Here is a 43,670-nt window from a genome sequence, read left to right on the forward strand (position 1 = left end):
CACCCTGCGCATCTGGGAGTGGAACGAACCCGCCGTCTTCATCGGCAGCTTCCAGTCCATCAAGAACGAGGTCGACGAAGACGAGGCCGCCGCCCGCGGCGCCAAGATCGTGCGGCGCATCTCAGGCGGCGGCGCGATGTACATGGAACCCGAAGCCTGCATCACCTACGCCCTGTACGTGCCGGGCGAGTTGGTGCGCGGCATGAGCTTCGCCGACTCATACGCCTACCTCGACGAGTGGGTGCTCGAAGCGTTGCAGGCCCTCGGCATCAACGCCAGCTACAAGCCGCTCAACGACATTTCGAGCCCTCAGGGCAAGATCGGCGGAGCTGCCCAGAAGCGGCTCGGCTCGGGCGCCGTGCTACACCACGTCACCATGGCCTACGACATGGACGCCGAAGCAATGACGCAGGTGCTGCGCATCGGCCGCGAGAAGCTGTCAGACAAGGGCACCGCGAGCGCGCAAAAGCGCGTCGACCCGCTGCGCAGCCAGACCGGGCTCAGCCGCGAAGCGATCATCGACAAGCTCGTCGAGGTCTTCACGCAGCGCCACGGCGCGACTGTCGGCGAGGTCACCGAGGGTGAGTGGGACGCCGCCGAACGACTCGTCGAGCAGAAGTTCTCGACGCTCGAGTGGATCAAGCGGGTCCCGTAGCCCAAGCGTGTAGGCCCACCCGCCTGCGCTCATTGGAGGATGTCCGAGGCCACCAGTAGGCTCAAACCATGCACGCCGATGAGTCTCAATTTCACGCCGAACTGCGCGCGGCGATGCGCCAACCGTCACCCGTCGAGCTGCTCAGGGTGGCGAGCGCGCTCATCGCGCTGCCCGGCATCGATCCGGCCGAACAAGAGGCTGCTTGGCGCGCGATGCTCGAGGCCCAAGCTGAGAGCGACGCGCGCGGTGTCGGCAGCGCCGGCGAGCAGCTCCGGATCGACGCCTCACGTCCCATCACGCCCACCGATGTTGCCGTCCACCTGCTCGTACCCGCGTTGATCGCGCAGGACGTGCCCGAGCTGAATGCGGTGCTGCGCGTCTGGGGCGAGATGCTCGGTGACGAAGGCGCACGCCTGCGCATCGCGCACGCGGTGAGCCGACGCGACCAGCCCGCATGGCTCGACGCTCTTTCGCTTGCTCGCGTCGACCGGGCCGTGTCGGTGACCGATGTGTTTGGCGAGCGCGAAACCCTGCTCATTGGTGTTGCCATCGCAGAAGAACGCCTTACAGTCGCGTGTGATCTGCACACCCGGGGCACTACCGTCATCGAAGACGCCGACATGGCTCCTCTGCCCCTCGAGTCTTTGGTCACCGACGCACACCCCGGTGCGCCCGGCGCCAAGGGGCGTCGTGAACTCAGCCTCGCTACCGCCGGGGCCCGGCTCGCGAAAGCGCTTGCGGCTACGATCAACGTTTCTGCGGCGAGCGAAACCGACTCGTGGCCGGCCGTGCGCCCCGCACTCGAGTGGATTGCGCGCCTCATGCCCGGTGAGGGGACGGCGGTCGACAGCGCCAACAACACTAACAACAACACCAACACCGCGCACGATGACCGCAGCGACGAGCTGCGCCGGCTCGCCGACGAGTTTCGTGCCTCCCCCGAGGCGAGCGCCCTGCCGGAAGGGGCAGCCGACCAGGTTGAGACGCTCCTACGGCTTCGCGCCGACTACGGCTCGGGCGACGCACTCCGGTGGGGCCCGCGCTTCGTGCACGACCTCATGACCGACCTGTACGTGCGCAGCTATCACGCCCCCGACAAGGTGCTCTTGCAGCTTCCCGCACTCCTGTCTGCGCTCGTGCAGTGGGCCAACACCCGGTCAGGTATTTCTGCGAGCGCGACCGCCCTCACCCTGCACGAGATCGCCGAGCTCACCCCTAAGTTTCAGGGCATCGTGGCAGAGAACGCGAGCAACGCTGCCGACCTTGAACGTCTCGCCCGGGGCAGGCCCCCCAAGCCTCGGCGCATTAAGCGCTCCAAAGCTCCAGCTCACGCGTACGGCCAGCACCCGATGGACGACTTCTTGCTCGAGCATTTTCCGCAGGGCGCCCCGACAGGCAGCGAAGCAGAAGAGAACGCCGGCATGCGCCAGTTCACCCTCTACATGCTCGAACTCGAAGTCGGCAGCCGCGGCGAACTCGCCACGCTCACCGACAAGCCGCTGCCGCCCATCAGTTTTAGCGACGCCCTCGCGGGCTACGACGTCCCCACCGTCGTAGCCGAGCGGCTGCGCACCGTCGCCCCACTCATCGCCGAACGGTTGCCCGCCGTCATCTCCAACCCCGTGCTTGTGACCGAGATCGTGACGATTGCCTACCGCGTGCTCGCACGGTCGGCCGCGGGTGATCCGGGGCTGTATCGCCGGCGCGCTCACGCCAAAGCGATCGCGGCCGCGGCGTGCTGGGTCGCGGCCGCCGGCAACGGCATGTTCACTGAGCACGAGGTGCCGGGATTTGAAGAAGCGTTGCTCGCGGCGGCGTTCGACCTCGAGCAGCTGGACACAGTAGACGCGATCGAGCCGACGCTGCGCGAGCGGGGCGAGGCGATGGTGCGGGCGATGCGCATTACGATCTACAAGCAGTCGGGCGAGTTCTTCTTTGGTGACCCGGGTTTCTACACGCAGCCGATGCGCGCTGACATCATTTGGATGCGCGATCATCGGGCTTAGCCGCTACGCCGTCAGGATCACCTTGCCCGTCGTGCCGCGGCCCTCGAGCGCGGTGTGTGCGGCGGCCGCGTCGGCGAGCGCAAACCGCTCACCGATGCGCACGTCGAGCACGCCGCCCTGAACGCCGGTGAACAGGTCGCCGTAGCGCTTCGCGCGCTCGGCGGGGGTGCGCAAGAAGTGCGCTAGCGTGGGGCGAGTGACACGCAACGACCCGCCAGCGTTGAGCCGCTGCAGGTCGAACGGCGGCACCGGCCCGCTCGCCGCCCCAAACAGCACGAGGTCGCCGCGCACCCGCAGTGACCTGAGCGAGTCGTCGAACGTCGCCTGCCCCACCCCGTCGAACACGGCCTTCACGCCTTCGCCGCCGGTCATGTCGCGCACCCGGTCGGCGAAGTCTTCGTAGCTGATCGCCAGCAGTGCACCGGCGCGCACGCTCAGCTCCTGCTTCTCGGGGGTCGACGCGGTCGTAATGACGCGCACCGCCCGCGCCGCGAGCAACTGCGTGAGCAACAGCCCCACGCCGCCCGCGCCCGCGTGCACGAGTGCTGTGTCACCGGGGCCGAGCCGCACGATCGAGTTCGCGAGGTAGTGCGCGGTGAGCCCCTGCAGCGGCAGTGCGGCAGCGACCTCGGCGCTCACCCCCTCGGGAACGCGCACGGCCTTCTCGGCCGCGACCACAAACTGCTCGGCATAGGTTCCGCGCCCCTCGGCCGTCGTCACCAGGTCACCCACGCGAATCGGCTCGCCCGGCGCTGCGGCATTTTGATCCGGATCATTGGCCGCGCCCATTTCGCCGCCCGCAGCCGACCGCTCACGAGCCAGATCACCAGCGTCAGCGCCAGCCTCAGCGCCGGAGCCCGCGTGACCGGGCAGGGCCGGGCCGACCGCGATCACGCGGCCGCAGCCCTCGGCCCCCGGCGTGAACGGAAACGGCACGCCGTAGAGTCCTGAGCGCTGGTAGGTGTCGATGAAGTTGACGCCCGCCGCGACGGTTTCGACGAGCAGCTCGCCGGGGCCCGGCACGGGCGTCTCGACGGTGGTGAACTGCAGAACCTCAGGCTCGCCCGTGTGCGGGGCAACAATTGCGCGCGTCATGCTTCGAGCCTACGCCTCGTGCACAACGACAGCTACACCGATCCCGTTTCAAGCATCAGCACTGTCGAAAAACTGGTGCTTGAGCCGTGATTGATGCTTGAAGCGACTCACAGAACCCGCCTACTCCCTGCGCGCCCGCCGCACCGCCAGCGCGGTGAGCACGAGACCCGCACCCGCCCAGAGCAGCAGCACGATCGCGGCGATGCCGCCGCCTGCGGTTTCGGTGGCGACCGCCTGAAACCCGTCGAGGGCCGCGCCTATCGGGCTCGCATCGCCAAGCATGGCGAGCGGCGCCGGCACCGTCGACACGATGCCCACCGCGAACGCGACGACCAGCAGCGTGAACGCGACAAAGCGCCCGAACCCGCCCAGCAGCGCGGCGAGCCCCTGCACGAGCAGCGCAAACGCGATGCCCGCCAGCAGCGCAAGCCCAAAGAAGGCGAGCCCCTGCGTGAGCCCGTACCCCAGCGCGATCGGCAGCACGATGCCCGCGAGCGCACCCTGCACGGCCCCCAGCGAAGCTGCAGGCAGCGCGCTGCGCAGCGTGATCCAGCCGACGCCGCGTGCCGCCTCGCGCGTGCGCCGCCACAGCGGAGCCAGCAGCATAAACATCGCGAACGCACCCGCCCACAGGGCGATCCCCGCAAACAGTGGCACACCTGACGAGTTGAACAGCTCGTCGCTCGCCCCCTCAGCCTTCACCGGTGTGATCGCGGTCTTCGCGAGCTTGTCACGCTGGCTCTCGGTGTAGTTGGGGATCCCGCTGGCAGCCTCGCCGAGCCCGCCGGCAAGCGTCGAGGCACCCTTCGCCGACTGGTCGACGCCGTCGGCCAGCTGTGTGGCCCCCTCGGCGAGCGCTGGTACGCCCGCCGCCAGCTCAGAGGTGCCTGTGGCAAGACCAGCGACACCGCCCGCGAGCGCGCCCGCACCCGTCGACAATTCACCGGCGCCCAGCGCAACCCCCGAGACCCCCTCAGACACCTGTGCCGCGCCGCCCGCGAGGGTCGCACCACCGACGGCGAGCTCAGACGCACCACCGGCGATGCCGTCGGCGCCGTCCGCGAGCGCGGCCGCTCCCGCCGACAGTTTGTGCGCACCAGCGGCCGACGCCGCGACACCCTGCGCGAGTTCCTCAGCGCCGACAGCCGCCGAAGCCGCCCCCGCGCTCAGCATTTCGCCCGCGGCGCGAAGCTCGGCGATCTGCCCGCTCGCGCCGCCCAGGCCAGCGATCGCCTGGTCAATCGCGTCGAGCGCCTGCTGTTTCGTCGCCTCATCGGGCATCGGGATCGTGCCGTCGACGATGCCTGCGCGCACGAGCTGCAACTGTTCGACGATGGCCGATCCGCCCGTCGTCACCTGATCGAGGATCCCGTTGATACCCGTCGTGTACTCGGCGACGCCGGCAGCGAGCCCCGCGAGGCCCGTGTTCTCGGGGGTGCCGTCACCGGTGGCGAGCATGCGTGCGCCGCCCGCGAGCTGATCCATGCCCGCGGCGAAACCCGCCACCCCGGGGTTCTCGGGGGTGCCATCACCCTCGGCAAACACGCGCACACCCGCCGCGTACTCGGCGGCGCCGCCAGACAGCGCCCCCGCCCCGTCGGCAAGCCCCTGCGTGCCGGTCGCGATATCGGCCGCGCCCACCCCGAGCGCGCCCACCCCGGTCGCGAGCTGCGATGCGCCGCCCGCGAGGGATCCGGCGCCGGTCGAAAGCTCGCCCGCGCCAGTCGCGAGCTGCTGCGTACCGTCGGCGAGCTGGGTCGTGCCGTCGGCGAGCTGCGTGGCACCGTCGGCGAGCTGCTCGCCTCCCTTCGCGAGCGCGCTCGCGCCGTCGGCCGCGTCGCCGATGCCCCGGTGCAGCTCATTCATGCCGACGAACACGCTGCCCACGAACTGCTCGCCCAGCTGCCGGTTGAGCACGGTCGTCGCCGTCTGCGTGACAATGCCCGACAGCGCCGTGTCGATGAGCCTGCCGCGGTCGCTCTCGGCGACGTCGATGCGCGCCTGCACGGCATCGTCGGGGTCGCCCGACAGCGAGGTCGCGGCGGCCGAGAAGTTCTCGGGGATCGTGATGACGGTCGCGTAGGCTCCCGAGTCGAGGCCCGCCCGTGCGTCGGCCGCGTCGGTGAGCACCCACGTGAAGTTGGTGGCGTTCTCGTAGGCGGTTTCGTCTGCGCTGGCGGCGTCGGTGCCTTCAGTGTCGGTGCCGCCCGCGATCAGCTCGGCGGCGAGCACGCGGCCCAGCGGCACGAGCTGCCCGTCGACCTCGACCGGCTCGTCGAGGTTGACGACCGCCGCGGTAATCGTGTCGAGCCGCTCGGTAGGGTTCCACAACCCCCACAAGAGCACTCCAGCCACCGTGATCGGCACGAGCAAGAGCCCCAAGATCGTGGTCCAGCGCACGGGCTTCGTGCTCTTCAGACGTGTGAGCGCGCTCATCGGGTGCCCTCCTCGGTGTTTTTGAAAATATGCGCGGGTTGTTCCGTTATAGAGGCCGTCATAGACGGAATTTCTCGCGCATATTCTGACTGCGGCACGGGCACGGGGCCGCCCACGGCAAGCGGGGCCGGATCCGGAGCTCGCGGCGGCACCCCCGCCTCGGGCCCGTCGTGCGCCCCGACCAGCCCGTGCAGCCCGACCAGCACCGAACCGTGCGGCAGTAGGTGCTCAGCGAGGTCGCGCGTGCCGAGCACGACGAGGCTCGTGGGCGCGGTGTCGCCGTGCCGGGCGAGCGCCGCGAGCGCGGCCAACGCCGAGCGAATGCTCTCGGTTTCGGCGTAGTCGAGCGGCCGCGTAGCCGCATCGCGCAGGTCGAGCACGAGCACGCGCGGGGCGTCGTGCAGCGCGTCGCGTAACCCGGCGACGTCTGACGCGTCAGCCCAGGCCGCCCGGGCGCGCAGGCTCGAGCCGCGCTCCGGCAGCAGCAGCCCCGCGACCTTCAGCGTGCCGGCCGTGAACTTACCGCGGCCGGCAAGCGCCCGCGCGAGCGGCAGCGACACCGCATCGCGCGGGTCGAGCAGCAGCGCTTCACTTGCCGCGACGCGCAGCCTGGGCACCTGCACCCCGTGCGCGAAGAGCAGCCCGTCGGCCGCGATCGCCGCGGTCGGGTCGTCTGCTGGCCAGTTCTCGTGCGCGATCTCGCGGGTGAGCCCCTCGCCCTCGACATCGAAGGCGGGCAGCAGCTTTGCGAGCCAGCGGGGCATCCACCAGGCGCGATCGCCCAGCAGCGCGAGCACCGCCGGCACCAGCGTCATGCGCACGATGAACGCGTCAACAAACACGCCCACCGCGAGCCCCAGTGCGATCACCTTGATCGATGGGTCACCCTCGGGCACGAACGCCGCGAACACCGCAAACATGATGAGCGCGGCGGCCGTGACCACCTTCGCGCTGCCCACAAACCCGCGCTTTATCGCGTCTTGCGCGTTTGCGCCGTGCACGTATTCCTCGCGAATGCGGGCCACGAGAAACACTTCGTAGTCCATCGCGAGCCCAAACAAGACGCCCATCAAAATGATCGGCATGAAACTGAGCACCGGCCCCGCCGAGTGCACGTTGAGCACGTCGCCGAGCCAGCCCCACTGAAACACGGCGACAACCGCGCCAAACGCGGTGCCCACCGAGAGCAAGAACCCGAGCGTCGCCTTGATGGGCACCCACACCGATCGAAACACCATCGCGAGCAGAATCAGCGACAGCCCGACCACGAGCACCCCAAACGGCACGAGCGCTTCGAGTAGCAGCGTCGACACGTCGATGCCCACCGCGGTGAAGCCTGTCACGGCGAAGCTCACGCCAAACTTTTCTTGCCACTCATCGTGTTTGTCGCGCAGCGCGTGCACCAGCTCGGTCGTGCTCTCTGAGTGCGGGCCCGCGACGGGCACGATCTGCACGATGCCGGTGTCTGCGCCCTGGTTGGGGGTTGACATGGGCACGTCGGCGACGCCCGGCACCTTGCGCACTTCGTCGGCGATGCCCTCCATCAGCCCGAGCGGGTCGGTGCTGCCAATGATCGAACCGGTGAGCAGCAGCGGGCCGTTGTAGCCCTCGCCAAAGTGCTCGCCCGTGAGCTCGTAGGTGACGCGTGCCGGGTTGTCGGCCTCGAGCGAGGTCGCGTTCGGCAGCGCGAGGCGCAGGTCAAGCGCCGGAATCGTCGCGACCCCCAGCCCCACGAGCACCGCCACGATCGTGATGAGCGGCTTGCGGGTCACGCCCCGCACCCAGCCCGCGAAGAACCGGTCGGCCCGCGACGGGTGCGCGGCACCAACCCCCTCGTCATTCTGCGCGAGCTTGCGAGTCGCAGAATCCACGCCCGAGAGCGCGCGGCGGTGCTTGCGCGGCAGGATCCGGATCCCAGCCATCGCGAGGATCGCGGGCGTAAGCGTGATCGCGATCAGCACCGCGACCGCGACGGCCGCGGCGGCGGCGACGCCGAGCGCGGTGAGGAACGGAATGCCAGCGACCGACAGGCCGACAAGGGCGATGATCACCGTGAGACCGGCGAACACAACGGCCGAGCCGCTCGTGGCGGTCGCGCGCGCGATCGACTCGGCGACGGGCATGCCGCCGCGCAGCTGCTCTTGGTGGCGGCTCACGATGAACAGCGTGTAGTCAATGCCGACGGCGAGCCCCAGCATGAGCGCGAGCATGGGGGTGGTCGAGGTGAGCTCGGCGAACGCGGTGACGAAGAAGATGCCGGCGATCGAGACGCCCACGCCCAGCATGGCGATGATCAGTGGCATGCCGGCGGCGAGCAGCGAGCCGAGGGTGAGCAGCAGCACGACGAACGCGATAATCACGCCGATCGCTTCGGTCGCGGTGACACCGGGGATCGCGGCCGAAAACGCGTCGCCGCCGTATGAAGTCTCGCCGCCCGCGGGCAGCCCGGCGCGAATGTCGTCGACGACCCGCTGCACGCCCTGCTCGGTGGCCTCAGCGATACTGCCCGTCTCGGCGTCGAGCTGCACGGTGATGAGCGCGGCGCTTTCGTCAGCGGCGAGCCCGCCCTCGCCTGGCCCCGCTTCTTCACCCGTTGCGTCGACCTGTGTACCCGCGAACGGAGACTGCACGGCGACCGCGTCTTGCACGTCTTCGAGCGCGCGCGTCGCGTCAATGATGATGTCGCGGTAGGGCTGTTCGGTGACCTTATCGCCCGGAGCGGCCGCAACGATCACGGTCGCGCTCGTGCCGCTCACCTCGGGGAAGGTGTGGCTGAGCTGCGTGATCGCTTCTTGTGATTCTGTGCCCGGAATCGAAATCGCCGCGTTTGCACCCTGCCCGAGAAAGACGGCGCCTGCGCCGAGCAGTGCGAGCACCGCGATCCAGAGGGCGAGCACGAGAAACTTCGCCCGGGTGGCCCAGCGGCCAAGGGCATACAGGACGGTCGACATTCGTGCCCTTCAGGTTGCGGGATGTGCTTCGTTCACGGCGGACACACTCCGTTCGATACAGTGGTGTATCCGCTTCGATACACTAGTGTATCGGGACGTGACTCGACGCTTGCTGAGCATCTTGCGCAGGGCGCAGGGCGGTGGACGCCGCGTGGATTCTGCGATTCGCAAGCTCACGCAGAATGACGAGGGGGGCGCGTGGATTCTGCGATTCGCAAGCTCACGCAGAATGACGAGGGGCCGTATCACCCTGCGCACCCTCCCCGCGCCGCCCTGCGCACCTCCACATGGTCACCCTGCGCGACGAAGGAGTCGCAGGGTCCACCACCCAGACAACCCAGGCAGCCAAGGCAGCTCAGGTAGCGGGCACCGCACACACAAACACCAGAAGCATAGGAAGATAGAAGCATGGAACCGCAGTTCGACAAGGGCATGCCCGGGGCACGGCACGATGCCTATGCGCTGCCTGACCCCGCCGCGCAGCCGAGCGCACAGCCGAGCGCGCGTCGGCGAGAGACACAGCTGCGCCTGCTCGACGCGGCGACCGCGGTGTTCTCAGAGCTCGGCCTGCAGGGTGCATCGGTCGAGGCGATCTGTGCGCGAGCCGGGTTTAGCCGCGGCGCGTTTTACTCGAACTTCTCAAGCAAGGAGCAGCTGTTCTTAGCGCTGCTCGAGCGCGAGTTTGGGCGCCGCGCCGACGACGTCGCATCAAAGGCGCTCGAACTCGAACCGCTCATCGCTGCCCACGATGGCAGCCTCACCCCCGCCGAGGCTGCCTCGTATATCGCGCGCTTCTTTGGACCGTCCGACGACGCGACCGCCTGGTTTGTGCTCGAGGCCGAGTTTTTGCTGCTCGCGATGCGCGACCCCGAGCTCGCACCCGGCCACCAAATGTTTATGGACGGCTTCTACGCCAGCATCGCGGGCGTTGTCGAGCGCGTGCTCGCCGCGGCAGGCCGCAAGTTTTCACTGCCCACACACCGCGCAATCCCTGTGCTGAGCGGGGTGTATGAGCGCGCCCTGCGTGCCGCTGCGCTCGCGGGCCCGGGATCGCACGCTGACCTCGACGAGCTCGGCGAGCGCCTCGCTGAACTACTGTTTGCCCTCACCGAGCCGCGTTAGGGCGCTGGCAGGCAGAGGCAACCCCTCTCCCCGCGACAGATGCGGGGGCTCGGTCGGTATTGCCATATCCCGCGCGATACCCCAGTCATAGTCAGGGCTTGTTCTTGTGACCCGAGAATGCTCGTGAGCACGGTCACTAGTTCGTTTTCTGACCAAATGAACCTCTCGCCTCGTTCGTCGCGGGAGCATCGATCTCTTGTTCCTTCAGCTGATGCAAGACCCCGATAGCTTTTCCCAGCGCATCGTTCACGGCTTCGAGTTCTTCGATACGTGCGCGGAGCTGCTCATTCTCGGTTTTGGTGGTGTCGTGATGTTTCGCGCTTTGGCGACGTGACGGGGAAGAAGTCATGACTCTACTGTCTCGCGGAATGAGCCCGCGGGCCAGATCGCCATCAAAGACGGCGCTGCGCCAACGCCCAAACCGATGTCGAGGGGCTCACAAACAACTTGACAAAGAGGGTAAATCGGCGTTTTGGTAGCCGAACCCCCGCATCTACACCCCGCATCTGCGCGAAGCATGACAGACTCCCAATGCTGCCCCTTGAACACCAGGGCGCACCGAGAGCAAAGGAGCTTGTCATGCCGTTTGTCTCGATTGGGCACTCAAACCACGAGCTCGATGAATTCTTGTCGCTGCTCACGAACGCGGGAGTCGACATCGTCGTCGACGTGCGTAAGCTAGCGGGTTCACGGCGCTACCCGCAGTTCAACGCCGACGCACTGGCAACCGCACTCGCCCCCCGCGGCATCGAGTACGAGCACATCGATGAGCTCACCGGGCGGCGACCCAAGTCTCACACTGTGCCACCCGAAACCAACGCGCTCTGGCGCAACCAAAGCTTTCATAACTATGCCGACTACGCCCTGTCATGCGAGTTCGAGGCGGGCCTCACGCGCCTGCGCGCGCTCGGGCGAGCCAGCAACGGCTCCGACGACGGCAGCGACGGCGACGGCAGCGACGGCGACAACACCAACACCAACACCAACACCAACACGAGCACGAGCACGAGCACGAGCGATGCCACCGAGCCGGTCGTCGCGATCATGTGCGCCGAGGCGGTGTGGTGGCGGTGCCACCGGCGCATCATCGCCGACTATTTGCTCGCGCACGGCGAGACCGTCGAGCACATCATCTCGGCGGCCGCACCGCAGCCCGCCACGCTCACCCCCGGCGCGCGGGTCGACAGCACGATTGGCAAGCACGCCGGTAGCGCGGCCGGCAAGCACGTCGTCTACCCGGCACCCGAGTAGCGCAGCTCACGCCGCCATCACCCACACCCACACCCACACCCACACCGCCCACGCTACCGCCCACGGGTGGCGGGGCGCGGCGGCAGGCGATGATCCGGATCGCCAGATCAAAACCCCGGTACGCCCGCAGGCCAGGCGCGCCCAAGCGGGGGCGCCCCGGGCGCATTACACTTGAGCCCGTGCTACTTTCTGATCGCGACATTCAGGCCGAGCTCACTTCTGGGCGCATTGGGCTTTCACCGAGCGACCCCGAGATGGTGCAGCCGTCGAGCGTTGACGTGCGCCTCGACCGGTACTTTCGGCTGTTCGACAATCACAAGTACGCGGTGATTGACCCCGCTGCCGATCAGCCCGAGCTGACGCGGCTCATCGAGGTCGATCCCGAGGAGGGGTTCATTTTGCACCCCGGCGAGTTTGTGCTTGGCTCGACGTACGAGCAGGTCACCCTGCCAGACGATGTTGCCGCTCGTCTCGAGGGCAAGAGTTCGCTGGGGCGCCTGGGCCTGCTGACGCACTCGACAGCCGGATTCATTGACCCCGGGTTCTCGGGGCACGTGACGCTTGAGCTGTCGAACGTGGCGACGCTGCCGATTCGGCTGTGGCCCGGCATGAAGATTGGGCAGCTGTGCTTCTTCCAGCTGTCGTCACCGTCGGATCGCCCCTACGGGTCTGGCGCTACGTTCTCGCGGTACCTCGGGCAGCGGGGGCCAACCGCGTCTCGTTCGCACCTAAACTTTCACCGCACCGACGTAACCGCGACCGACGCGGGGGCGCCTGGGGTGTAGCTGCGGCTTCAGGATTCAAGTCAGGAGCGGAGCACCCGCCCCGAATCCTGCTTCGAGCCTATTCCCTGTCCCATGCGGCCGCCCACTCACCGATCGAAGGCGTGACCGGGCATACATGCGAAGGCCTTGCCCGTTGAAAATAGGTTCAACCTGGGCAAGGCCTTCGTTACCGCTGCACGCGAAACCGGTTGCTGTTAGCTCGCAAAGACCACGCTGGACTGCTGCTTGGTGTTGACGTGAAGCTCAAAAATATCGGGACGACCGTAGTGGCCATTCACGTCAAGATCGAAGTGGCCACGCTGCTTCTCGTTGAGGTCGATATCGGCATACAACACCGTTTCCTCCTCGTACACGGGTCCGGCGAGGACTTTGCCTAGTGGATCGATGATGACGCTACCACCGCGGATCACCCAACCCGATTCACCGATATTGTTCTCGAACTTCTTGTGTGCAGGGTAAGCATCTATGGGCACCGCTTGGCAAGCCGACAAGACGAAGGTCCTGCCCTCTAGTGCGATGTGCGTCATCGTGTTCTGCCAGACGGCGCGCTCGTCCACTGTCGGAGCACAGTAAACCTGCACCCCCTGCGCATACATCGCTTGACGCAATAGCGGCATGTAGTTCTCCCAACAGATCGCGGCGCCCACTCGTCCGACGGGTGACTCGACCACGTCGAGGGTCGAACCATCTCCGAAGCCCCAGATGAGCCGCTCGCTACCAGTCGGCATGACTTTGCGGTGCTTGCCGACGAGACCCAGTGTCGCATCAATCATGGCGACCGTGCAGTACAGAGTCTCTCCGAGCCGCTCGATGACCCCAATAACGACAAACACCTGCGCCTCGGCCGCGGCCGCGGCCAAAGCCTCAATTTCGGGTCCGTCCAGAGCGATGGCCTGCTCGACATAATCACGAAATGCGTCTCTGCCAGCGTCGCTACGCGAGCCCATGACGGTGCCAAAGCCATCACCCTTGGGGTACCCCCCGACAAAAGCTTCGGGAAACACCACAAGCTCAGCACCATTTGCTGCAACTTCGTGAATAAGTTCGACGGCTTTGGCTACGGTCGCTTGGGTGTCTCCGATGACCGAACTGGCTTGGACTACAGCTACTTTTTGCATGTTCATTCCTTAAGTGAAGAGTACGTGAGGTCAATTGGGTCGGACGGCGCTCTAGCCTTCAGTGATGTCCTTACCGTTCGTTTCGGGGAGGGCGAAGAACAGCACCAGGAACGCTGCGGCGCCAATCGCCACGAGATAGTAGGCCGGCGACAGCGGATTACCAGTGATGGCAATAAGTAACGCCGCGATCAGGGGGCCAGGGCCCGCCAGGAGCGCGTAGGCCACGTTATGACCAAGCGCCGAGCCCGTGCTTCGGCTGGACGCTGGAAACACCTCAACGAGCAGCGTCACGCTCATCACCCCGGCCATCGCAACAAAGATTCCCAGCACAGTTAAACCAATGAACACGAGCGCAAAGTTGCCCGTATTGAGCATCATGAAGACTGGGATACCCAGCACTGCAATGCCGCCAGCAGCGGTCAGCACCACGGGCCTTCTGCCGATCGAATCACTAATTCGACCAAAAAGAGGCGTTAGAAACACATACACAACCAGTGACAGGGTGCACGCAAGCAAAGCAGACACGCGTGGCATACCGACAGCCCCCGAGAGATGGTTATTAGCGTAGGTCATGAGGTAGTAAAAACCGACACCAAACAGTGCAGAGAATGCGAGTGAGATACCAAACGCCTTGAGTTTTTCGCTGCGCGGCGCCACCACCATGATCTGCTGTGTGCGGCGTTCCTCTAACTCCTCGAACACCGGAGTATCACCAAGGTTTCGTCGAATGAAGACCGCGACGCCAGCCATCACAATCGATGCAATGAATGGGAGCCTCCACCCCCAACTTTCAAGCGCAGCTGTGGACAACGTGGCGTTCAATACCGCCGCAAGCCCGGTTCCCACCAGGAACGCGATACCGGCCGTCGTCGTGATCAAGCTACCGTGCGTTGCTCGACGGTTGGACGGCGCATTCTCACCAATATACGTGGCCGCGCTAGACCACTCACCGCCAACCATCATTCCCTGGAGGCTTCTCAGAACAACGATCATGATTGGTGCAGCTACGCCGATCGTGGCGTAGGTTGGCACCAGCCCCATTGCCGCTGTGGTGACACCCATGCCCATGACGGTGATCACGAGCACGAGTTTGCGGCCAAATTTATCTCCCAGTGGGCCGAGAATGAGTGCACCGACCGGTCGCGCAACAAATCCGACAGCAAACACTGCGAACGCCGACAGCATTTCGGTGGTTGAATTGCCGGTCGGAAAGAATAGTGCGCCGATCGTGGCAGCGAAGTAGCCGTAGATTGCGAAGTCAAACCACTCCATGAAGTTGCCTACGCCGATGGCGATCTGCCGCTTGCGGAGCTCTTCACGACTCAGTGCTTTCGGTGCGCGTGGGGAAGGCTGATCTTCTCTCATGAGTTGACCGCCGCCCTCTGTCAGGTGCCTATCCATTGGAGTCTCCTTTGGCTCTTTGGAATGCGATAGGTACAGGTTGCCACGCACAACAATGATTTGTAAAACAACTGATTATGATGATGGTCATGAATATTGTTGATTTAAGAAAAATTGACTTGAACCTGTTAGTGGTCTTCCACATCCTCATGCAGGAGCGTCATGTCACGCGCACCGCCAAGAGCCTCCACCTTTCACAGAGCGCGGTGAGTGCAGCGCTCGGACGGCTTCGAGTGCTTCTCGACGATCCGCTTTTTGAACGAGGTCGCGAGGGAATGAACCCGACGGCGCGGGCCTTTGAAATCTCTGGGCAGGTCGCCCTCGCCCTGGGGAGCCTCGCGAAAGCGTTTCACCCAGAGGAGTCATTCAGCCCTCGGTTGTCAAGCCGAACCTTCCATCTCGCCATGTCAGATGACATTGCCTCAGTGATTGGCCCGTGGCTGCTCAAAAAGAGCAACCAGCAACACTGGGGTGTGAAATTCGCGCTCCACCAAACCACCTCACTGCTACATCAAACCGCCCTGAGTTCGGAGCAAATTGATGCGGTGGTCTGCTCAACACCGCACGAAGTTGCGGCCGAGTTCAAAAGCAAACAGCTCTTTGCCGGCTCATACTCCTGTCTCTACTCGACGAGGCACCGCACCAATCGAGGAAACATCAGCGAGGCGGATTTTAGGGCAGCCGACCACATTCGCGTCTCCTTCGACGGCCAGCGTGGCTTTATGGATGATCTGCTCGAAGCATCTGGCATCCATCGCCACGTACCCCTCTCGGTGAGCCACTTCTCCGCAATCCCAGTAATTCTTCACGAGGGGCCAGCCATCGCAACGATCCCAGACTTCGCAGCTGAACAGTTCGCAAAGCACGCAGAACTCGGAGTGTCACCAGTCCCGGTTCCGGTCCCTCGCTTCACCACATCAATCATTTGGCGGGTGGCTTCGGAAGGATCACCCGAAACTCAGTGGCTAATCAACACGCTCAGTGAATTCCCGTCTGCTTGACTCACGTTCCAGTGGGTAATGCGCGAAAATACACGGCCTAGTCAGTCTCGCAAGAAGAGATCCTGAATTTGTCCACCGAGCTCACGCCACTGGTGGGCAGACGATTCAGCAGCCCCAGCGGCGTCACCCTTCGCAATCAGTGCAATTAGGGCCGCGTGGTGGTGCCGGGTGTTAGGCGCCCCCAGCCGAGACGAGAATTTTCTGAACAAAATCCGCTGAATGTGGGGATCGAGCTGGGACAGGACGCGCGCCAGCACGGGGTTCTGGGCGTGCGATCGCAGCACTCTGTGGAACTTCATGTCCGCGCCGAGAATCTCTTGGGCTCCACCAGCACGACTGGCGGCAGTAAATTCCTGGTTCAGCTCCGTGAGATGCTTCAGCTCCGACTCTCCAATATTTGGAACAGCCTGGGCCACTGCAAGACGATCTAGCGACTCAAGCACTTCCAGTGTTCGCGCCACAGATTTCGTTGTCAGGGTCGACACAACAGTGTGCGCGCTCGGCTTCGCATCTGCTAGCCCTAAGCTCACCAATCGATTGACCGCTTCCCGAACTGGCGTTCGAGAAAGCCCCAGTTGCGCAGCAAGTTCGATGTCTCGAATCCGCGAGCCCGGCGCTAGGTCTTCACGCACAATTGCGTCCAGCAATCGCTCGAACGCGACATCGCTCATGCGCTTTCGAGACACGATCTCTAACTGAGGTTCCATCGGCCACAGCTTAGCTGAGATGCGGGCCCTGGAACCGTCGAGCTTGACGCTTACCATACTGGATCCGATATACTGGATGGCATGATGATGCAACGGCGCACCGCAACCCCAACTCCACCCACAGGCCTTGTCGGCGTCATTGGGGGCATGGGCCCCCTTGCAACTGCCGAGTTTTATCGCAAAGTCGTTGCTGCAAGCCCCGCTACCCATGATCAAGACCATGTTCCGCTTCTCATCTGGGGCGATCCCCGAATTCCCGACCGAAGCGATGCTCTTATCAACGGAGGGCCAGACCCCACTGACTGGATTCGTTCGGCTGCGGAACACCTCATCGAGGCTGGCGCACAAAAGCTTGTCGTTCCCTGCAACACCGCACATGCATTCTTGGATCGCGCCCTCAGCGGTCTAAGAATTCCACTGGTCAGCATGGTCGACCAGACAGTGGCAGAAACACACCGACTTCATGGAGATACCGCCACCGTCGCCATCTTGGGGACGGATGGCACAATCGCGTCAGGAATGTACCACACCGCCTTTGCGCACATGGGCGTACGCACAGTCTCCATCGATCCCGCCCTGCAGCAAGAAGTAATGCAGACTATTCGCCTCGTTAAAGCATCACAGCTCGCCGCGGCCAAACTTCAGATCAAGTCAGTCATCTCCGCAATCCGCGACGCTGGAGCGACTGTCGTGATCGCAGCATGCACCGAGCTGCCACTTGCGCTGGAGGCCGAGTACCCAGAGATAAACGTGCTAGATCCGATGGGCCTAACCGCAGCCGAGCTTGTACGCCAGCACTTTCAGCCGACCGCCGCCTAGCGCGCGATCTTCGCGTCGCGCGCGGCCTGCTTCGCGAGCATCTCGTTGTACTCGTTCAATTCGGCCTCACCAGAGCGGTCGGCGTAGCGATCACGCCGCTTCTGCTCTTTGTCGTCACTACGCGCCCACTGCACCGCGACCACGAGTGCGAGTGCGAGCGTCGGCAGCTCGCCGATGCCCCACGCGATACCGCCGCCCATGCTCTGGTCTTCGAGGGGCGGCAACCCCCAGGTTCGACCCATCGCGCCAAACCAGTCGGCCAGCATGAGGCCCTTCTCTGACATGATCGTGACGCCAAAGAAGGCGTGTGACGCCATCGTCGCAAACAGCGTCACGATGCGCAGGGGGAACGGGAACCGGTACGGCACCGGGTCGATGCCCACCATCGACAGCGCAAACAGGTAGCCCGAGATCAAGAAGTGAATGATCATCCACTGATGTCCCAGGTGCTCGACCATCGCCCACCTGAAGATCGGGGTGAAGTAGAACACCCACAGCGAGCCCACAAAGATCACGGCCGCCACCGCGGGGTGCGTGATGAACTTCGAGTACGGCGTGTGCACCATCCACATGATCCACTCGCGAGCGCCCCAAGAGCCGTCGGTACGCTTGTGCGCGGCACGCAGCGCGAGTGTGACGGGCGCGCCCAGCACGAGCACCAGCGGAATCAGCATCGCCAGCGACATGTGCCCGAGCATGTGAATACTAAACACGTAACGCTCGTAGAGGTTGAGCGGGCCGTTGGTCGTGTAGAACAGCATCGCGATGCCCGAGATCCACGCGATCGTGCGCCCGATCGGCCATTTGTCGCCGCGGCGGGCGAGGCGAATCACGCCGGCGACATAGATCGCTACGGCGAACACGCACACGAGTGTCCAGGCGAGGTCGAACTTCCACTCGGTCAAGAACGCCTGGGGCACCGCCTCGGGAGGCAGCGGGTCGCCGGTGAGCCACTCGGCGGGGCCGATGCCTTCGCCGCCCTCGCGCGCGGGTTCGAGCGCAACGGGCGTGGCGGTGCGACCCAGGGCCCCGGCAATGCCGCTCGCCACGCCCATCACGGCGAGCTCGGCGAGCACGAACCAGGCGAAGACGCGGCCCCCGGCACGCTCAGCGGCAATGCGCGGAATCAGGCGTGTACGCTGCCACGCCCCAAACACGCCCAGCACGACGAGCGCGCCCGTCTTCCACATCACGAGCTGCCCGTAGCCCGTGCCTAGGAGCGCGTCGATCGTGCCGATGCGCAGCCAGGCGCTCACGACACCCGACGCGGCGACGCCGATGAACGCGAACAGCGCGAGCGTCGAATACCGCTCGGTGATGACACCGAGCCGCGGCCGGTCGACCGTGCGCGCGACGAACGCGAGCGTGATCAGACCGCCCAGCCAGACCGCGGCGCCCACGAGGTGCACGAGCAGCGAGTTCACGGCCTGCGAGTGCCCCGACGCTCCGGCCGCGTGCCCCTGCTGCGCAATCGGCAGCGTCGTGAGCAGGGCCGCGACGAGCACGACGAGCGTCAGTCTGCGGCCCCGGATCGCGAAGGCCATGACCGTGGTCGCGGCCGCGAGCAGTAACTCGAAGATCCACAGCCGGCCGAGCTCAATCTCGGTGATGAACTGCGCGAGCCCCGCACCGAACGTGGCGTCGCCCGAGAACGGCAGACCCGACACGTCGACGTAGGTGAATACGAGGGCCGCCCCCACGGCAACGGTCAGCACGGCAGCAGCGCCCGCCGCGAGGTCCATCGCGACCCGGTTTTCGTCGCGGTCTGAGGCGAGCGCCCACACGGCCATCACGACCGAGCCGATCAGCACCGCCATTGATACGTTGACGAGCGTGCGCGCGATCGGTAGCCCGTACCGCACCACGGCACCCGGGTCTGCGAGTGCACGCGGCGCCGCCACCTCTCCAATTGAGAGCCCGAGTAGCAAAAACGCGAGGGTCGAGGCGATCAATATGGCGGGGGCAAAGACGCGCAGGTAACGAGGCACGGGGTCAAGCCTACGCGCTGCGGCTGAGCCGAAACGGGGACGGGCCGCGCACAGCGTGTGCTGCGCACGGCCCGATCCGGATCATGGTCAGAACCGCTAGTTCACCCGCACGAACTTGAGCCGCCAGCGCTCGGGGCCGCGGTCGAGGTACTCGACCGAGAAAGCACCGGGGCTGCGCTCCTCGAGCTGCGTCAGCAGCGGCACCGGATCGTGCGTCGCCGAGAACACCACGCCGCGGTTCGCACCGAGGCCATCGAGCACGCCAAACAGCGCCGAGTGGCGCACGGCATGCGGAATCTCTTGCACGTCGAGCTCGGGCAGCTCTTCGTCGTGCCCGCCGCACGCGCAGCCCGAGGTTGTCTGGGCGGCGGCTTCGTCCTTGCTGCGATGAATGTCGATGTGTGCCACGATGCTCCTTCTGTTTGGGGGCGAATGTCGACGACGCGACTGCCGCATCGCGCAGCGCACGCCATCTCACTGCGACCCGCGTGTAGTCGACGGATCACGAATTAGTTTATTACAATTAATCCCGTGGAAAATAGTTTGCCTCCCATCGAGGCCATAAAGCCGCACGCGCCGCGCGTCGCCGCGAACGGGCGCACCCACTCGGCGACCCGCGAAACGCTGCTGCGACTCATCGAGGCCCAGCCCGAGGCCGTCACGATCGCGCAGCTCGCCACGGCGAGCGGCTGCCACGAGAACACGGTGCGCGGGCACGTGCACGCACTGTGGCGTGACGGCTTTCTCGACCGCGAGCTCGCCGAGGCCGCCGGCAAGGGACGCCCGTCGTGGCTCTGGCGCGCGACCGCAGGGTCGTCGGCCCGGGCCGACTCGCCCTACGCCGGCCTCGCGATGGCGCTGGCCGATGGGCTCGCAGCGACGGGCGATGAAGCTCCGGATCGCGCCCGCGCCGTCGGCCTCGCCTGGGGCCGCACGCTCGCCGCCGAGCTGCCCCGAGCGGCCTCGCCAGGCGACGCCCGCCGCACCGTGATCGCCGTGATGCAAGAGCAGGGCTTCGCACCGCGCGCCGACACCTCTGAGGCTCGGGTGCTACTGAAGCGCTGCCCACTCGTCGCGGCGGCGGTGCACCGGCCCGAGATCGTCTGCGCCGTGCACCTGGGCATGGTCGAAGGGGCGCTCGAAGCGATCGGTGCGCGCGACGCGGGCTCAACGCTCACTCCCATGACGGGACCCGGCGAGTGCACCCTCGAGCTGCGGGTGCGCTCATGAGCGGCAAGCGCGGCGCTACCGATGCCACTGCAACGGGGCCCACCAACCTCACCAACGCCACCACCACCGCCCGCAGCACCGGCACCACCCGCACTCGGGTGTCACCCCGCCTGTTCTGGCTGCTGCCCGCGGGCGCCAGCCTCATCATGGGGCTCGACGCGGCGCTGCTGCTGCTCGGGCTGCCCGCCCCCATCACGGCCGCCCGGTTTCCAGAAGTACACGGCATGCTGCTCACCCTCGGGTTCCTGGGCACCCTCATCGCGCTCGAGCGCGCCACGGCGCTGAAGCGCTGGTGGGGGTACCTCGCACCCGCTCTGCTCGGCGCTGGCGGCGTGTTGCTGTTTGTGGACGCGCTGCCCCTCGCCGCGGGCCAGTGGGTGCTCGCCGTGGGCAGCCTCGCGTTCACGATCAACTATCTGCCGCTGTGGCGCAGGCGTTACGACATCCCGCTCATCGTGCAGCTGCTCGGCGCGGCCCTCGCGACGGGCGGCGCGGCGCTGTGGGCGGCGGGCGCGCCCATGAGTTCCGTCGTGCCGTGGCTCATCGGATTCATTGTGCTCACCATCTGCGCTGAGCGCGTCGAACTCGCCGCGATCACCATGGGCGAGCGCGCCGGCACTGTGCTGCTCGCGCATGCGTGGGCAATCGCGCTGACGCTCGCGCTCGGGCTCGCGCTCCCCCACCTCGGCGCGATTGGCCTGGGCGCCGCCACCCTGTCGCTCACCGTGTGGCTCGCGTGGCACGACATCGCCCGCCGCACCATTCGCACCGCAGGAGCGAGCCAGTTCATGGCGGCCTGCATGCTCGCCGGATACTTCTGGCTCGCCGTCGCGGGCGGCACCCTGCTGTTTGGCGCGCCCGTCACGCAGCCGCGCTACGACGCCGTGATCCACGCGGTGCTGCTCGGCTTCGCGCTGTCGATGATCATGGCGCACGCGACCACGATTTTGCCCGCGGTGCTGCACGTGAAGCTGCCGTACCGGCCCTTCATGTGGCTGCCCGCGGCGCTGCTGCACGCGAGCCTCATCGTGCGCATCTGGCTCGGCGACGGGCTCGGCTTCGTGCCTGCCTGGCAGTTCGGCGGCGCGCTCGCGGTCGCCGCGCTCTTGCTGTTCGTCGTGACCGCGCTCGTCTCTGCGCTCAGGGCTGCGCCTTCTGATCCGGATCATCGCCTGCCCACCGTGCCTGCACCCCAGAGCGCGCCTGAGCCCCAGGCCGCGCCCGCCGCCGTACCCGAAGAGGATCAGACACATGCCTAACCTGTCTCGACCCGAGGGGGCGCTGCTTAAGGGGGCGCAGCCCGCAGCACAGCCCGCAGCGCAGCCCCGAGGCCGCGGATTCTGGGTGATGCGCGACCTGCCGACACTCGTGTGGCTCGTGCTGCTCGTCGTCTCGACGATCACGCACCGGTGGCTGCCGGCGGCGAGCTGGCTGATGCTGCACCTGCTGTTCTTGGGTGCGATTACCCACGCGATCCTGGTGTGGAGCCAGCACTTTAGCTACGCGCTCACCCGCAGCAGGCAGTCAACGCGCGACCGCGCCGGGCAGAACGCGCGCCTCATCGTGGCGAACGGGGGCATCGCGCTGGTGCTCGTGGGGGTTCCGCTGGGCGCGTGGCCACTCACCGTCGCGGGCGCTGCGCTGCTGTCGGCGGCCGTCGTGTGGCACGGTGTCAACCTGTGGCGCAGGCTACGCGGGGCGCTGCCCGGCCGGTTCACGAAGTCGCTGCGCTACTACGTGGCGTCGGCCGCCTTCTTGCCATTTGGTGCGGGGCTGGGTGCCTGGCTGGCGGGCCCCGACTCCCCCGGTGGCGGGGTGGTGCTCGCGCACGCGATCACGAACGTGCTCGGCTGGATGGGGCTCACCGTCGCGGGCACCGTGGTCACGCTGTGGCCGACCATGCTGCGCACCCGGGCCGCCGATTCGGCCGCCCGCGACGCCGCCCGCGCCCTGCCCGTGCTGGCTTTGTCGGTCGTGATAGCTGCGCTCGGCGCCGCGTTTGGCGTGGTGCCACTCGTGACGCTCGGCTTCGCGGGGTACGCGGTGGGGCTGCTCATCATCGGTGTCGCCCTGTTTGCGGCTGCCCGCGGAGCTGCCCCGAAGTCATTCGCGACGCTGTCGGTGGGTGCCGCGCTCGTGTGGTGGTTTGCACTGCTCGTGGTGCTGTGCGTGTGGAGCATCGCCGCGTGGGGGGCGTCGGGGGTGGCAGAGGCGTTGTTGGCGCCGGGGGCCGCGCCGGGTTCGGGGGCTGGATCGGGGGCTGGCGCAGCGCTTGCTGAGCTGCGCGCCGCGATCGACTGGGCCGCGCCGTTTCTAGCGGCGGGGTTCGCGGCGCAGGTGCTGCTGGGTGCGCTGAGCTACCTCGTTCCTGTGGTGCTGGGTGGGGGGCCGTCTGCCGTGCGCGCGGGCACCGCCGTGTTCGATGCGGGCGGCACGCTGCGCGTGGCGACCGCCAACACCGCCCTGTTCGTGTGCGCGCTACCCGTGACAAGTCTCATGCGGGTCGCCGCGTCGATGTTGTATCTCGTTGCGATGGCCTCGTTCTTGCCGCTGTTTGTGCGTGCCCTCAAACAGCAGAAGGCGGCGAAGCGCGAGGCGGCAGCCGTCGTCGCGGCACGCACAGAGGGCGGTGCGGGCAGCGGCGCTGGCGGCGGCAAGACCGCGCGGTCTGGGCTTGCGCCGATTCCCGCTTACGCGCCGGCGAGCGAACGCGGCGTGAGCGGCACAAGCGGCGCGGGCAGCGCGGGCAGCGCGGGCAGCGCGGGCAGCGCGGGCAGCGCGGGCAGCGGACTCGCGCCTATTCCCGCACGCGGCGCACTCGTGCCTGAGCGCTCCCACCCCGCTGGCCGGCGCAGCGGGCAAGCGCTCCTCGGGCTCACAGCGGTCGTGCTCGTGACCGCCCTCGCGGGCGCCGCCGACCCGCACGCCCTCGCGTCGCTCACACGGGGCATGCCGGCGATCGGCGCGGGCGGATTCGCGGGCAGCACGGGGCTGGGCGGCACAGGGCTGAGCGGTACAGGGCTGGGAGCCGGCAGTGCGGGCACGGCGGGCTCCGCCGCAAACACCGCCGACGCTCCCGTGCAGACCGTGCGGGTGGAGGCCGCAAACATGCACTTCACGCCCAGCAGCATCGAGGTGCCCCGCGGCACCAGACTCGTCATCGAGCTCACCAACACCGACAAAGAGCAACCGCACGACCTCGTGTTCGAGAACGGCACGGGCGGCGAGCGGCTCGCTCCCGGCGCAAGCGCCACGATCGATGTCGGCGTCATCACCAACGATGTAGCCGGATGGTGCTCGATCATCGGCCACCGCCAGATGGGCATGACGCTCGACATCATTGCGACGGGCGACGCCCCTGCCGGCGACGCCACGGCGGCCAGCGGCGCAGCAAACGCGGGCGCAGCTAACGCGGGCACGGCGGCGAACGGCACGGGCACAGCCGGATCCGGCGCGCACGACATGAGCGGCATGGGCGACATGAGCGGCATGCACGGTTCGGCAACCGACGGTGGGGCCAGCGCGGCGGGTGCCGCGAGCTCTGGCGCCGCGAGTCTCGTCGACCTCATGGAGGGTGACCTGGGGCGCAAGTTCAAGGCGCGCGACGCGGCGCTCAAGCCGCTGCCCGCGCGCGACAGCGAGGACGCAGCGGCGCAGCCCGTCACGCACCGAGTGACGCTGCCCGTGAGCGAGCTCGCGCTACCCGTAGCGCCCGGAAAGAAGGGGCCGGTGTTACAGCAACTGTGGACTTTCGGCGGCTCCGCCCCCGGGCCCGTGCTGCACGGACGCGTCGGCGACACCTTCGAGGTGACCCTCATCAACGACGGCACGATCGGGCACTCGATCGACTTTCACGCGGGCGCCCTCGCGCCCGACAAGCCGATGCGCACGATCGCTCCGGGCGAGAAGCTGACCTACACGTTCACCGCGACCCGCTCGGGCATCTGGATGTATCACTGCTCAACCATGCCCATGTCTGCGCATATCGCAAACGGCATGTTTGGCGCGGTGATCATCGAGCCCGACGATCTGCCCGCGGTCGACCGCAGCTACGTGCTCGTGCAGTCTGAGTACTATCTGGGCGGCTCGGGGGTCGCGGGCTCGGGCGCTGCAGGCTCGGCTGTCGAAGGCTCGGGCGAGGCTCGATCCGGATCAAAGGGCCGCGCGGGCTCGAACGGTGCCGCAGCGGGCAGCGCGCCGGGCAGCGCAGCAGGCAGCGCAGCAGGCAGCGCAGCGGGCAGCGCAGCGGGCAGCGCGAGCGGACCGGGCGAGGTTGACGTCGACAAGATCGCCGCCGAGCGGCCCGACCTCGTCGTGTTTAACGGGGTAGCAAGCCAGTACGCCCGGTCGCCGCTCACCGCGAAGGTGGGCGAGCGGGTGCGCGTATGGCTGCTCGATGCGGGGCCCAACCGGGCGTCGAGCTTTCACGTGATCGGCGGGCAGTTCGACACCGTGTGGAGCGAGGGGCGGTTCTTGATTAACCGAGCGACCGACACGGGCTCGCAGGCGCTCGCGCTGCAGCCCGCGCAGGGCGGATACGTCGAGCTCGTCTTCCCTGAAGCGGGTAACTACCCCTTCGTGTCACACCTGATGGTCGACGCCGAGCGGGGCGCGAACGGCGTGTTTCGCGTGACGGAGTAGTGCGCGTGGCCGGCGCGCCCAGTGTGTGGGGCGCCGGCTCGCAGGCCCCGTTACCTGCCCTGCCCGCGACGAGACGGCACGAGACGCGACGCCCCGCGACGAGACGGCATCGAAATGACGAGCAGGCACGGGAAAAACGTCATTTCGATGCCGACTCGTCATTTCGATGCCGACTGGTCCTCTCAAGCAGCACAGCGCCCCCACGGCACAGCGCTCGCACAGCACAGCGCCCCCACAGCACAGCGCCCACACAGCACAGCGCCCGCACAGCACAGCGCCCCCTGTCTCAAACGAGAGCAGGGGGCGCGGTAACCGATCGTGAAATTACTTCACGGCAGCCTTGAGCTTCGAACCAACCGAAACCTTGACGCGCTTGCCAGCGGCGATCTCGATGGTGTCGCCGGTGCGGGGGTTGCGGCCCGTGCGAGCGGCGGTGGTGGCCGACTCGAACGACAGCCAGCCGGGGATCGAAACCTTCTCGCCAGCGGCGACGGTCTCTGAGACGGCGGTGAAGAAACCGTCGATCACGCTGGAAACCGCGGCCTGGCTCTGGCCGGTCTCTGCGGCGATCTTGGCTACGAGCTCGGTCTTGTTGAGTGCCATGTTGTGTCCTTCCATGGGCGGTGGCGCGTCGTGCGCCGGCCCCTGATCTGGTTCAGGTTTTCCGTCAAGTCGACGGATCCGATCGGTTGATCGCTACGAATCTACCCTAATTTGGCGGAATGATGCGGATTTTCACGAAGATTCGCGGCAAGCCTTACGAAAATACGCCACCCGAGAACACCGCGGCGTTGCATTACTGTGCGAGATACCCGCCATCGACGGGAATTGAGACGCCCGTAAGGTACTCGGCCTCGGCCGACGCGAGAAACGCGACCGTCGCCGCGACGTCTTGGGGCTGGGCGATGCGGCGCAGTGGAATCGCGGCGGCCACGCGTGCGGCGGTAGCTGCTGGGTCGTCTTCGCCCGCGATCCACTCTTCATAGAGTGGGGTGGCGGTCATGCCCGGGGCGACAGCGTTGACGCGTATCCCATACTGGGCGAGGTCGATCGCGGCGGCCTTCGTGAACGCGAGCATCGCGCCCTTACTCGCGCTGTAAATACCCATCGTGGGCACACCGATGCTCGCCAGCCGCGAGGTAACGTTGATGATCGCACCGCCGTCGCCCTGCTCACGCATCACCCGTGCTGCGGCAATGAGCATGTTCATCGCCCCAAACGTGTTCGTTTCGAACGTGTCGCGAATCTCTTGATCGGTCACTTCGAGCAGGTCGTTCGTGTGGTCGATCGCCGCGTTGTTGACGAGCACGTCGATGCGGCCGAAGTGCTGCTTCGCCGCCTCGATCACGCTTGTGATGCCTTCGCTGGTGTTGAGGTCTGCCGCCACGAACCGAGCGGCGTCACCGAGTTCGCTGACGACTCGCTCGCCGCGTTCTACTGACCGCCCAGTAACGAGCACCCGCATTCCCTGTGCGACGAGGCGCTGCGCGATCGTCACGCCGATGCCCGAGGTGCCGCCCGTCACAATCGCGACCGCGCCGGTGTTCGATGTGTGTGTCATGTTTTAGTTTCCCTTCGCCCAACCACGCTAGTTTCGCTTGCCACCAATGAGTGTCTCACCCGCTGCGCGGCGCGCGTCATCATCACTGCCTGGCACGCCGTTGCCCCGCAGTGAGCGCCCCGCGGTCTCCTTGAATGTGAGAATCGAAATTAGGCCGATCACCCCCGCCCCGACCAGGTACCACCCTGGCACGAGCACGTTACCGGTGACATCGATCAGGTACTCGTTGACGGCACCCGCCGTGCCACCAAACAGCGCGGTCGAGATGTTGTACCCGATCGCGAAGCCCGAGTAGCGCACCGCGGTCGGAAACAGCGCGGGCATGGTGGCCGAAATGTTCGAAATGATCATCACCAAGAACAGGCCGAGCATGCCGATTCCCGCCAGCTGCGTCCAAATGCTGTCAATCTGAATCAGCATCACGGCGGGCACCGACAGGAAGATGAACCCGAGGCTCGCCGTAACCAAGAGCGGCTTGCGGCCGATCCGGTCAGACAGCGCACCGAACGGCACAATCACCGCGACCATCACGAGCTGAATAATGACGAGCGAGAACGTCGACTCGGCCGCACCGTGTCCGAGCGTCACCGACAGGTAACTCGGCATGTAGGTGAGCACGAGGTAGAACGCGACGTTGATGAGCACCACAAACCCCATCAGTTTGAAGATCTGTGCCGGGTAGTCCTTCAGCAGCCGCCGCAGCGCGCCCGTCGCCGACGGCGCCCCGCCCTGCAACTTGATCTGATCGGTGAACGTCTCGGGTTCTTCGACGTGACGGCGCATCCACAGCGCGATCAGGCCGAGCGGCAGGGTGAGCGCGAACGGTAGCCGCCACCAGCCACCCATCATGGCGTCTTCCCCTACTGCGAGCGTGAGGCCAGTGCACAGCACGGCGGCACCCGAGAAGCCCACGAGCGTGCCGAACTCGAGGAACGACCCATAGAACCCTCGTCTATTATCGGGTGCATGCTCGGCCATAAATACAGCGGCGCCCGCATACTCGCCTCCGGCTGAGAAGCCCTGCACCATGCGCAAGAACACGAGTAACAGCGGCGCCCACATGCCCGCGACCTCGTAGGTGGGCAAGAGCGCAATCGCGGCCGTCGAGAGACTAATCAGCGCGATCGTGAACATGAGTACGGCGCGGCGCCCCACCCGGTCACCCAGCGGCCCGAGGATGATGCCACCGAGCGGCCGCACCAGAAACGACACCGCAAATGTGGCGAGCGCGAGAATGCGCGGCCATGCGCTATCGGGGTCGCCCCCGAAGTCGAAGAACAGCGGTGCAATGTACACGACTAGGTAGCCATACACTCCGTAGTCAAACCACTCGATCGCGTTGCCCACGGCAGACCCCGCCACCGATTTGCGCGTCTGGCTGCGCTGCAACGGAGTGAGGTCGATGTCCCGCGTGATCGGCGGGAGATTGGTTGTGTGTGACATGATGTTTCCTCTCTGTGGGCGGCCGCCATTGGCTGCCCACCGAATTAGGTGATGGTGTCCCCCACCATGCGCAGCACGATGCGCGCATAGGCTTGTGCGGCCCGGGTGAGGTCGTCGACTTCGACGCGCTCATCGGGCTGGTGGGCCTGGGTATTAATGTCACCCGGCCCCAAGATGATCGTGGAGCAGCCGTGATGGGCGGCGATGTAGCCGCCCTCACAGGCCGCGCTCCACCCGGTCACGCGCGCCGCGACCGCGACCGCTGCAAGCGCGCTCGTGGCCGCGTGCACGAGCGGCGACTCCGGATCAGTACGAAACCCGGGCATCATCATGTCGACCGCGCCCGTCAGTTCAACACGGTCGTGTCCGTCGAAGGCGGTGCGGGTGATGTCTGCGCGCGCGTCGTCGAGCAGCGCCGCCAAGATTTCGTGCGGGTCTTCGCCGGGCATGGTGCGGCGGTCGACAGTGACGGTGCAGACGCGGGGCACCATGGAGGTGCCGCTGCCGCCCGCGATGGTGCCGACGTTCCAGGTGGGCGCGCCGAGCAGGCCGTCGTGCGGTCCCGCTTGTGCTCTCCCGTGCAGCTCGCGCACGGTTTCGACGACGCGGCTGGCGGCATAGATCGCGCTGACCCCGTCGGCGGGGCGCCCGGCGTGCGCCGACGCGCCCACCGCTTCGATGCGCAGGTTGCTCGCGCCACGGCACCCGATCACCACGTCGAGGTTGGTGGGCTCTGCGACAATGCACGCGAGGTAGGGGCGCGCGGGCTCGCTTGCGAGCGCGAGCTGCACTCCCCGCGAGCGGTCCTCTTCATCAACGGTGCACAGTAGTTCGAGCCGCAGGTCGGGCCGCTCTCGCGCGAGCGCACTGCAGGCCGCAATCACGGCCGCGAGCCCGCCCTTCATGTCGGTGGCTCCGCGCCCGATGATCGCGCCGGATCCGCCCCCGCTCACATCCATGCGCGGCTCGAAGGGATCCCCGGTCCATCCCTCGCCCGCCGGCACTACGTCGCTGTGGCCCAGAAACAGGACGGCCGGGCCGCCCGCTGGACCCCACACCGCCTTGAGGTTTGGGCGATCCGGAGCGAGCTCTTGCTGCGTGACCGTCGCTCCCTCGCGGGTGAGGATCGCAGCGAGGCGGCGCACGGTCTCGCCCTCGGTGCCGCCGGGATTCTCGCCGCGGCCCCTGATCAGGTCGCAGGTATCGGCCGTGATCTGATCGGTGTTGATGAGCGCGTCTAGGCGGGCCTCGATGCCCTCATCTGAAGAGGCGGCAATGTGCACGCGGGTGTTGGTCATACGTCGCTCCCGCCGTGGTCAGCGGCATGGCCGAGGGTCACAGCGAGCCTGCGTACGCCCTCGTCGATGCGCTCGGGTGTGGAGGTGGCGAAGCACACGCGTAGAGCGTTGCGCATGCTCGCGTCGACTGTGAACGCGGGGCCGGGAATGTAGGCGACGCCGGCTGCGAGCGCGGCGGTGAACAGTTTCTCGGTGTCGATGCCACCGAATTCGCCCTGCAGGGTAAGCCACAGAAAGAAGCCCCCCTCGGGGTCGGTGCTTTGCACGCGATCACCCAGGTGTGTGGTGAGTGCGCGCTGCATCGCCGCCTTACGGTCGCGGTAGATCGGCAGCAGGTGGTCGACGTGTTCACGAAACTTACCACGCGCCAAGTAGTCGGCGACCGCGATCTGGGTGGGCATGTTCGAGCAGGTGTCCATCGCTTGCTTCGCGTTCACCGCTACCCGACGAATCTCTGGGTCAACGTCGATCCAGCCGGTGCGCAGGCCGGGCGCGATGGTCTTTGAGAACGTGCGCACCTGGAAGATGAGCGGGTGACCGGGCGCGATCTCGGCCAGGCCGGGCACGTGTTCACCGGCGAACCGCAATACACCGTAGGGGTCGTCTTCGAGGATGATGCTGCCCCACTGTTCGGCGAGCTCAATAAGCAGTTCTCGCCGGGCGCGGCTGAGCGTCACCCCGCGGGGGTTTTGAAAGTTGGGGATCGTGTAAATCAAACGCGGCGTGCGGCCCGCACGGCGCACGAGTTCGGGCAGCGCCTCAACCACGAGCCCTTCGCTGTCAGTGGGAGCGGCAATCACCTCTGCGCCGTAGCTGAGCGCCGTCGCGTACCCGTTCGTGTAAGTGGGGGCCTCGATGATGACGAGGTCGCCGGGGTCGACACACAGTTTGAAGGCAAGGTCGAGGCCCTGCATACCGCCCGTCGTCACGAGCAGGCGGTCATCACTCGTGGGCGCACCCGCGTCTGCGGCGAGCCTGAGGATTTCTTCGCGCAGCGCCGGGGCGCCCTCAGACTCGCCATAGTCGAAGCGGCCCGTGCTCGCCCGCCCGAACGATTCGTTGAGGTCGGCTACAGGAATCAGGTCTTCGCCCGGCGCCCCCATCGCGAACCGCACGATGTCGTGTTCTTGCTCGGCCAGGATCCCGGTGGACGCGTCGATGATGGAGCCGATGAGCCGCTCGCTGCGCTGCGCGAGGCGCGGCCGGTGCTGGGTGCGGGTCTGCTGCTGCTCGTCTGCACGCTGAGCTGTCGTCACGGTATCTAACCTTTCTTCACGATGAGTTGGCGGGGTACGTCGGTAAAACACTCGACGCCGTCAGTTGAGACCCGTACGGACTCCGACGCTTCGAAGCCGTAGCCGGTCATCCACATGCCCGCGATCACGTGAAACGTCATATTTTCTTGGAGTTCAGTGTGGTCGTCGGCCCGCAGACTCACGGTGTGCTCGCCCCAGTCGGGCGGAAACCCTATGCCGATGGAGTAGCCAAGTCGCGACCGCTTTTCGTACCCGTTGCGTTTGAGTACCTCATCCCACCGCGCGACCGCCGCGGCTGGTGTCGTGCCCGGTTTGAGGGCGTCGAGTACCGTATTAAGTCCTTCGATGGTGACCTGAGCGAGCCGGTCGAGTTCAGCGGTCGGTTGGCCCAGCGAAACGGTTCGTGCCAGCGGCGCGTGGTAGCGCTTGTGTACGCCTGCGAGCTCAATAGAGACGGCCTCGCGCGCGGTGACCGGCTCTGCAGTCCAGGTGAGGTGAGGCGTATCAGCGCCTTCCCCGCGCGGAAACATGGGCACGATCGCGGGGTAGTCACCGTCGACGCCGTCGGCGCCTCGGGCCTGGGCTGCCATTACCTCTGCCGCCACTTCGTTGAGCGGTCTGCCCGCCGCGAGCGACGCTACCGCCTGGTTCATGGCGCCCGTACACACCCGGCCAGCGGCACGCATGAGGTCGATTTCGTAGTCTGATTTCACAACACGCACCCAGTTCACGAGCTCGTTCGAGTCGACGAGCAGCCATTCAGGCAGGCTGAGTTGCAGTGCGAGAAAAGCGCGCACGCTGAAGAAGTGGGCATCGCCCTCGTACCCGATGCGCAGGGGTTTGCCGTAGCCGCGGGCGCGCAGCTGCTCGCCCACCCATGTCATGGGGTGACGGTCTGACTGGTGCACATAGGTCTCTGGGTATGCGAGCACGTCGTCAGCAAAGCGCACGGCCGTGCGGTGCGCACCCTGCGCGTCCATTTCGCGCATGGCGAGTATCGGTTCGCCCGCAACAGGCACGAATAGCAATTGCGGCATATAGAACGACCAGGCGTTGTAGCCGGTGAGGTAGTAGATGTTGGCAGGATCCGCCACGATGAGCCCGTCGAGACCGGCCGTTTCCATGCGTTGCTGTACCGCCGTGACTCTGCGGTCAACCTCGGCTCCCAGCAGCTCCTGCGCGTTCATCTTCACTCCTTTAACCCACCTCGTTGTGTCGGTATCCTCACTGTAGAACTCGATACTGTTTACTTCTAGCCCCAAATCGCGAACAATACCGTTAACGAGAACTGAAGGATTGGAGTGCCGTGCTCGACGTACGCAAACTCACGCTGCTGCGCGAAGTATCGCTGCGCGGCGGCGTCACAGCGGCCGCCACGGCCCTCAATATCAGCCCCTCGGCCGTTTCACAGCAGCTCGCACGACTCGAAGCCGAAACAGGTGTGCCCCTCACTGTGGCACTCGGTCGCGGGATCCAGCTCACCCCGGCGGCGCACGAACTCGTGGCTCACACCGAGGAGGTGCTCGCCGCGCTCGAGACGGCCGAGGCTGCGCTCACGCGGGCGCGCGAAGGCCTTAGCGGCACCGTGCGCATTGCAGCGTTCCACACGTTCTCAATCGCAGCCCTCGGCGAGAGCGTGCGAGCGCTCACGCGTATGGCACCGGGGCTCGAGGTTGAGTTTGTCGAGCTTGACCCTGAGCAGGCCGTCACTGAACTCTTAGCCCGACGAGCCGATATTGCCCTCGTCGACGAGTATGCAGGGTTTCCGCTGCCGCCTACCCGCGGCATCGTACGTTCGCTGGTAATGCACGAGAAACTCGTCGCTTATCTCCCGCATGCAGGCGCCAACCCAGCTCAGGTGCCGTGGGCGGCAGAGCCCACCAGCAGCGACTCATTCAGTTGGATGCGTGCTGTGTGCCGCAGCGCGGGATTTGAGCCAACAGTACGATTCGTCTCCTCTGACTTTCACGTGCACCGGTTACTCGTTGAGCAGGGGCTCGCAGCAGCATTTCTGCCGCACTCGGTAACGGCCAACCTCGACCCGTCACTCGTAATCGACCTGGGCGCGGGCGAGGTGCTTGAGCGTGCCCTGTATACGCTCGTGCGGCGCGGGACCGAACGCTCCCCCGTTATAGCGGCCTGTCAATCCGCCATCGCCGAAGCAACAGTGGGGCCCATCACCGAGTCGCGTCAGGTTGTAGGACAATAATTTCGTTCCTGGTAACCTGCCACTATGACGCATCCGCTCGATGAACCACTCCACCGAAAGAGCGCGGCCGAACTCGTTTCAGACCGTCTCATGCAGCTCATCGTGGCGGGCGTGCTCGAGGCGGGTGAGCCCCTTCGTGAGACACAGCTCGCCGAGCGACTCGGCATCTCGCGCAACTCGCTACGTGAGGGGATCCGGCTCCTTGAGCGCAGTCGCCTCGTGAAGTACGAGATGCACCGCGGGGCGATTGTGAGCGATCCCTCACTGGCAGATCTCGACGACCTTTACCGCACCAGACGGCACCTTGAGACAGCAGCGGTTCGCGCGGTACCAACCGAGGGTGGCCTCAACCAACTACGTCGAGCGTGGGAGCACCTTGAGGCGTCGACGAGCGTGCCCGCAGCCGAGCCAATTGTGGCGGCGGATCTCGCGCTGCACCAGGCGATCGTGGGGCTGTTGGACTCTGAGCGCATCTCGGCGTTCTACGCGTCGATCTGCAAGGAGCTGGTGTTTTACTTCTCGGTGCTCTCGCACGCAGACGAAGAATACCGGTACCCGCAAACACCCATCGTTGAACGGCACCGCGAGATCGTCGAGGCGATCCTCGAGCGGCGCGTGGCCGATGCCGAGCGGCTCACACTGCAACACATTGACGAGAACCAGGCTCGCCTCACCGACATTCTGCGCGCGCGAGCCGCGGCCGCGTAGCGTTCGGCTGCGCCAGCGCGCGGCGAAAGTAAAATATGCGCGACTACTTCCGTTTAAAACTGACCCAGAAACGGAAGTAGTCGCGCATATTTTTTGTACACGGGGGCTGGTCGCCGACGATTGACCCGAATCAGGCCCGCCTTGCACGCACGCAACTAACTCGTGGCACGGCGCGCGATGTTGTAGAAGCGCACCTCTTGGTACTCTTCGAGACCTTCACCGCTACCCTCGCGGCCAAGGCCCGACTGTTTCACTCCCCCAAACGGCGCGGCCACGTTTGACGGCACACCGTTATTGATACCGACGAGGCCCGTCTCGAGTGCGTCTGCGACGTTCAGCGCGCGATCCAGGTTCTCGGTGAACACGTACCCGGCAAGCCCAAACGGGGTGTCGTTGGCTCGCTCGATCACTTCTGCTTCACTGCTGAATCGGCTGATCGCTGCGATCGGGCCGAAGATCTCTGTCGTAGCGATCTCGGCGTCTGCGGGGACACGGTCGAGCACTGTGCCCTCGAAGAAATAGCCCGCGCCAGCGGGTGCGCGACCGCCCACGCGAAGCTCGGCCCCGTGTGCCGTCGCGTCTTCGACGAGACCCGAGAGTCGATCGACCGCCCGCCTGTCAACCATCGGGCCCAAGTCTGCGCCGTCGGCGATCGCATTACCGAGCCGCACGTTGCGCATCTTTTCGCTGAATGCCTCGACGAAGGCGTCGGCGATGCCGTCTTGCACGAAGATGCGGTTCGCAGCCACGCACGACTGACCGCCGTTACGCAGCTTCGCGAGCATCGCCCCGTCGACGGCGCGCTCGAGATCCGCGTCATCAAACACGATGAGCGGGGCATTGCCGCCCAGCTCCATTGAACTCTTGACGATATTTTTGGCCGCCAGCTGCATCAGCGTGCTGCCCACTCCGGTTGATCCGGTGAATGACACTTTGCGCACCCGGGGGTCGCTCAGCACCGCCTCACTGAACCCGGCCGAGTCACGGGTCGTGACGACCCGCATGAGCTCGCGCGGCACACCTGCCTCGGCCATCAACTCCACGGTGAGCAGGGTGGTGAGCGGGGTGAGGCCCGCGGGCTTGATCACAGAGCCGCAGCCCGCCGCGAGCGCAGGCGCGATCTTCCGCGTGATCATTGCCATCGGAAAGTTCCACGGTGCGATCAGCACCGCGGTGCCCACGGGCGCCCGCCGGGTGAGGATCAGTGATCCGCCCGCGGGGTTCTCGCGGTAGCCGCCCGACGGCCGCAGCAGCTCGTCGGCGTACCACCGCACATAGTCGGCGGCGTACTGCACCTCGCCCAGCGCTTCGGGCAGCGTCTTGCCCATCTCGCGGCTGATGACGTAGGCGAGCCGGTCGCGGTTAGAAAGCAGCACTTCGTATACGTTGCGCAGCGTGTCTGAGCGGTGACGCGGTGTCGTTTTCGCCCAGGCCTTGCCCGCCTCGTCTGCGATGGTCAGCTCTTCGATGGCCTGCGCGGGCGTGAGGCTCGGCAGCGTCGCGATGCGCTGCTCGGTCGACGGATCGAGCACGGCAAACTCAGCATCACGCGGATCGTGATTTGCGTGCGCGGGCAGGCTCGCGAGCGCCGCATGTGAGGCGTCGAGCCGTGACGGGGTGGGCTGCGCGATGGTCGCTGTCGCGGTACTTGCGGCGGTCACGCCGTTGCCTCTTCGAACGCCTTGTGCAAGAGGTGCAGCGCCTCGTCGACAAGGTCAAACGAGATGTTGATCGCGGGGAGCAGACGCAGCACATGGCCGTCGCTTCCCCCGCCAAGAACGAGGAGACCGCGGGAGGCAGCGGCTGCGCTCACCCTCTTATAGAGTTCGGCGTTTGGCGAACCGCTGGCGCTCACGAGCTCAATACCGTGCAGTGCGCCCATGCCGCGCACGTCGCCAATCTCAGCGAACTTCTGCTGCAGCGCACGCAGGCCCGATTGAATGCGCTCGCCCACCTCGGCGGTGTGCTCCATCGTTCCGGGCGTTTCAAGCTGATCGATCACCTGCACGGCCGCCGCGCAAGCGACCGGGTTGCCGCTGAACGTGCCACTTAGGCCGCCAGGCAGCATACCGTCCATGATCTCGGCCCTACCGGTAACGGCCGAGAGCGGAAAGCCCGAACCGATCGCCTTTGCTGTCACGACGAGGTCGGGCACAAACCCGAAGTGCTCGCTGGCAAACAGTTTGCCAGTGCGCCCGAGGCCCGTCTGAATCTCATCGGCGACGACCACGATGCCGTTGTCACGGCACCACGCCTGCAGTGTTTCAAGGTAGCCCTCTGCCGGGACGATGATGCCGCCCTCACCCTGAATCGGTTCGATGAGTAGGCAAGCCAGGTTCTCTGCTCCCGAGATTTTCTCGAGGTGTGCGATCGCCGCCCTTGCCGCGGCAACACCGTCCGCGCCGTCCCTAAATGGGTACGAGTTCGCGGCGCGGTAGATCTCGCCGGGGCGTGGCCCTGCGCCCGAGGCGTAGGGCACCGCCTTGTAGTTGAGGCCAAGGGTGAGGCTTGTGCGCCCATGGTACGCGTGATCAACCACGGCGATTCCGTTGCGACGGGTGTAGGCGCGAGCAATCTTCATCGCATTTTCGATGGCTTCGGCTCCGGTCGAGCTGAGCACAGTTTTCTTCGCGAAGTCACCGGGGGTGATGGCGTTGAGCCGCTTTGAAACTTCGACGTAACCCTCGTATGGCGTCACGGAGAACAACGTGTGTGTGAACTTGTGAGCTTGCTCGACCGCGGCGTTGATCGCAAGCTCGTTGGCGTGGCCGAGCGAGGTGACCCCGATACCCGAACCGAAGTCAATGAACTCATTGCCATCTACGTCCGTGAGCACTGAGCCGTTTGCCGACGCGATATATACAGGCAGCGCTGGCGCCACGGCATCAGACACATGGGCGGCTTTTTGTGCGGTGAGCTCGCGCGAGCGCGGGCCGGGCACCTCGGTTTTTGCGCGCACGGGGAAAGCGGTAGCTGTGGCGGTCATGGTTCACTCCTTGTCTCCATTAACAGGCTTTAGTTGAACTGTACCATTGTCCTACAATTATTTCACGCAAGATTTTGTCTTCCCTCTTTCCCCGACCCTTGCCCGCGCGCTTCGGTGCGGGCGGGCGGGCGGGCGGGCGTACCCGAACACAGAACCCGCGGGCAAACAAAAAGCGGGCGCGGATCTGAAAAGATCCACGCCCGCCTTTAAAGCTCGTGCTTACCAGCTCGACTTGGTGATGCCGGGCAGCTCGCCACGGTGTGCCATGTCACGGAAGCGAACACGCGAAACGCCGTACTTCGACAGCACGCCACGGGGGCGGCCATCGATGACGTCGCGGCTGCGCACGCGCACCGGCGATGCGTTGCGGGGCAGCTTCTGGAGGCCAACGCGTGCGGCCTCGCGGCTCTCGTCGGTCCCGTTGGGATCGATGAGGGCCTTCTTCAGCTCGAGGCGCTTCGCGGCGTAACGCTCAACGATGACCTGACGCTGCTTGTTCTTCGCAATCATGCTCTTCTTAGCCATGTTTAGCGCTCCTCTCGGAAATCTACGTGCTTGCGCACAACCGGATCGTACTTCTTGAGCACGAGGCGGTCGGGTGTGTTACGACGGTTCTTGCGGGTCACGTAAGTGAACCCGGTGCCAGCCGTCGACTTGAGCTTGATGATCGGACGTACGTCCTTATCCTTAGCCATATTAGAACTTCACCCCACGCTTCTGAAGGTCAGCAATAACCGACTCGATGCCACGGGCATCGATCACCTTGATGCCCTTAACCGACAGGGTGAGCGTCACCTTGCGGCCGAGTGAAGGCACGAAGTAGGTCTTCTTCTGGATGTTCGGATCGAACCGACGCTTGGTGCGACGGTGCGAGTGTGAAATGTTGTGACCAAAGCCGGGAACGGCGCCGGTCACCTGGCACACTGCTGCCATGGTGTTTCCTCTCATACCGTGAGACCGGACGGCCTCACCCAAGATTTCTTGTCTGCCAGAGCGCCCGGGCCGAGAAAGCCTCGGTCAAGAATCGCTCCTGCGGTCTGCGCACTGGGACGGCGCACAGCCAAGGGTCAAGCTTAGATCATGCTCGCGACACGCGCAAGCTCGATCTGCAGATTATTCTCACGTGAGCGCCACGTGCACTGGAGTGACACGACCGCGTTCGATCGCGAACCCGCGCCCCCGCGCAAAGTTCGCCCGCTTCACGCGGCCGAGGTTCTCACGAAACGGGCTCTGACTCTCGGTCTCGTCGGGCTGCAGCGCGAGCCCCCAGGTCGGCTGCTTTAGCGCCGCGAACAGATCCCAGATCGCGCTGCCTGTGCCCTGCTCAAACTCAAACAGCACGAGCGCATCGGCTCGGCGGGCCGCTTTGGCGAGCGCCACCAGCTCGGCCAGGGCCGTCGTTCCCTCGGCATCGGCAGGCCGCTCGACCACGATCACGGTGCGCGGCTCGGCCGGTCGCCCCGCGGCGCGCTCGCCAGCAGCGCGCTCAGCGGGCCCAGCGCGTTGCTCCCTGCCTTGGCGCGCATCACAAGCTGCTTGCTCCGGATCAGCGCCCGCCCAGTCTCCCGGGCCCCTCACGGGCGCGTGACCGCCAGGGGCGGCGCTGACTAAACCGGAACCGGCGGTCGCTGAACCAATGGGCACCGAGCCAACGGGCACGGAGCCGACCGGCACGGAGCCGCCCGGCGACGCCCAAGCCGCCGGGTGTCCCCTTGCTTGCGGCGGCTTGCCACCCAGTTCGATCGTGAGGGCTCGTGCAAGCTCGCGCACCTCGTCTTCGCCGCACGCCACGTCATTCCACGGGTAACCGTTTGGGCTCGTTTGCGCGGCGTTATGCGCACCACTGCCACCACTGCCACCACGATCACGGCGTTCAGCAAACGTCAGCAGCACGCACCGCACCGTCTCGCCGCGGGCCCGTGCCCAGCGCGAGTACGCCACTACACAGGTCGTTGCCGCCGTCGTCACACCCGCGCCCGAGGGCCCCGCGATCACGCCGAGCCCGGCGACAGGCAGCCCGACCGGCGCAAACCCTGCCGCTGCACCCGCTGTACCCGCGGCGCTCGCAATCACCGCAGAGCTCGCAGATCCTGCCGTCGAGCTCTTCGATTCGACTAATTGGGAGCCGCCCCCGGCTGCACCGACGGCTTCCGTGCTGGCTGCACCTGTGCCGGCAGCATCTGCGTCGACCGCATCTACGCTAATCACATGAGCGCCGACTGAGTCGGTGCTGATGCCGTACACCGGTCGGCTAGCCGCTTCGACGGGGAGATCGCGAAGCGGCACGCGATCCGGAGCGTTGCGTAGCTCAGGCACGCAAGGCACACCGGCCGCTTGCAGCTGGGCAGCGAGGCGCTCGACCGCGCGCGTCTGGGAGCGCAGGTCTGGCGCACCGCCCGCGATGGCGAACTGAAGCTCGATGGGTGCGGCCGCGCCGCCCGACGCGCGCTTGGCGGCGTTCGCGAGCACCGCGCGCCCCGGCGCGGCACCTTCGAGCACGTCGGCGGGCACGCTGAAACTCGCATAATCGTGTGGGTTTGCGAGCCGCAGCACGAACTGCTGCTGCACGCTTGCGGCGAGCGCCGCGGGCATCGCTCCGGGCCGATCGGCGGTGACGACGACGTGCACTCCGGCGGCGCGGCCAGTCGTCATGATTTCGGTGAGCTGCTGCAGCTGCGCGATGGGCCCGCCGAGTGCTTCGGCGGCCTGGCGCAGCGCCGCGAACCCGTCGACGAGCAGCACGATGCGCGGCTCGTTCGTGCCCGCCGGCGTCGCGCGATAAGCGGCAAGCCCGCTGCAGCGAGCCGCCGCGTACCGGTTCGCGCGCTCGGTGAGGCGGGCGAGCACCCGCTGCAGCACGCGCCCCACCAGCTCGGTGTCGGCAAGCTGCGCGACGGTGCTGACGCTGGGAAGGCTTCGAAGAGCGTCGAGCGCCCCGCCCCCGGCATCGATCGCGTACAGCTCGACGGGGTGGTTGGCGCAGTTCTGGTGGGCGGGGTGCTGGTGGGCAGGGTGCTGCGACAGCGCGGCCGCGAGCGTAATGAGCGCGCTTGTTTTGCCCGAACCACTCGCGCCATAAACGGCTACATTGCCCGCTTGTTCGAGGTCGATCATCACGGGGTGCTGGGCTTGCTGCGCTGGCAGATCGGCGACCCCCACGGCGACGGCGTCGGTGCGGCCCTGCGCATCAGTACTGGGTTGTGCGATGGCGCCGGGCTGTGCGGTGGCGCTGTGCGGGGCGCCACCGCCGCCGAACATCGCACCGACCGACCCCGAGGTATCTGCGGCGGCGTGCGTGCCACGACGTGGGCTTTCTGGTCGCAGTTGTGCAAGGTCGAGCAGGTCTGGGAGTACGTCGAGCCAGGGCTTGCGGGGTGAGTGCACGCTGGCGAGACGCGCTGCTTCGACGATGCCATCGCGTAGCCGTTCGATGTCGCGGGGCGGTTTGGGCGGTGCTGCCACTGAACCATCGTGCTGCGGCTGTGGTGTGGCCGGCGAAAGCCCCGCTGCGTCTAATGCTGCAGGTAGCGCCCACGGCGGGCCTTCACTAAACCCAAGCGTTCGCAGCTCGAGCGTGGGCGGTGTGGCGTCGTGCAGCTGGCGGCCGCCCAGGTACCCGGCCTGAAAGTGCGCGATACGCCCCGGCCCCACTTTGATCGCGCCGCGACCCGGCGTCTCTGCCCCAAAGAACGCTGCGTCTTTCACGCCAATCACGTCGCTGCTGTCGGCTTCGTCTGCCATGCGCAGCGCCACCCGCAGATTGGTGTTGGCGCGCAGGTTGTCTTTGATCACACCGGCGGGCCGCTGGGTCGCCAAGATCAGGTGTAGCCCCAGTGAGCGGCCGCGCTGCGCCACATCGACGACCCCGTCAACGAACTCGGGCACTTCACTCGCGAGCGCTGCGAACTCGTCGACGACGATCACCAGGGTGGGTGGCGCGGCCGGGTCGCTGCGCCGCTCCATCGTGGCGAGGTCTTTCGCGCCGTGCTCGGCGAGCAGCTCCTCGCGGTAGCGCAGTTCGGCACGCAACGAGGTGAGTGCGCGACGCACAAGGTGCGGGCTGAGGTCGGTGACGAGGCCCACCGTGTGCGGCAGGTCGACGCACTCGGCAAACGCGGCACCGCCCTTATAGTCGACCAAAAGAAAGGTGAGGCGATCCGGGCTCACGAGGGTCGCGAGGCTCATGATCCAGGTTTGCAGAAACTCAGACTTGCCCGCGCCGGTCGTGCCGCCGACGAGCGCGTGCGGGCCGTGCAGCCGGAGGTCGATCGTGGCGGGCCCGTCGGGGCCCTGGCCCACGGGCGCGGCGAGGGCGACCGGTTCGCGCTCGGTGCCGCGCTTCCAGGTCGCCGTGAGCGTGCCCTCCCAGGCGCGCACAATGGGGGCCGCGCCCGCCGTGAGATCGACGGGGTGCAGTTCACGCAGCGGCACCGCCCGCGGCAGGTCGCTCTCGTCGAGGGCACGAGCCGCGACGTCTTCGACGGGCGCGAGGGCGCGAGCGAGCCGCACCGCGACCGCTTCGTCGACGTACTCGACGCTCGAGAGCGGCACGCGCACACGATCGCGCACGTATCCGACTTCGCTTCCGTTTGCTGCGGCGGTAGCTGTGGTCGCGGTCGCGGGCAACGCGACTTCGGGCGCCGTGGTCTCGAGGTCTACCGCTTCAGGCAGCGCAGATTCACGCAACACGTCGGGCGCGGGCGCAGCTGCGCCGACCGTCACGAACGTGCGGCATGCAGCGGGCAGGGCTGATTGCGCGCTCGCCACCCAGATCACGTGCACCCCCACCGCTGGCCCGTCTTCGGCGAGCCCTATCAGCCTCGCGGGCGGCGCAAACTCTGTAGTGAGCACGAGCACGACCACCACCGGCAGGGTGCGCACGTTGCCCCCGGGGCCCGCGCGCGGCCGCACGCCCGCACCCGCCGATCCGGCAGCAGCCCCAGGGCCAGCAGTACCAGCGCCAGCAGCCCCAGGAGCAGCGGCCCGCCTCGATTCGATGAGCCCCTCGAGCGCGAGCAGCAGCCTGGTGCTTGACGCGGCGTCGTCGGCGAGCTGCCAGGCGGGCACCGGGCTCGTGACCGTGTCGACGTGCGGCAGCCATTTGAGCCATTCCCAGGCCTGCGCGCCGCCCGCGGCCGCGGGGCCGGCGAAGCACGCGAGCACAAGCTCGGCGGGCGAGTGCAGCCCCGCGAGCTGCAGCACGAGCGAGCGGGCGAGGCCCGCAGCAAAGAGCGAGCGCCCGGCGACTCCGATCGCTCCGCAGGCGTCGAGCCGTTCGAGCGCCGGCACACCGTGCACCGACGCAAACTCGGCTTGCAGCGCCCGCACCGCCTCCCACGCCTCGTGCTCGCTGTCGCCGCGGTCGGGCAGGCTGAGCGCGGTGCGGCTGGGCAGCAGCCCCTCGCCAAACCGCACCTCACCAAACCCGTCGTGCTCGGGGCGTCTGGCCCACAACAGGCCCCACCGCTCTCCGATCGCCGCTGCCACCTCGTCGAACGTCGGAGTCTCTGCGCCGCGCACCGCTATCTCGCGGTCGCGCAGCCGCGTAAGCTCGGCGCGTTCGGCGGAGAGTGCCGCCCGAAACTCTGTGCCCTCGCGTCTTCGTTTGCGCCTCGCGCCGAAGCGCCCGTCAACCCACGACCCGATCATCATGACGGGCGAGAACGCCATCATCATGAGACTCATCGGCGACCGGGTGACCGCGAACAACACGGCGCCCATGATCGCGGGCGCGAGCATCGCCAGCATCGGAATGCGCGCGGGCGGTGCCGGGGCTGGGGGTGCAGGGAGCTGGCGAGTGCTCTCTGAAAACTCCGGATCAACCCGCGGTGACCGCATATGCAGTGTGTGGTGCGGGGACTCGTGCGGGGTGGCCGAGCGTAGTGCGGCGGCTGTCGTTTCACCGCCCGGTGGGCCCGGCGTGAACCTCAAAAGCACTCCGCCGAGCTCGAAGTCGGTGACTCCGTGGAGTGCTATGCCAGTGGCGCTCGCACTGTCGGCTGCGCTGTCTGCTGCACTGTCGGTGACAACAGTGGTGCCGTTGGCTGACCCGAGGTCTCGTAGCTCGCCCTCGCCTGACGGTGCCACCGTGAGGAGCGCGTGCCGCCGCGACACGCTTCTGTCTGCGATGATGACGCGCGCGGCCTGGTCGCGGCCGAGCAGGTTGGGCCCCGGCACGAGGCTGTAGAGCGCCCCCGCTTGGGCTCCGCTGAGCACCTCGACGTACCCCGCAGGCTCGACCACGCGCGCGGTCGCGCGGTCGCCAAACTCGGCGACCGGTTCGATCGTCCACCCCGATTGCAGCCCCGACCCTATGATGGGCGACCCCGGGTCAAGGAGCACCGGAGCCTCATCTTCAGCGCCGCACCCCCGCACGGTGACCGGGCGCAACCGGTCCCCCGCTACGCGCACAAGCAGCGGGTCGGCAGCAAAACCGGCGCCGATGAGCGCGCGTGCGAGGTCTGCCACGCTCGACGTGACGTCACACGAGAGCGTGACGTCGTGTGTGCCGCCGCCCGGCACCCGCAGCGCGACCCGTAGTTTCATGGCGACTCGAATCCCGGCTGCGGGAGCCGCGTCGCGAGCGTCTCTCGCGCCGTGCGCGTCTTAAGTTCTGACACCATACGCCGACGGTAACCCGCCATCGGCCGCCACGGTGCTGTCGCACACAATCTGTGCATAAGTGTGGCCGAGGAGGCAAAATCGCCCCCTGTGGACGACGAGCCACCGAACGGGCGAAGGCCCGGTCTTATCGCTTGGTTGGGTCTGGCAGGAGCGGCGGCGAAGCCGACGTGACCGGAGAGCGGTGAGACCGGGCCTTTGCCCGTTCGGTGTCTCCTGCTTCAACTCTTCCGCGACAACGCGGCAGCCCCGCAACACCCAACCACGGCGGTGACCACACAGAACGTTGACGTCAACGCAGTCCCTGGATTCTGATTCTTCTATGTTTGTCAACTCGCCAGTTGAGGGGCGGCCGCGGCGTTCAACTGCCGAAACACTTGAC

33 protein-coding genes (1 of these 33 running past the window's edge) are annotated in these 43,670 nt (G+C 66.4%); 12 read left to right on the top strand and 21 right to left on the bottom strand.

Annotated elements, in window-relative coordinates:
• Positions 1-655: the 3' portion of a lipoate-protein ligase LplAB gene (gene lplAB, locus ACXR2W_RS06590; protein WP_458813403.1), read on the top strand. The gene continues 401 nt to the left of window position 1, outside the view; only the last 655 of its 1,056 coding nucleotides appear in the window; the start codon falls outside the window, past its left edge; the stop codon is at positions 653-655.
• Positions 656-723: 68 nt separating this feature from the next.
• On the top strand, positions 724-2,661 hold the full coding sequence (locus ACXR2W_RS06595) for a hypothetical protein (RefSeq protein WP_458813405.1): 1,938 nt from the start codon (positions 724-726) through the stop codon (positions 2,659-2,661).
• A 3-nt stretch (positions 2,662-2,664) separates the two neighbouring features.
• On the opposite strand, the gene ACXR2W_RS06600 is transcribed toward ACXR2W_RS06595, so the two are convergent.
• The 3 genes from ACXR2W_RS06600 to ACXR2W_RS06610 all read right to left on the bottom strand — a co-directional run bounded on the left by ACXR2W_RS06600 (position 2,665) and on the right by ACXR2W_RS06610 (position 9,143).
• The gene (locus tag ACXR2W_RS06600) at positions 2,665-3,756 is read right to left on the bottom strand and encodes a quinone oxidoreductase family protein (RefSeq protein WP_458813407.1); all 1,092 of its coding nucleotides are present in this window, start codon (positions 3,754-3,756) and stop codon (positions 2,665-2,667) included.
• 120 nt (positions 3,757-3,876) lie between these two features.
• Entirely contained in the window at positions 3,877-6,192 is a 2,316-nt protein-coding gene (locus tag ACXR2W_RS06605; protein WP_458813409.1) for a YhgE/Pip domain-containing protein, read from the bottom strand.
• Complete coding sequence (locus tag ACXR2W_RS06610) at positions 6,189-9,143, bottom strand: MMPL family transporter (protein WP_458813411.1); 2,955 nt, start codon at positions 9,141-9,143, stop codon at positions 6,189-6,191. Before ACXR2W_RS06610 ends, ACXR2W_RS06605 begins: the two co-directional genes overlap by 4 nt.
• Positions 9,144-9,551: 408 nt before the next feature.
• Between ACXR2W_RS06610 and ACXR2W_RS06615 the strand changes: the two genes are divergently transcribed.
• Positions 9,552-10,265: a TetR/AcrR family transcriptional regulator gene (locus tag ACXR2W_RS06615; protein ID WP_458813413.1), complete on the top strand. Its 714-nt coding sequence runs from the start codon at positions 9,552-9,554 to the stop codon at positions 10,263-10,265.
• Between the two features lie 136 nt (positions 10,266-10,401).
• Here the strand turns inward: ACXR2W_RS06615 and ACXR2W_RS06620 are convergent, their stop codons facing one another.
• The gene (locus tag ACXR2W_RS06620) at positions 10,402-10,614 is read right to left on the bottom strand and encodes a hypothetical protein (RefSeq protein ID WP_458813415.1); all 213 of its coding nucleotides are present in this window, start codon (positions 10,612-10,614) and stop codon (positions 10,402-10,404) included.
• Between the two features lie 230 nt (positions 10,615-10,844).
• Here ACXR2W_RS06620 and ACXR2W_RS06625 point away from each other — a divergent pair, with 230 nt between their 5' ends.
• Both ACXR2W_RS06625 and dcd read left to right on the top strand, forming a co-directional pair.
• Positions 10,845-11,516, top strand: coding sequence for a DUF488 domain-containing protein (locus ACXR2W_RS06625; RefSeq protein ID WP_458813417.1), 672 nt, complete (start codon positions 10,845-10,847; stop codon positions 11,514-11,516).
• Positions 11,517-11,695: 179 nt separating this feature from the next.
• Positions 11,696-12,301 carry a dCTP deaminase gene (gene dcd, locus ACXR2W_RS06630; protein ID WP_458813419.1) on the top strand — a complete coding sequence of 202 codons (606 nt, stop codon included), beginning with the start codon at positions 11,696-11,698 and terminating at the stop codon, positions 12,299-12,301.
• Positions 12,302-12,495: 194 nt separating this feature from the next.
• Here the strand turns inward: dcd and ACXR2W_RS06635 are convergent, their stop codons facing one another.
• Both ACXR2W_RS06635 and ACXR2W_RS06640 read right to left on the bottom strand, forming a co-directional pair.
• Positions 12,496-13,419 (bottom strand): carbon-nitrogen hydrolase family protein, encoded by a 924-nt coding sequence (locus ACXR2W_RS06635; protein WP_489948834.1) that lies wholly within the window; start codon positions 13,417-13,419, stop codon positions 12,496-12,498.
• A 51-nt stretch (positions 13,420-13,470) separates the two neighbouring features.
• Complete coding sequence (locus tag ACXR2W_RS06640) at positions 13,471-14,820, bottom strand: MFS transporter (RefSeq protein WP_458813423.1); 1,350 nt, start codon at positions 14,818-14,820, stop codon at positions 13,471-13,473.
• An 89-nt stretch (positions 14,821-14,909) separates the two neighbouring features.
• Here ACXR2W_RS06640 and ACXR2W_RS06645 point away from each other — a divergent pair, with 89 nt between their 5' ends.
• Entirely contained in the window at positions 14,910-15,821 is a 912-nt protein-coding gene (locus ACXR2W_RS06645) for a LysR family transcriptional regulator (protein ID WP_458813425.1), read from the top strand.
• A 41-nt stretch (positions 15,822-15,862) separates the two neighbouring features.
• Here the strand turns inward: ACXR2W_RS06645 and ACXR2W_RS06650 are convergent, their stop codons facing one another.
• Positions 15,863-16,528, bottom strand: coding sequence for a GntR family transcriptional regulator (locus ACXR2W_RS06650; RefSeq protein ID WP_489948835.1), 666 nt, complete (start codon positions 16,526-16,528; stop codon positions 15,863-15,865).
• An 81-nt stretch (positions 16,529-16,609) separates the two neighbouring features.
• On the opposite strand from ACXR2W_RS06650, the gene cuyB reads away from it, so the two are divergent.
• On the top strand, positions 16,610-17,347 hold the full coding sequence (cuyB, locus tag ACXR2W_RS06655; protein WP_458813429.1) for a cysteate racemase: 738 nt from the start codon (positions 16,610-16,612) through the stop codon (positions 17,345-17,347).
• Here the strand turns inward: cuyB and ACXR2W_RS06660 are convergent.
• Both ACXR2W_RS06660 and ACXR2W_RS06665 read right to left on the bottom strand, forming a co-directional pair.
• Entirely contained in the window at positions 17,344-19,335 is a 1,992-nt protein-coding gene (locus ACXR2W_RS06660; protein WP_458813431.1) for a bifunctional copper resistance protein CopD/cytochrome c oxidase assembly protein, read from the bottom strand. The two genes, cuyB and ACXR2W_RS06660, sit on opposite strands and share 4 nt — an antisense overlap.
• Before the next feature lie 96 nt (positions 19,336-19,431).
• The gene (locus ACXR2W_RS06665; protein WP_458813433.1) at positions 19,432-19,743 is read right to left on the bottom strand and encodes a DUF2249 domain-containing protein; all 312 of its coding nucleotides are present in this window, start codon (positions 19,741-19,743) and stop codon (positions 19,432-19,434) included.
• 123 nt (positions 19,744-19,866) lie between these two features.
• Here ACXR2W_RS06665 and ACXR2W_RS06670 point away from each other — a divergent pair, with 123 nt between their 5' ends.
• The 3 genes from ACXR2W_RS06670 to ACXR2W_RS06680 are packed head-to-tail and all read left to right on the top strand — an operon-like array spanning position 19,867 to position 25,206.
• Positions 19,867-20,565 (top strand): helix-turn-helix transcriptional regulator, encoded by a 699-nt coding sequence (locus ACXR2W_RS06670; RefSeq protein ID WP_458813435.1) that lies wholly within the window; start codon positions 19,867-19,869, stop codon positions 20,563-20,565.
• On the top strand, positions 20,562-21,824 hold the full coding sequence (locus tag ACXR2W_RS06675; RefSeq protein ID WP_458813437.1) for a DUF8744 domain-containing protein: 1,263 nt from the start codon (positions 20,562-20,564) through the stop codon (positions 21,822-21,824). Before ACXR2W_RS06670 ends, ACXR2W_RS06675 begins: the two co-directional genes overlap by 4 nt.
• The gene (locus tag ACXR2W_RS06680; protein WP_458813439.1) at positions 21,817-25,206 is read left to right on the top strand and encodes a multicopper oxidase domain-containing protein; all 3,390 of its coding nucleotides are present in this window, start codon (positions 21,817-21,819) and stop codon (positions 25,204-25,206) included. Before ACXR2W_RS06675 ends, ACXR2W_RS06680 begins: the two co-directional genes overlap by 8 nt.
• A 324-nt stretch (positions 25,207-25,530) precedes the next feature.
• On the opposite strand, the gene ACXR2W_RS06685 is transcribed toward ACXR2W_RS06680, so the two are convergent.
• The 6 genes from ACXR2W_RS06685 to ACXR2W_RS06710 form a co-directional block, all read right to left on the bottom strand.
• A complete protein-coding gene (locus ACXR2W_RS06685) occupies positions 25,531-25,809 on the bottom strand; it encodes an HU family DNA-binding protein (protein ID WP_458813441.1) in 279 nt (92 codons plus the stop codon).
• A gap of 193 nt (positions 25,810-26,002) precedes the next feature.
• Positions 26,003-26,767: an SDR family NAD(P)-dependent oxidoreductase gene (locus ACXR2W_RS06690; RefSeq protein WP_458813443.1), complete on the bottom strand. Its 765-nt coding sequence runs from the start codon at positions 26,765-26,767 to the stop codon at positions 26,003-26,005.
• A gap of 27 nt (positions 26,768-26,794) precedes the next feature.
• The gene (locus ACXR2W_RS06695) at positions 26,795-28,210 is read right to left on the bottom strand and encodes an MFS transporter (RefSeq protein WP_458813445.1); all 1,416 of its coding nucleotides are present in this window, start codon (positions 28,208-28,210) and stop codon (positions 26,795-26,797) included.
• Positions 28,211-28,254: 44 nt separating this feature from the next.
• Entirely contained in the window at positions 28,255-29,508 is a 1,254-nt protein-coding gene (locus ACXR2W_RS06700) for a M20 family metallopeptidase (protein WP_458813447.1), read from the bottom strand.
• Positions 29,505-30,764, bottom strand: a complete 1,260-nt coding sequence (locus ACXR2W_RS06705; protein WP_458813449.1) for an aminotransferase-like domain-containing protein — start codon at positions 30,762-30,764, stop codon at positions 29,505-29,507. Before ACXR2W_RS06705 ends, ACXR2W_RS06700 begins: the two co-directional genes overlap by 4 nt.
• A gap of 5 nt (positions 30,765-30,769) precedes the next feature.
• Positions 30,770-31,951, bottom strand: coding sequence for a M24 family metallopeptidase (locus ACXR2W_RS06710; RefSeq protein ID WP_458813451.1), 1,182 nt, complete (start codon positions 31,949-31,951; stop codon positions 30,770-30,772).
• 119 nt (positions 31,952-32,070) lie between these two features.
• Here ACXR2W_RS06710 and ACXR2W_RS06715 point away from each other — a divergent pair, with 119 nt between their 5' ends.
• On the top strand, positions 32,071-32,973 hold the full coding sequence (locus ACXR2W_RS06715; protein WP_458813453.1) for a LysR family transcriptional regulator: 903 nt from the start codon (positions 32,071-32,073) through the stop codon (positions 32,971-32,973).
• A gap of 24 nt (positions 32,974-32,997) precedes the next feature.
• A complete protein-coding gene (locus ACXR2W_RS06720) occupies positions 32,998-33,681 on the top strand; it encodes a GntR family transcriptional regulator (RefSeq protein ID WP_458813455.1) in 684 nt (227 codons plus the stop codon).
• Between the two features lie 155 nt (positions 33,682-33,836).
• Here ACXR2W_RS06720 and ACXR2W_RS06725 read toward each other — a convergent pair whose 3' ends face one another.
• The 6 genes from ACXR2W_RS06725 to ACXR2W_RS06750 form a co-directional block, all read right to left on the bottom strand.
• Positions 33,837-35,342, bottom strand: coding sequence for an NAD-dependent succinate-semialdehyde dehydrogenase (locus tag ACXR2W_RS06725; RefSeq protein ID WP_458813457.1), 1,506 nt, complete (start codon positions 35,340-35,342; stop codon positions 33,837-33,839).
• Positions 35,339-36,667, bottom strand: a complete 1,329-nt coding sequence (locus ACXR2W_RS06730) for an aminotransferase class III-fold pyridoxal phosphate-dependent enzyme (protein WP_458813459.1) — start codon at positions 36,665-36,667, stop codon at positions 35,339-35,341. The genes ACXR2W_RS06725 and ACXR2W_RS06730 overlap by 4 nt, the downstream gene beginning before the upstream one ends.
• Positions 36,668-36,886: 219 nt before the next feature.
• Entirely contained in the window at positions 36,887-37,192 is a 306-nt protein-coding gene (gene rpsN, locus ACXR2W_RS06735) for a 30S ribosomal protein S14 (RefSeq protein WP_458813461.1), read from the bottom strand.
• Between the two features lie 2 nt (positions 37,193-37,194).
• The gene (gene rpmG, locus ACXR2W_RS06740; protein ID WP_017792805.1) at positions 37,195-37,362 is read right to left on the bottom strand and encodes a 50S ribosomal protein L33; all 168 of its coding nucleotides are present in this window, start codon (positions 37,360-37,362) and stop codon (positions 37,195-37,197) included.
• Position 37,363: 1 nt separating this feature from the next.
• Complete coding sequence (gene rpmB / locus ACXR2W_RS06745; protein ID WP_458813464.1) at positions 37,364-37,600, bottom strand: 50S ribosomal protein L28; 237 nt, start codon at positions 37,598-37,600, stop codon at positions 37,364-37,366.
• Positions 37,601-37,786: 186 nt separating this feature from the next.
• A complete protein-coding gene (locus ACXR2W_RS06750) occupies positions 37,787-43,213 on the bottom strand; it encodes a type VII secretion EssC family protein (protein ID WP_458813466.1) in 5,427 nt (1,808 codons plus the stop codon).
• Between the last annotated feature and the right edge of the window lie 457 nt (positions 43,214-43,670).

Source organism: Leucobacter faecis (assembly GCF_054456695.2).

Coding starts and splice junctions, on each gene's coding strand:
- ACXR2W_RS06595 (WP_458813405.1), top strand. CDS start 724: ATGCACGCCGATGAGTCTCAATTTCACGCCGAACTGCGCGCGGCGATG.
- ACXR2W_RS06600 (WP_458813407.1), bottom strand. CDS start 3,756: ATGACGCGCGCAATTGTTGCCCCGCACACGGGCGAGCCTGAGGTTCTG.
- ACXR2W_RS06605 (WP_458813409.1), bottom strand. CDS start 6,192: ATGAGCGCGCTCACACGTCTGAAGAGCACGAAGCCCGTGCGCTGGACC.
- ACXR2W_RS06610 (WP_458813411.1), bottom strand. CDS start 9,143: ATGTCGACCGTCCTGTATGCCCTTGGCCGCTGGGCCACCCGGGCGAAG.
- ACXR2W_RS06615 (WP_458813413.1), top strand. CDS start 9,552: ATGGAACCGCAGTTCGACAAGGGCATGCCCGGGGCACGGCACGATGCC.
- ACXR2W_RS06620 (WP_458813415.1), bottom strand. CDS start 10,614: ATGACTTCTTCCCCGTCACGTCGCCAAAGCGCGAAACATCACGACACC.
- ACXR2W_RS06625 (WP_458813417.1), top strand. CDS start 10,845: ATGCCGTTTGTCTCGATTGGGCACTCAAACCACGAGCTCGATGAATTC.
- ACXR2W_RS06635 (WP_489948834.1), bottom strand. CDS start 13,419: ATGCAAAAAGTAGCTGTAGTCCAAGCCAGTTCGGTCATCGGAGACACC.
- ACXR2W_RS06640 (WP_458813423.1), bottom strand. CDS start 14,820: ATGGATAGGCACCTGACAGAGGGCGGCGGTCAACTCATGAGAGAAGAT.
- ACXR2W_RS06645 (WP_458813425.1), top strand. CDS start 14,910: ATGAATATTGTTGATTTAAGAAAAATTGACTTGAACCTGTTAGTGGTC.
- ACXR2W_RS06650 (WP_489948835.1), bottom strand. CDS start 16,528: ATGGAACCTCAGTTAGAGATCGTGTCTCGAAAGCGCATGAGCGATGTC.
- cuyB (WP_458813429.1), top strand. CDS start 16,610: ATGATGATGCAACGGCGCACCGCAACCCCAACTCCACCCACAGGCCTT.
- ACXR2W_RS06675 (WP_458813437.1), top strand. CDS start 20,562: ATGAGCGGCAAGCGCGGCGCTACCGATGCCACTGCAACGGGGCCCACC.
- ACXR2W_RS06680 (WP_458813439.1), top strand. CDS start 21,817: ATGCCTAACCTGTCTCGACCCGAGGGGGCGCTGCTTAAGGGGGCGCAG.
- ACXR2W_RS06685 (WP_458813441.1), bottom strand. CDS start 25,809: ATGGCACTCAACAAGACCGAGCTCGTAGCCAAGATCGCCGCAGAGACC.
- ACXR2W_RS06690 (WP_458813443.1), bottom strand. CDS start 26,767: ATGACACACACATCGAACACCGGCGCGGTCGCGATTGTGACGGGCGGC.
- ACXR2W_RS06695 (WP_458813445.1), bottom strand. CDS start 28,210: ATGTCACACACAACCAATCTCCCGCCGATCACGCGGGACATCGACCTC.
- ACXR2W_RS06700 (WP_458813447.1), bottom strand. CDS start 29,508: ATGACCAACACCCGCGTGCACATTGCCGCCTCTTCAGATGAGGGCATC.
- ACXR2W_RS06710 (WP_458813451.1), bottom strand. CDS start 31,951: ATGAACGCGCAGGAGCTGCTGGGAGCCGAGGTTGACCGCAGAGTCACG.
- ACXR2W_RS06720 (WP_458813455.1), top strand. CDS start 32,998: ATGACGCATCCGCTCGATGAACCACTCCACCGAAAGAGCGCGGCCGAA.
- ACXR2W_RS06730 (WP_458813459.1), bottom strand. CDS start 36,667: ATGACCGCCACAGCTACCGCTTTCCCCGTGCGCGCAAAAACCGAGGTG.
- rpsN (WP_458813461.1), bottom strand. CDS start 37,192: ATGGCTAAGAAGAGCATGATTGCGAAGAACAAGCAGCGTCAGGTCATC.
- rpmG (WP_017792805.1), bottom strand. CDS start 37,362: ATGGCTAAGGATAAGGACGTACGTCCGATCATCAAGCTCAAGTCGACG.
- rpmB (WP_458813464.1), bottom strand. CDS start 37,600: ATGGCAGCAGTGTGCCAGGTGACCGGCGCCGTTCCCGGCTTTGGTCAC.
- ACXR2W_RS06750 (WP_458813466.1), bottom strand. CDS start 43,213: ATGAAACTACGGGTCGCGCTGCGGGTGCCGGGCGGCGGCACACACGAC.